Raw genomic sequence first — 55,307 nt, forward strand, 5'->3', positions numbered from 1 at the left:
AATAAGATCAACCTTACTTGGTTTTTTACAGGGTTCACCTTTCTTGGACTTTAACAAGTAATTTGTAAACTCTAAACCATTATCGGTTAGGATATGAGTAAGTTTAAAAGGATAGAATTTAATACAGTCGCTAACGAAATTCTTAGCATTCTCTGAGGTTTTAGAACCGTATATTTTAAAATAAACCATTCTAGTTGCTCTATCTATTGCAACAAACAAGTATTTTCTATTACCGTTGATCTTTGGCAAATAGGTGACATCTACATGAAGAAAACCAGGGTTGTACTCTTTAAACTTTTTAGCCTTTTCTTTATGTTCTTTTGGAACTTTGTTAACACCGTATCTCTTGAAAGTCCTATAAATAGCACTTCTTTGTTTTAAATACTGGTTTGAAAAGACCATATAGCCTAAATCATCTAAAGGAAGCCATGTAGCTCTTCTTAAAGCAACAATAAGCTCTTGTTCGTAGTAAGTTAACGAATAATGAACCGTTTTTGGTTTACTGCTTCTATCCGTAGTATAATCTCTATTACGCCACTTTTTTACAGTGCTTAATGAGATTTTATATTTTTCGGATAATTTGTTAGATGTTAGTGTACTTTGTTGGATTTCTTTTCTTAAATGTGCATTGGTTGTTGCGTTACTGTGATATAACTGCATAAATTCTTTCTCTTATTTTCTGTGTATCAATTTTTTAGGGAACTATAATAATTTCAATGACCGTGTTATTGGTGATAAATATAGTAAAAAATAAATACAGGAAAATTAGTTAGCGGTTCGAGACGGATATTTTTATTGATTTTAAAGGAGACCTCACGAAAATAATTATTCAATAAACAACACAAAAATTATTAGGGTTTCCACCTCCTAAAGTCGGCGGAGCCTCCCGAATAATTTTCGCTTATGCCTATTAAATAATTGAGGGTTGTTTGTTCTTCTTTTAAACCAAAAAAAATATTTTTTTTTAACAGGGAAAACCCCACAAAACAGAGATTATGACAATTGAACAATTAAACCAACTTGAAGCATTAAGACTGGAAACTTTAGAAAAAGCAAAGAAAATTTTTGAAGGTAATTATAGTATACAAATATTCGCACACAATATAGACACTAATACAGAGGTTTGGAAAAAAGTTAAACCAGAATTAGTGAGAGTATTAGGAGACAAACAATATTACAGTGCAAAAGCTTCTAATGAAATGCATTCCACAACAATATTTAGTAAATGGGAAGATCAACCAAAAGGATAAACAAAACAACAAAACCCAAGTACGAATACTTGGGTTTTGTTTTAGAATCCACCTAAAGGACCTCCTACTAATATAGGACCAGTTGGTTGTTGTGGTACAAATGGTGGTATCGGTTCTGTAGACTTCAAAACCAAACCGTTAAAGTAAATTCTACAATTTGAATTTGGATGTATGTTATATATATGCTTAAACAAAAAAGTGTGTGAAGATTCAGACTTCTTTAAATGAACGTTAAACACCTGATATTCATCATCAACATAATGATAAAAGTTCAATGTTGATTGGATTACTGCTTCCTGAAAGAAGTCCAAAACAGTTAATTCACCGTACAACATTTCGTTATCTTGTAAGAAATCATCTTTTAAATGATAACGACCATCTATTAGTTCTAACGGTAGTATTTTAGAAATTGGTGTACTTAGATACTCTACACCATTTAGTTTTGTTTTACTCATTTTTTTTCTTTTTTATTTTGATAATAGTTTCTGTAAGCAAGCTTCAAAAGCTCTACTATTAAAGCTATTATAATAGTTACAATAGCGGGCAAATCGTCATTCGTAGAGATAGAAAATAAGCTCGCTAAGCCTATATAAAAAGGAGTTGCTAGTTTTTGGAACATTATTTGTAGTTTTACGGGAGATTAATTAAAATTTAAGATTATGAATAATAAGTTCTGGAAAGGGTTTCTTTTAGGTGTATTAAGTACTATAGCTTTGGTTGTAATTATATTATCTTCTTAACTAAAGGAAAAGAAACACCTTTTGACATATACAGAGCAGTAATTCTCTGCAACTGTTCTGTGTCAAATTCATAAGTAAAAATAGAAACAAGGTTACGCTCAACAGTATAACCTCTCCAACCAAAAGTATCAAAAAACTTATATTGACCAGTAACAGGGTTATGCAACCTGGTACCAAAGTCTTTATGGAGTTTAAGAATTTGATCTGAGTTTAATTTCTCCAATACTGAAAAAATAGGTTCGTGATCTCGATTGAAATAACCAAATTTATCAATTGAATTATCTATAACATCTATAGTGTTATTTACAATAGGGTCTGCACTCATGCCTTTACCTCTAGATGTAGAGAAAAATTTGATTAATAACCATATTAACGCAAGCGGTAATAGCACATACTTAAAAAGTTGAATAATAGTATTAGTAAAATTTTGCATAATGTATAAGTTATAACAAGAGTGATGATCACAATTGTAAACGATAAAAAACAGAGGATTATAAATATTATAAAAATTGATCTCATCACTCTTTGTATTAGTTAATTATTTCTTTTTTCTTTTAATTAAGTAGCTCACAGTTTTCACAACTACAAAAGCCCCCAAAGCGATAATGGCAGTTATCTTGAACAAACATTGAGCGCATAGACTTTTTTTTTTGTCTCCTTCTCTATTATCAGTAAAAACAACTAGGTCTTGACTTTCTCTAGTATCTACATGTATAAAAGTGTTGTAAATGCCTAAGCCATTTAAACCTGCGTTTCTAAGCTTAGTATAGAGTTGGTTTTTGGTTTCTACTGCTTCCTTGATTAATTGAACGAGCCCCTCACCTTTTAAATCCCAAGCTTTGCCTAAAACGTGTTGGCTTGTACCTTTTCTATCTTTACTATATTCATGGTTTTTACTCCTAAAAGAGGATGTTACATAAATAGGTTTACCCAATGCATCTCTAAGAATCTGAAAGATATTAGGAAGCCTAACGTCGTACGGAATACGGTTAAATTCTGGTTGCTCTTCCTTGGTAACAAATGCAGCTTCTACAATCTCATGCAACATTAAGTTTTTCGAGAGCTTGGTTGTCTTGTCTACTCCATCAAAAGGGATTGATAGAAGAAAGTTTTTAACCTTAACATTTTCACCATAATCATCTAGGTAAAGTGGTTCTTTTGGGTAATTAACCATCTTTCTCCTCCTCTCCTACTACTTTAATAGTTTTTGGAGCATCTGCCCAAATCCTTTCGCGATCTTCGTTAAAAGCTTTTAAATGTTTGGTAAAACTGTCTATTGTTTTACCTACTCTGGTAAAGCCTTCAAAGAATTCTATAATGGGCGACATAAATCGCCCAAGGTTGAATAAGTTCTTCATAGTCTATCGTTTTTTATTACTAGAAATATGTTTACCGAAATACCCACCGTTTGGGGCATTAGGATTAGCCATCATATTCCAATCCTCAACATAAACCTTGTGATTGTCTATATTTAACATACCATAAACAAATACAGTATTATGCATAGGAGCGTTAAAAACTAGGGTAACGTTAACCCATCTTTTACCAGATTTTGAAGTTACTGGAGGTTTATTTTGCTGTTCCTCTGACCTGAAACATTTACCATTCCACCATTGTCCGTTAACGTCTCTGTAACGCAGCCCCATAAAGAACCCCTTTTCACTACCATAAGGATAAACCAAATTACAGTAGGTTTTTTTACTATAAGAATTGTTATTCTTATTATTGTTGTAATTATTATATCCCATGATTACTTATGTTTTTTCTTGTTAGTGAATAAGCTTAATATTCCCCATACGATTAAGATTAAAAGTATTGGAACTATAGTGTAAAAAGCCCAATATGGAACACCCTTCCAAGTTTTGAGCATATGTGTTTTAATTTTTGTCCAGAAATTTTGCATTATTTCTTGTTTTTTAAATATTGAATTAGTTTGTAAATAGCATAGGGAATTCCAAAAATTGGAATAAGAAGTAAAAGCCACCACCAGTTAAATAACATGTTACCGTCACCATCTGGTTTCTTGCTAGGTGATTTAGGCTCTTTAGGGTCTACTGGTTTAACAGGTGGTTTTGAACCTCCTGTATTTGGTGGGTTTGGTGTTTCTGTTTTACTTGATTTTATCCTTACTTGTCTGTAAGTTGTACGTGCATCAATAGCACCAAATAAACCAGAGTTATACGTGTCTGTTTCCTCATAAATATCGTACTGATATTTTTGCGAAAGTGTATCAAAAATGCTTTTTATTTGAGCAACTGCGTATCTATGGAGTAATAATTCACCATCTCTAGTACAACCCTTTCTATGATTTGCCATATCCAAACGCCATATGCGTGTCCATTCAAAGCTTTTCAAGCAATAGTTAACTGCTGCTTCTATACGTTTAATATTACCAGAAGCAAAAGCAGCTTCATAACCAGCTTCACGGTATTTTCTTCTAACATGTGGCTCAATACCTGCTTTTGCTTTTTTAGGAGGTAAAGCGGCATTCCAGCAATTAAAGTCAATACCTAGTAAGTTTAAGAATGTATTAGCACCCGGTATACCTCCAACAATATTACCGATAGCGTTACCGTAGTTACCACCACCGTTTTGCATAACTGGTGTAGTAAGTACTGGAGGACTATAAAAACCACCTCCATTATTAGGCGGTCGACCGCCTGAATTTAATTCATAATACAACATAGGCTTAGTGTTTTACGGTGTAGTATAAATAGTCTGTAGCTTTTTCTTCTTTTGTGAAGTAAACGCTTTGCGCCCCTCTTACTTCAAGAACAACAGCGTATTCGTAACCAAAAGCACTATTATTATTTGTAGAGTTATGAAGAATATTACCGAAGAACTCATCTTGCATCATTAATAGTAATTCGGTTGTATAAACGACCTTTTCACCATTAACAATAATATCAATCTGATCTGGTAATTGTAAAGGATCAAAAACTAAGTAATCAACATTGTTTAAATCGACAGATTTATTTGTTTCTGACTTTCTCCAAATACTAGAATTGTATGTGAAAAATTTGTCTGTAGCTCTTGAACCTTCTACAACGTGGACAGTTGATTGTCTTAGTTTATTTAAGTCTTTAAAGGTAAGTTTTATTTGATCGTTTTCACCAAGAACGATTTCCCCATTTACCCCCAAGTCAATAAAAGTGTTTTTTAAACAAGGAACATTTGCAGCTTGGTCGTCTTGTGCTTCGGATAACTGAACAACCTTTGAACTAACTGGCATTTGATAACCAGACATAAAGCTCAATGATTCGATTTTCTTCTGGCTTTCAGAAATCAAACCAACTTTAAGGTTTGGAATAATTGTAATTTCCGATTGGTTTTCTCTTACCAATGATACTTTTACTTTAGCGTTTGGGTTAATTTGATCAATTGCTAATAAACTAACGTTTGATTCTATAACTTCGGTTAAAGTTACTCTACCATTTAGCGAAATTGTTTTACTCATGAGAATGATTTTATTTGTTTATGTTGACACAAATATTCTCCTAAGTAAAAAGGTAAATGATGCATAGTGCATCACCTATATAGTTTGTTTTACAGGTAGTAATTATTTTAAATTATTAGTCCAAAAAGCGGCATTACCAAAGTTAATTTTTGCCTGTTCTAGAGTCGGTTTTGCTAAAATTTCAATTTTTGGAATTACAACCTTTTCAGGTGGTGTATAATTTTTAGTTCGAATGAACTCTTTTTGTTGTAGTGTATTAGGTGTAATATTTCCGTTTTGAAGTTGAAAGTGTTGTTTAATATCGTCCCAAAGTGGTTTGTAGTTTCTTGATATATAACGGTAAGATTTACCAGAAAAAAAACTAAAAAAATCCTCTTTTAATACTTGTTTTAAGAACCCCTTGTTTACAAAAGATACAACATGATCAAATAGAGGAAAACCTTCTGTATATTTAGGGTAATCGAGGTTTTTAGTAGCTAATGAACAACCCCAAAGCTTGCCAAGTATTGGGCGTTTACCAAACTCTAATTTAGTCATATACTTAATAACGTATGTAGTAATATTCTTAAGCTTGCGCTTCCTCTTATCCATTTTTAAGCTATCTACTTGAGTTGTATTAGGGTTACGATTTCCGTGTTTTTCGAAGTAAGCATCTAGGTAACCAAGTTTATCAATTTGCTTATTCCATAGTTTGCGATGAATAGTCCAGTGTATCCATTTGTCAACAAGTAAATGGAAATGTATGTTACCGTTTTTTTGTGCTTCTGCCTTCCATACGTAGTATTTTACACCGTAGGTTTTCTGTAGGTTTTCGATGTAACGAGTCTGTAATCTTCTGATTTCTGAATCAGAGTGCATTTGCTTAGTTGGTAATGTGAGTGTTACAAATGTAACATATTGACCAGTTTTATAATTTACAGTTTTTTCCCTGCTGTAAATAACCGTGTTTATCATAGTTTCACAGGCTTTTTTACAGCTTTTAACCTGATTTCTGGAAAGCGTGCCTAACTCCTTGATAGTTTTGCCTTTTTTAGACATTACAAGTCTGTGCATATCGTGTTTAAAACGTATGCGGTTAACTTCTTCTAGATAATTATTTGTAGGCTGATATTTCTTGATAGTCTCAGAAAAAGGTGTTTTCTGGTTTTGTTTTAATACGCTTGTGTCTCCACTTCTGGTAAAATCTAAATAACTAACATCAAAATATTGTGAAATACCATTATTTTGAATGGAAAAAGTACATGGGGCATTCATAGGGATACGTGATCATCGTCTCAAAAACTCAGCACGGGCAAGCCCTAGCTTCGTTTTTTCGACAGAACCGTTATGTTTTGCCAAGCCAATAAAAAAAGCCGCTCACGCGTCTTTAAATTGACGTGTAAACGGCTCTTAGAAATTAAATGTTAATTGATTTGTTGGAACAGTGAATAATTCTGTTTGCTTCTCTGGTGCTTTATAAGGTTTTAAAGCTCTCATAACAGTAGAGATACTGCAAAACAACATTGTTGCTGCAATCTCTACATAAGCTTGTCTAACTGTATGAATTCCATTAGCTCTATCCTTTAAAAGTTCATTTACTTTTGATTCAATAAACTCTTTTCTAGCTGCATGGTCTATAGAGTTCTTACAAGGCATAGACTAAAGTATGTGGATTAATAAAGTCTATAGTACCAGTCAAACTCTCAACCTCTGTATCATGAGATAAAGGAGAATTAACGTGTGTGTAGATAACAGATGAAGGAGCCCCGTTAATAGATTTAACGAATCTCCTACCTTGTTCTAAAGTCCATAATGGAACTGGATGTGTTTTTGAATATGACATAAAAATTAATTTTTATGTCATTGAAAGAATTATGTTATTTGGTTATAACGTGGTGAAACTGGTCATGTAATAATGTTATAAATACTTATTTATTAAGCTTTAACGATTTTTAAAGGCATCTTGTAAACTTTACCTTTAACGACAGCTTTGTCAGTAATAACATTGTAGTTTAATTTGTTTTTTACGTATTTGTCTAACGCTGCATTTTTAGAGTTAACAGTTAATACGATAATTTCTCCTTTGCTGTTTACTGTAAATTCAACAACAGTAGTTAATGTTCCGTTTAAATCGAAATTAGCTTTTCCTAAAAGCTTAGCGATTTCAGTTCTTAATTCAGACTTAACATTTGCAGGTTTAGTTTCGTTTGCAAATGAAGTGAAACTGATTAATGTGATTGCGAATAATAAAACTAACTTTTTCATTCTAATGGGTTTTTTTATTGTTTTTAAAATTTATTTTAATTTGATGTTCCAAAAGTAGTACAGAGTAAAAAGTTTTGCATCTTTTTGAATGTTAACAAAATATCTTTTTTTAGTGTATTTTGCTTCAAATTCTCTGTTGTTAACAATTTAGAAACATTGAATAATTCGCAACAAAGGTACGTTAAAAATGTTTTTTAAAACAAGAAAACTTAAAAAAAGGTGTTTTAATTATTTATTTAATAATTTTTTAAGATTTAAAATTTAAAACCTTAAGTTAACTTTAAGTTAGAAATGCTCAAAAAAAGAGAAAGAAATTACGTCAGATAATAACATAAGAGCTATTTTTTTGAATTAAATTTTTTTATAAAATCTGATTTAAAAGTTCTACCAATCGGGATATTTTGATCTCCTAAATACACTTCGTTACCAATAATCCTTTCTATGTGATTTAAATTAATAAGATAGGACTTATGAACTTGGTAAAAATGACTAGGCAATTTCGTTTTCCAGCTTTTTAAGGTATCAATTAATACATACTTTTTCTGAAAGGTTATAAATGTAAGGTAGTTCCTGTCTGATTCTATGTAAAGAATATCGTTTAGATATAATTTGTGTAATGTTTTATCAATATTTAGGAAAATAGTATCGTTAGAAGCGTATTGAGTTCTTTGAGTGTTTTTTTCCACTTTTACAATTGCCTTTAGAAAACGATCAAAAGAATAAGGTTTTACTAAGTAATCAACAATGGTTTCTAGTTCAAAGCTATCTACTGCATAGGTTGGATATGCAGTGGTAATAATAATCTGCGGAGGATTTTGAATGGTTTTTATGAAATCGATTCCCAGTATATCAGGTAAATTAATATCCAAAAAGAGAAAATCGACAGGAGTCTCATTTAAGAAAATGTTTGCCTCTTTCGCAGTTTGGAAAGTAGCTATTAATTCTATATTAGGAACTTTACGAATAAAGTTCTTTAAGATATTTTGAGCAGGAAGTTCATCTTCTATAATAATACAAGTAATCATACTAGTAATAGTTTAAGTAATACAGAAAAAGTATCTGTTTTTTGAACTTCTAAACTGTATTTATCAAGATAAAGTAAATCTAATCTTTTTTGAAGGTTTTGTAAACCTATTGTATTGTCTTGAGAGTTTTTATTGCTATCAAAATCATTTCTACAAAAACATTGTATAGAACTATCATCTACGGTTATATCTATAAAAATAGTGCTATGAGGTGTGCTGTGTTTAAAAGCATTTTCTATACATGTAATAAGTAATAATGGAGCAATTTTATGATGTGTATTAGAAATGTTCTTAGAATACTTAATCGTTTTAATGCCTTGAGTTCGTATGGCTTGAAAATCGATATAATTATCAATGTATTGTAACTCTTTTTCTAGAGGAATATAATCGGCATTACTTTCGTATAAAACATGTTTTAGATTATCAGATAGTTTTAGAATTAATGAAGGAGTTTCATTTGGTTTTTCTAAAGCATAAGAATAAATGGTATTCAAATTATTAAATAGTACATGTGGATTAATTTGAGTTTTTAAAAATTTAAGTTCCATCTGAGTTTTCTCTTGTTGCGCCTGTTGTATCTCTTTTTCCTTATCTACATACTTAAATAATAACCAAACAAAAGAGAAAAAAACTAGTGGAACCAAGGTTTGCCATAAATAATCACTCAAACACTTCATTATGGTACAGCCACATTTTGTAAAAACATTGCAATATAACTGCGTAGCAAAAAATGAAATAGCACCTAAAATTACAGCATAAAACACATAACGTTTTTGTTTTACAAAATAAGGAAGTAACACAAAGTGGTTCGCATATACAATTACGATTAAAATTACGAGATATTGTAAAAAAGGATTTGCAGACCAGTAGTATTCAGAAAATACAAATAAGGATATAAAAATGAACAATGTCCAAAATAGTATATGAACAAGTATTTGTGTGCTATGTTTTTTAATCAATTCCATAAGGTTTATGAAAATACAGATTAAAATAAGATTTGTCAAAAAATGAGTACAAAGTGCATATAAAACTATGCGAAATGCAGTTTGTCCTTAGAAACGAGCTGTAGGTACATTGTTTGAGGTTGTATGTTAACTTATTTTCTTGTCAAAACTATAATGATTTAATTTTGAGTAAACTATAATTTATTAGGATGAATAAGACTACATATTTAATACTATTACTTCTAGTTTGTAATATAGCAAACGGACAGTTGAATAAAACTATAACAGATAAGAAAGGGAAAAGAATGCTACTGGGTAAAGTAGATAAAAAAGGTTTTAAGCATGCTGATTTTAGTTGGTTTCAGAAAAACTATGAAGATTACTTAGTAAATGATAAGATTGTAGATATACTTGGAACGAAATTAAAAGATTATAAGATTAAAGTGTTTTTTGGTTCATGGTGTGGAGATAGTAAAAGAGAAGTGCCAAAATTTTATAAAGTATTGACTAAAGCTGAATTTGATAATAAGAATTTAGCGTTAGTAGCAGTAGATAGAAAACCAGAAGCTTATAAAGCCTCACCGTCTGGAGAAGAAAAAGGATTGAATATTCATAGAGTCCCTACTTTTATTTTTTATAAAGGAGACAAAGAAATCGGACGTATAGTAGAGTATCCTAAAGAAGACTTTGAACGAGATATGCTCAAAATTGTTCAAGAACAAAAATATACTTCAAATTATGCTGTAGTTACTTATCTAGATAAAGTAATGAAAGATAAAGGAGTAGAAGAACTTGCTAATAAGCTTAATTTTTATGCAAAATATGTATCAGAATATGTAAAAGGAAGTAAAGAATTGAACACATATGGTTATAAGTTATTAAGATCTGGACAATTGAAGAAGGCATTAGTTGTTTTTGAATTAAACACACTAATATTTCCATATAAGGCCAATGTTTTTGATAGTTATGCAGAAGCTCTGTTTGAAGCTAAAGAATATCAGAAATCGTTAAAAAACTATGGAATTGCATTGTCTTTTGAACCTCAAAACAAAGAAATTATAGAAAGAATTAACTCGATAAAAACAATGGTAAATTAATAATAATATGAAAGCAATTATTACATTTTTAGTGCTAGCATTTACTACAGTATTGTTAAATGCTCAAGAATTTAAATTTAAACAAGAGACAATCAATTATGGGAAAATAGCACAAGGATCTGACGGTGTTCGTGTTTTTGAATTTACCAATATTGGAGATGCACCATTAATAATTAAAGAAATAAAATCTTCTTGTGGCTGTGCAATTCCTCAAAAACCAGAACGCCCAATAATGCCAGGAGAGAAATCACAGATCTCAGTTTCTTACGATACAAAAAGAGTAGGAGGTTTTTTTAAAGCAATTACTATTTTTTCAAATGCAAAAACAGAAAGAAAAAGCTTAAAAATTAAAGGGTATATAAGTAAAAAAGAAAAGAGAAAGGTATAAGGGTTTTTATTTTTAAAAAGATAGGAGATTTTAAATAATCTCCATCTTTTTTAATAAGAAGTTTGCGTTCATATTTTGACAAATTCCTTTTTTAAAAGTATAGTCAAAATGAAGTTCGTTATCAATAATTTCTGCATCGAAATAATGGTTTCTTATTTCGCTAAATGTCTCTTCTAGTTCACATAGATTTAAGTCGTGGGTAGCTATAATACCTATAGCTTTTAATTTTACTAGTTTCTCGACGAACTTTCGAGAACCAATAGATTTATCTGTACTGTTGGTACCTTTTAAAATTTCATCTAGAATAATAAAGTATTCTCCATTTTTAATTTCATCTACAATAAACTTTAATCGTTTTAATTCAGAAAAGAAATAAGAGCTTTCTTCATTTAAAGAATCATCTGCTCTCATACTCGTAATCAATTTTACAGGATTATATCTACAAGAAGTTGCACAAACAGGTAATCCTATATTGGCCATTACAATATTTAGAGAAACAGCTCTTAAAAAAGTACTTTTTCCAGCCATATTTGCTCCTGTGATAATAAAAAACTGATTACGATCGATAAAAATAGTATTGTCTACTCTTTTTTCTTCAGATAATAATGGATGACCTAAGTTTTCAGAATTCAAAATCTCATTATTTGCTATAATTTCAGGAAAAACATAGGATGAGTGATTGTAAGTATAATTCCCCAAACTGTTATAAGCATCAAAAAAAGCAACTGTTTCAAACCAATTTTCAACTGTGATGTTGTATTGTTTAATCCATTGCTCAATCTTAGAAGTATTTTTAAGGTCTATTAAGAAAAAGCCATTTCCTAAAATATTGAAAATGATATTATTTCTATTGTCGAAAGCATCAAGCATTTTATAAAACTTTGTAACAATAAATGAAGCTTTCTTTTTTTCTAATTGTATATTTTCTTGCTGCTTTTTAAGAAGTTTAGAGGTGAATTGCTCATTTTCTATTTGATTCAGCAATTGTGCATATTGACGAAATGTATATTTAATAGCATCTACATTTGTAGATAGTTTATTTATTTTTTTTAAATAAGCTCCAGTAATTCCTAAACCTAAAAATAACCAAAACAATAAATAAGAAGAACTGACTATATTAAATAAGGTTAGCGTAAATAAAACAATACTTAAAGAAGAAAAGGTTAAACCTATCCAAGAGATTGCTTTTGGTACAAATGCTTTGTATTGTTGTAACCAACGTATAATTTCTTTGGTAGACTTTTCAGTTTTAATTAAACTAGCCGTTGCTTGAAAATACTGTCTCCATTTTGGCTTATCAGCTAATTCTTTAATTGCTTCTTGACGAGAAGTGATGTCTTCTATATGGTTCGCCTTTAATACATTTGCTAATTTTAAAGTACCTTCATAAATACTAGTTCTATTCAGAAACTGAAAAAAAGAACCTTCTCCAAATAAATCAATATCTAAGCTGTAATAATGTAATGAGTCTTGAAATTGAGTGCCTGCATCTCTATGGTAAAATTCACCATCTGCAATTTTTATTTCTTCTGTATTAATATCAACAAGCATTTTAAATAATGCTTGTTGCCTTTTAGCATTTGTGTATTTAATTAGTAAAAATAAGAAGACAGCAATTCCTATAACTCCTATACTAAGAGCTATTATCCATTCATTAAAGAAAAAATAAACTCCGAAAACAGTAGTTAAAAATACCAATAATCGTAAGATACTTAGCTTTGAGATAGAAGCATTTGAATCTTTTACCTTTTGCTGATATTCTCCTAATTGTTGTTTATAAAATGGTATCGTTTTTTTCATTTGTTTCACTATAAAAGAAGCAAAAAACCCAAGACTTAGTCTTGGGTTTCTGTATATAAATAAAGTATTATCTTAACCTTTTAAAGTAGCTTTTAAGAACTCTGTATTCATACGAGCAATGTTTTCAAGAGAAATTCCTTTAGGACATTCTACTTCACAAGCTCCAGTATTAGTACAGTTTCCAAAACCTTCTTCATCCATTTGTTTTACCATGTTTAATACACGATCTGTAGCTTCTACCTGACCTTGTGGTAATAAAGCAAATTGAGATACTTTTGCAGAAACGTATAACATTGCAGAAGAGTTTTTACAAGTAGCTACACAAGCTCCACAACCAATACAAGTAGCAGCATCAAAAGCTTTGTCTGCATTTTCCTTATTAATAGGAATAGCATTTGCATCTTGTGTGTTTCCTGAAGTATTAATAGAAATAAATCCTCCAGCGTGTTGAACTCTATCAAAAGAAGATCTATCTACTACTAAATCTTTAATTACAGGAAATGCTTTTGCTCTAAATGGCTCAATATAAATAGTATCACCATCTTTAAACTTACGCATGTGTAATTGACAAGTAGTTACACCTCTATCTGGTCCATGTGCTTCACCATTAATATATAAAGAACACATTCCACAAATACCTTCACGACAATCATGATCAAAAGCAACTGGTTCATCGCCGCTTTCAATTAATTGTGTGTTTAAAACATCTAACATTTCAAGGAAAGACATATCCGGCGATACATCATTGATTTTATAATCAACCATTTTTCCTTTATCGCTTGCGTTCTTCTGACGCCAAATTTTTAACGTTAAATTCATAATTCTTTCCTATTTGTATGAACGTTGTTTTAATTCAATATCCTTAAACTCTAATTCCTCTTTGTGTAAAACAGCATCTTTAGGTTCTCCTTTATATTCCCAAGCAGAAACATATGCAAAGTTTGCATCATCACGTTTCGCTTCTCCTTTTTGTGGTCCATCTTCTTCTACAGATTCTTCTCTAAAGTGACCTCCACAAGATTCAGTTCTATTTAAAGCATCCTTAGCAAATAACTCTCCTAACTCTAAGAAGTCAGCTACACGAGCAGCTTTTGCTAATTCTTCGTTATATTCATTTGCATTACCAGGAACACGAACGTTTTCCCAGAATTCAGCACGTAATGCAGAAATCTCTTCAATTGCTTCTTCTAATCCTTTTGCATTACGAGACATTCCTACTTTATTCCACATAATTTTTCCTAAACGCTTGTGGAAATGATCTACAGATTTTGTTCCGTCGTTATTGATTAACTTATCAATAATTGAACGAACATTTTTCTCAGCTTCATCAAACTCAGGAGTTTCAGTAGAAATTGGTCCTGTACGAATATCATCAGCTAAATAATCTCCAATTGTATATGGTAAAACAAAATAACCATCTGCTAAACCTTGCATTAAAGCAGAAGCTCCTAAACGGTTTGCTCCATGATCAGAGAAGTTAGCTTCTCCAATAGCATATAAACCAGGAACTGTAGTCATTAAGTTATAATCTACCCAAATTCCACCCATAGTATAGTGAACGGCTGGATAAATCATCATTGGAGTTTCATATGGATTCTCGTCAACGATTTTTTCGTACATCTGGAATAAGTTTCCGTATTTAGCACGTACTACATCTTGACCTAATTTTTTAACTAAAGCGGCATCGTTTTCGTCTAAGTGTTTAATCTTAGCTTGTTCTTTACCGTAACGTGTAATTGCAGAAGCGAAATCTAAGTATACAGCTTCACCAGTTGCATTTACACCAAAACCAGCATCACAACGTTCCTTAGCAGCACGAGATGCAACATCACGAGGTACTAAGTTACCAAATGCAGGATAACGACGCTCTAAATAATAATCTCTATCTTCCTCTGCAAGCTGTGTTGGTTTTAATCTTCCTTCACGAATTGCAATTGCATCGTCCATTTTCTTAGGTACCCAAATACGACCATCGTTACGTAATGATTCAGACATTAACGTTAATTTAGATTGATGATCTCCAGATACAGGAATACAAGTTGGGTGAATTTGTGTGTAACAAGGATTTGCAAAGAACGCTCCTTTTTTATGAGCTTTCCAAGCAGCTGTTACGTTACTTCCCATTGCATTTGTAGATAAGAAGAATACGTTTCCGTAACCTCCAGTTCCTAATACAACAGCATGTGCAGAATGACGCTCAATTTCTCCAGTAACTAAGTTACGAGCAATAATACCACGAGCTTTTCCATCAACAATTACAACGTCTAACATTTCATGACGGTTGTACATTGTAATCTTACCACGACCAATTTGACGGTTCATAGCAGAATATGCTCCTAATAATAATTGCTGTCCAGTTTGTCCTTTCGCATAAAAAGTTCTTGATACAAGTACTCCACCAAAAGAACGGTTATCTAACAATCCACCATAATCACGAGCAAAAGGAACTCCTTGCGCTACACATTGATCAATAATGTTTGCTGATACTTCAGCTAAACGATATACGTTTGCTTCACGAGAACGGTAATCACCACCTTTTACAGTATCGTAGAATAATCTGTAAGTAGAATCACCATCTCCTTGATAGTTTTTTGCTGCATTAATTCCTCCTTGTGCGGCAATAGAGTGTGCACGACGAGGAGAATCTTGGAAACAAAATGCTTTCACATTGTAACCTAATTCTGCTAAAGTAGCAGCAGCCGAACCTCCTGCTAATCCAGTACCAACAACAATAACATCAATTAAACGTTTGTTGGCTGGGTTAACTAAGTTGATTTTATTTTTATGATTGGTCCATTTATCTGCAATTGGACCCTTTGGTATTTTTGAATCTAAAGTTGCCATATTGATACTACTTAATTAATGGTGATTGAAATGGTGAAATAAAGCAATGATAATGAACCCTAAAGGAAGTCCTATTGCATAAATTTTACTAAATGTTTTCAATCCTCTAGTATATTTATTATTTGCTCCTACCGATTGAAAAGCAGAATTAAACCCGTGTAATAAGTGTAATGCTAGAAAAACAAAACCTAAACAATATAAAGCTACACGCCAAATTGGAACAAACTTTTCTTGTAATTCATGGAAATATCTAAACTCTCCATTGTGCATTCCAGAAAGATCTCCTTGAATATACTTTGTGTTCATTTCAGGAATCCAGAAATCGATAAAGTGAATGATTAAGAAAATTAAAATAAATAATCCGCTATAAATCATATTTCTACTCATCCAAGTAGAGTTAGCGTTACCATTATTTTTTGCGTACTTAATATTACGAGCACTTTTGTTTTTGATCTCTAATACAAATCCCATTACAAAGTGAAAAATAACACCGAAAATTAATACCGGTTGTAGTAAGTATTGCACAGCCCAAAATGTTCCCATGAAATGAGAAGCTTCGTTAAAAGCATCTTTACTAAATACCGATAAAATGTTGATAGCAAAATGTTGTAATAAGAAAATCATAAGAAAGAATGCCGAAAGTGCCATTGCAAACTTCCTTCCGATGGAAGATTTAAGTAATCCGCTCATTATTTTGAATGTTGGTTATAAATAATTACTAGCAAATTTAAGACCTCTGGGTATTTTGTACAAACAATAAAGTTTGTTTTGTTAAATATTTAGAATGGGTATAAATAGAAGAACCTATTAATTTCAGAGATTTCCATTTTTTACAGTGAAATCATTAAAATTAATAGGTGCTTAATATAAAACTAGAATACTTATTTGTGAGTGTTAGTTGTTGATTTGTAGTTTTTTATTGGTGAAAAGAACTAGTTGTTTGATCCTAGTTGCTCTTCTAGTTCTACAATTTTAGTTTCTAAATCATGTAAGCGATCATATACGTCAATAGGTTCTGGCATTTGCTTAGACGCATACATGGTTACGTACCAAACTTCCATTACTTCATCAATATTAATCGTATATGTTGGGTAATTTCCGTCCTTATTATCGCTTTTAAGAATAAGTTTTCCTCTACTTTGTATTCTATTTATTACACGTTTTAGTACAATACCATCATTCTTACTAACAATAACATAAACTCTTCCATCTTTTATGTCATTTAAATCTTCAACATATTGTCCAAAAACTAAATCACCATCAAAAAACGTACGTACCATGGAATTTCCTTGTACTTCGAAACAACGAAAAGAACCATGACGTAAATGTGGCATGTGGAAAGCAGGTAATTGTTGTATGTATTCTGCATCTCCATATCCGTTCAAATACCCAGCTCTTGCTTGAGTAGGAACAAAAACGATATTTTCATCACCAGTAGCATTGGTGGAAATTACTTGTGGCGTACCAGTGTAATTCCCATTAGGCAATTCTCCACGAAGCATAATATTGCTCTTTCCAAATAAATAATCAGGATTAATATTAAATACATTTATAATAGCGGTTAAAACATCGTATCCTGGTTTTGTCTTTTTTCTGGAACCATCTGTTTGAGGTCTACCATTGATAATACTGTCTACGGTGGTACCAGTAACTCCAATTTTTTTAGAAAAAGAATAGTTGTTTAACTTATGAAAGTCTCTAATTTCTGCAATCTTCTTTGAAATATCCATTGTGTGATTTTTAACAAAAAACCTATGTTTTTTTGTAAAATGTTATTGTTTTTACGGTGTGGTTAATAACAAAGATACATAAAATCTTTAAAAATCAAACATTTGTATTGTTTTTTAAAAGATTAAGAAAACTTTATTTAGTTTTTCATTTCCTTTTTTTATAAGAGCAAAAAGAGAAGGTAAAATGTTGTTTTTTAGTTGAGTATTATTTTGGTAAATCAGTTTTTTATGCCTTTGTGTTTTCTGATTGTTTAATACTAATATAACTTCATTGATTAGGTGTAGGTGTGATGTTTAATTAAGTTCTTTATGAATAAAAACGCTACTTGCTTGAATACGAAAAGATTAGTTTTTGTGTCAATGTAAATGTTTATGGTTTTTTAACATTTGTTTTGTTTTTTTAGGAATGTGTAAGCTTTTAGAAACTTATAAATGAATTAATTAAAACTTTTTACAAAAAAAACTGTAAAAAGTTTTTATAAAACTAAAAAAGCTTCTTATATTTGCATTCGTAATCGTTGATTGGCATACATCGAAATCTAAACAATTGTATGAATTCCAAACGGTACTATTTTGAGATTTTAACTTGAATTTCTTCACTTATTAAAAATCTTTTCACATTAATTCCAACATTTTTTAGAATAGCTAGTGGTGTAGTGCTTTTAAATTGAATCATATCATCTAGTAGTAATTCAAAAAGCAAATTTTGAAAAAGATTCATCTGTTTGTGAATTAATAGAAGAGGGCAAACGCTTACTAAAAGAAAATCGGTTAAAATCTCTTTATGGAGGAAGCAGAAAATCCATGTAGAAAGAGAGTATGTATATAAATTTAAAACACACCCCGATATGTCAAATTTAGTATCAGAATTAAACAGTTTAGATTTCAACGTTTATGTTGGAGGTCCACTACAAGCAGCAATTGAAGCGCAAACATCTGCTTCTATGGCTACAGTAGATTTTATTAAAGAAGTAGGTTTCGAAAAGGATTCAGATGATTCAGAGCCAGATGCATTACGATATGTAGATTTTAATTATAAAAAATCGGTTCCTAATCCGCATGTAGGTAAAACAGCTGCGCAATTAACAGCAGAAGGATTAGTGCCTGGAGATGTTGATACTACAAATCCATTTATCAAAAGTAACGTTGCTATTAAGGTTCCTTTCTTAACAATGTTAACGATCCCTGCATTAAGAATTGATGAGGTGAATATTGAATTTAATGCGAAATTAAACTCAGTAGAAACAAAGAGTACTTCTTCTCAATTTTCAGCAAGTGCAGAATTAGGAATCAAATACTGGTTTGTAAAATTCAAAGCATCAGCATCGTACAAGAAAAGCACGTATCAAGGATCTAAAGTTGAAAAAACATACAACCTTGGTGTAAGAGTAAAAGCTGTAAATGATGAGTTACCAGAAGGGTTAAATAGAATCTTAGGTATGTTGGAAGATAGTATTGCAACTGTAGGATAAACTAAATAAATCTATGAGAGTTAGTCTTTTGACTAACTCTCATAAAAATAAAATCGTTTTATGGAAATAGAAAAATATTTAGATAGCATAGCTGCTAGTATTAACGAAGCAAGTGTAATCTCAGAAGCAACATCTGTAGCAATAAGGAAGCAATTTTCTGAAGACTTTTTATTGCGAAACTTTTCTGTTCCGCGATTTAAAACTCAGGAAGTAGCATTAACAATACCTGTAGGAACCCGTGAAGTAAGAGAACAGCCAAGCAATTATGAACCTTTTGATAAAAGTGAGTTTTTTGAAAAAACACTCAATATTCTTAGGAGATTTACGAATGAAGTATTTAAAAAAAGAAGTAAAGAGATAGATAGAGATAGACTAAATAGATTACGTGCTATTATTGAGGAAAGAGTAAATGTATTAAGAGCTGCTATTAAGTCAAGTGGTAGAATAAGCAGTGAGTTGAACTTGTATGCTCGTTACCTAGCGGAACAGTTTAATGTGCTTTATCAAACTGAAACTCCTAATAGAATCTACAGGCAAATAGTGTATGCTATTAATGAAGAGCAAAGACAAGATATATATCCAGTTCCTCCTGCTAAACCACCGCAAACTAAAATTGTTTTAGAAAGCAGTGAGTTAAGAAATGTTGCATCTAAAGACTTCTTTAAAATTAATATGACAATTAATGATGGAACTATGGAATGGAATTATTTAGAAGATTGAAGTTGAGTAAAGAAAGCTTAAGATAGCTATTTGAATAGTAAAAAATAACCATTATAACATTAAACCATTAACCTCTGTAAAAATGATAAAACTTAACGAATATATAGGAAGTATAAAAAGAGATATAGCAGAAGCTAGGCTTATTTCTGATTTAAAGACCTTAGAAATTGCACAACAATTCGCGCAAAATGAATACTTAAAGCATTTTTCTATTCCTCGATTTAAAACTGAAAACATAGAATTAACTATTCCTATAGCTATAGGTGAAATGAGTATAGAAACTGAAGTTTATGAACGTATAAACTTGAGTGAATTCATGAAAAAAACAAGAGACAAACTAATAAGTTTAGTCAATAGGAGATTTACTTCAGCAGAAGTAGAAATTATAGATTCGATTATTAAACCCGAAGCTTCTAAATTAGATAAATCTATAAAAGAAGATACGCCAAATAATGAGGTAGATACGTTGTTAAAAACCTATTCATACGATGTTTTGGAATTACTTTTAGAAAGCTTTCGTATAAGTGTAAAAGAAGATGAGGAAGTTTTAGCAGGAGAATTAATAGCATACTTAAGAGATGATATAAAACCAGTTAAACCTACGCAACCATCAATTCCAAAGCCAAAGGTAATTGTAGAAAGTAGTCAATTAAAAGATGTGAATCCCGAACATATAATTCATGTAAAAATGATATTAAATGAAGAGCCAATGGAATGGAGTTTCTCTGAAGATGAAGACGGAAAAGTTGTGTCAAAATTATTACCAGAATAAGCTATGAGAAGATCTATTATTAATTTATTAAAACAAATAGAAGATCAATTATCTAAAGTTTCTTTAATAGCAGATTTACTAGAGAAAAAAAGTACAAGTAGTTCTAAGGTACTTAAAGATTGGTTGTTGGAAACAGAAAACATATTACAACAGAATAATAGGCCAGAATCGTCATTGCTTTCTGCAAAAAGAGGAGAGTTAGTTGCCTTTTATCCAAAAAGTAAACAAAATAAAAAGAAGGAGCAATTAAGATTTACTGCTGGTGTTTTAAGCGGTTCTCAAAATGATTTGTGGGATGTATATCAAAAATTAGCTGAGGTTACTGAGAATGCAAAAACATTAATTAAACAATTGTTGGGTATTATCTATCAAAGCAAGCAATTTAAGTACGATGCAAAAGTAGATTTTACCATGTTTTTACAAAGTATGTGGAAATTTTGTACAGAACATGAACAGTTAAGAGGAGTAACATCGCAGGTGTTGTCTATGATTAATACCACAGATGTTTTAATTATCCTAGCAGAAGAAATAGAAGTAGAAAATCTATAAAAACTTTCAAAAAAACATTGAGAAAAAGAAAAGTGTAAAGCTAACATATGTTGTGTTTTAGATAATTTAATCAAACATAAAGCAAATAAACTTTAGCTTTTTATGTAAAATGTTTTGGTTTTTATTTGTAATATGTTATATTTGTATAGCTATTTATTAGTCCCTTTAAATGTTAACCTTTCATGTTAAGTAGAAACAAAAAAGTTAGATTAAACCCCATTCAGGTAGAGAATACTGTCAGAGAATCTGTAAACTTTTTATGTTCTGTCTGCTAACGCTTTTTAAAAAAAATGTATATGAGCAAATTAATTACAGTAGCGTTGTCGCAATACGGAGTCAAAGAAGTAAAAGGATCAAAAGATCACCCTCAAATCATAAACTATTTTACTTCTATGGGTTTAAATAAAACAAGTTATCAAGATGAAACAGCTTGGTGTAGCGCTTTTGCAAATTGGGTAGCCAAAGAAGCAGGCTATGAGCAATCAAAAAAATTAAATGCAAGAAGTTGGTTACGTGTAGGATCGTCTACAAGCGCACCAGAACCTGGAGATGTTGTTGTCTTATGGAGAGAGAATCCTGATAGCTGGAAAGGACATGTTGGTTTTTTAGTAAAAGAATCAAAACGATATGTATATCTATTAGGTGGTAATCAGGGTAATAGTGTAAGTATTAAAGCATACCCTAAGAATAGAATTTTAGATTATAGAAAATTAAGAAAAAATGGATAAAACAATGCATTTCGTTTTTTGGTTGTTAGCATTACTATCGCCTTTAAACGGAGTATTAACAACCATTATGTTTCTTATTGTAGTCGATTTTATTACTGGTGCATACGCAGCACTTAAAATAGGAGTGTCTATTAAAAGTGAAAAAATAGGAAATACTATATCTAAATTTTTTATTTACAATTTGGTAATTATTTCAGCCTATTTTCTAGAAAAACATATTGTAAACGAAGTCCCATTTTTAAAAATAATAGCAGGTTTTATAGCTATAACAGAAATAAAATCCATTTTAGAAAACTACAATAAAATATATGGAGTAAACCCTTTTAAAGCATTAAGAGAGGTATTAAACCACTATGGGTTTAAAGATACTTTAAAACAAATCCCTGAAAAAGAAGAGAGGAAAGAAAAAGTATAGCTGCTAGCGCTAGTTTCTAGCAGCTCTTTTTTATCAAAAAGAACGATAAAAAAGATGCGGAAAAGAACCTTAGAAAAAAGTTTGTTATGGTTGGTGTTACTGTTATTAATTGCTAATCTTTTTAAAAAAAGTTTACTAGATGTAGAAACGCCTGAAGTAACCATAGTAAGAGACACTATTTGGAAAACGAAAACAGATACTTTTAAAATAGAAACAACAAAATATGAGAAAGTATATGTACATAAGAAAAACGTAACTCAAATAATAAGAGATACCGTTTTTATAAACGATAAAATAAAATATACAACGGCAAGACTTTATAGAGATACCCTCTCTACAAAAGACGTAGAGATTTATAGTAATCAACTCGTTAGAGGAGAATTATTAAGCGGTAGTTTAGCATATAAGTTAAAAATACCTAAAGAGATTCTTGTAACTAAAACCATTAAAGCACCTAAAAAATTTAGAAGCGGACTGTATTTTTTTTCTGAAATTGGAGGTAAAAACAAAAAAGTGAATAACCTCAGTTTGGGATTACAGTACAATCAAAAAGGAAGCTGGTTTATAAGTTACCGTTGTAATATAAGTGCCCTATCACAACCCACCCATAATTTGGGGTTTGGATTGCGATTGTTTAAATAAACATCATCTATTCTAAGTAACACGGATTAAATTTTTAATCCGTGTTTTTTATTGGTTTCTAGTACCTAGGGATTTTAATCTCTTGCAAAATAGAATTTTTAAATGCTCAATTTGTTAGTTGTAGAAAAACATCTTAGATTCGATGTGTTAACAATCGTTTTTTTACCGACCAATAGAAAAATAAAAGTTTATGGCAATTCAAGAGATTAAGAAATATGATTTTCAAGATGCGTTTTCGTTACAGTTAGTGGCTTTTGAAAAAGCTTGTGTGGTAAACAAACCAACACAAATAAACGATTATAAAATCTTTTGGATTAAAGAAGGAAAGGGAATATATAATATCGATTTTCAACAATATGAGTTTGATGGAAATGTGTTGTTTTTCTTGTCGCCAGGACAAGTATTTACAGTTGATTCAGAAAAGATTAAAGAAGCGTATCAATTAAGCTTTACCAGGGATTTTTACTGTATCCAAACACATGATGCTGAAATTGCGTGTAACGGATTACTCTTTAATAATGTGTACGAAACACCTTTTGTAACACCTTCTGAAAAAGACACCAAACGATTGAGTTTTATATTGGAAAATCTTATTGAAGAATTTGAAAACCAAGAAACGGCGCAGTACGATATGTTGCAATCGTTTTTAAAACAGTTTATAATTTATTCGGTACGTGTAAAGAAGGAATTTGATGTGGTAAAAGAAGATTCTGAAACAAAACTATTTAGAGATTTTAGTTTGTTGGTAGAACAAAATTTTAGAAAGCTACACAGTGTTACCGATTATGCAAATAGGCTAGGAGTATCTCCAAAATCTTTAACCAAGCACTTTCAAAAAATAGGAACGCAAACACCAAGTGATTTTATAAAAAATAGAATTTTAACTGAGGCTAAAAGACAGTTATTATATTCATCGGATGCGGTAAAACATATTGCATTTGATTTAGGTTTTAACGATCCAGCTTATTTTTCTCGCTTTTTTACCAAAGCAACTGGAGCTTCACCAGCACAGTTTAAAAAGCAGCAGAAAGGATAGGTTGTTTAGTAAAATTATAATTTTACTTTATGGAATGGTGTTATATTATTTTTTTAGTACTTGTTATTCTTTATGGTGTATGGAAATTCTTTAATATTATTGTTTTTGGCGGTGAAGATGATGTGAAAGAATATATAGACGATCTGGATGAGAATGTATTTTAATTTGTTATTGTGAATAAGTTTGGAGTTATTTAATTTAAGTTTTGATATTTTATATTAACTAAATTTGATTACTCAAAATCAAAAATTATGGGAGGAAAAGTATTCTTTAGAAATTTTTTAATGCTCTTACTACTTGGTTCATTGATACTAATTTTCACGTATGGATCAGTTTTTATTTATCTTGCTTGTGCAACTGTAATTGCTCTGGCTATTACTTATATCAAAGAGGAAAGTTAAATTACGTTATTAATTTCTTATGAATAAACTTGAAAGACGTTTAAAAGGTTATTATAAATACAAGAAACGATTAAAGAATTATAGTTTTAACGAATCAAAGGCGTATGTTCTTAAAACTACAGGGAAGCCTTGTAGTTGTTTTATGTGTAGTCCTAAAGAAGAAAAACCTAAGTATAAATTATCTAAGCATAAAGCGCATCATTCTATTAGTGTTATGTACTTATATGACTTTTGTTAATTATATTTGTTTTGATAAGATTCAAATATTTGACGTGTGCGCTGTTCTTACCCTTGTTGTACGAGGATTTTGCAATAGACAAGGTAAAATGCCAGGTCGGCACAAAATCCTATCTTATCTATTTTTCTAAAAAATGTTTTTAAGTTTTTAAATCGTTTTTATAATATCTTAATTCAGAATAAAGAGTTAAAAAGAACCTTTATAGTATAAATCACTTCCGACTAAATTAATTATCGCTTTACCTTCAACTAAATTGAAAACATGTTTCTCATAGTGTATTTAATTTGCTTACCGATCTCTATTTTTTTAATTATGATATTTTATAAGAAAATGAGAATTGTATATGGAGGTATTAAAAACTTCAAACTAATTGCATTTGTATCGTTGTGCTTTTTGTTTTTGCTATTGCTTATTGGATTACCAATGTTAGTAGTAAACATTATACTTAATTTAGCTTAATAATTATATAAGAGCTTGTCACCTTGAGCGCAGTCGAAAGGTCTTTTTAGCAATTAATTGTTATATCATATTTCTAAATAAATTCAGGCTTACACTAAAAAAACACATGTAAATTCTAATGTTTTCAGAGGCTTTTTAAGGGAAATTCCCAATTGTACAAGTCTTAAGAACTTTTGTCCAATTTTTAAAGTCCATTCTCGTCGCATCTTTGTACCAGAAAGTTTAATCAATGATTTTTAACTAAAAAATTAGAAAGATGAACACAGAAAAATATCAATGTCCAAATTGCTGGGGGTACCAGGAATACGACGAACAACAAGAATGTATAAACAAACAACAAGATAATAATTAAAAACTTACCATTATGAGCACTAGAATTCAAACGTTAAACCCAGACACAACAACAGGAAAATCAAAAGAATTATTTGATGCTGTTCAACAAAAATTAGGATTCATTCCAAATCTTATAAAAGTATTTGGAAATTCTCCAGCTACATTACAAAGTTATTTAACATTAGGAGAGTTAACAGGAAGTGGAAACTTTTCAAACAAATTTAGAGAGCAACTAGCACTAGCAATTGCAGAAGAAAATAACTGTAACTACTGTTTATCTGCACACACAGCTATTGGAAAAATGAATGGCTTAACAGAAGAGCAAACAGAAGAAAACAGACAAGGACGTTCTTCAGATGCAAAAGTAGAAGCAGGATTAGCATTTGCACAAAGTGTAACTAGAAATAGAGGACAAGTATCTACTGAAGAAATTGAAGCTGCAAAAGCAGCAGGATATAGCGATAGCGATATCTTAGAAATCGTATTAAACGTAGTGTCTAATACTTTAACAAATTACGTAAATCACATTGCAGAAACAGAAATTGATTTTCCAAAAGTAGAAGCTGGAAAATTTTCAATTAACTCTTAATAAACAAACAAAATAAAATTTTAAAATAAGTAATAAATAATCATGAAGAAAATTATCGCAATCTTAGTTTTAGCTTTAACAGCAGTAGCAAACGTAAATGCACAAGATGTAAAAACAGTATCATTAGAGCAAACAAAAGGTGAGTTTACACAAAAAGCTTTAAAGCTATCTGAAGGAACGTATATTTTTGAAATTTCAAATAAAAATGTAGGGAAAGATGTAGGTTTTGTACTTACACCTAAAGGAAAAACATCTCAAGAAGATCATATCAAAGAAGCATATGTAACTTCATTAGTAAAGAATAACTCTAAGTCTACTTCTAAGAAAGTAAACTTAAAGAAGGGAGAGTATGTGTATTTCTGTCCTTTAAATAAAACGCCAGAGTATACTTTAATTGTGGAATAAAGTACTGGTTATTGTTTCGTGAAGAAAAGACTCGATATTGCATCGAGTCTTTTCTGATTTTAGGCCTTACCGCCATCTAATTTATCTTGCCATTCAGCTAGTTGTTTCCACTTACCTTCATAGGCAAGTTTTGCTTGTTCTGGCCAAGTATCTGGTTTATGAATTCTATATCTGTCGCCACCACTTTGTAAAACTTCCTGACACTTTTCAATAGAAGCTTCGCTAAGTGCTTTCCATGTTTTAATATTAAAATTATGGAATAAGCCTTCTATTTTAGGCCCTATTCCTTCTACAATTTTTAAATCATTTTGCTTTATTTTTTTACCAAAAGCCGCTTTTGCTGCAGCTGCATCAAATGGAATTTCTGTAGTAGTACTAGTAAGAGATGCTGCTGTAATTTTTGCATTAGCAGCTTCTTTTTTAGCTATTTCTAAATTAGACTCTAAACTTAATTTACTTTTATTACAAGCATTTAAACTTGCTTCTAAATGTGCTATTTTATTTCTTAATTCTAGTTCTAAGGTTAAATCATCATTATTGTTTTTGTCTCCAGAACTATTTAGCCTCCCTAATAAATATCCAAGAAGTGCTGATATAAGACCTACTAAAATAGGTATGATTATACACCAATTCATAATGTTACTGTTGTTATTTAATTGTTATTACTGTTCTTCTGTTTTGTGCCTTTCCTTCTGTTGTAGCATTATCTGCAATAGGTTCTTGTTGTCCTTTTGAGAAAACTTCAATTTTTTCTACCGGTATTGCATTACGTATAAGATATTGTTTTATGGAATTTGCTCTCTCCAATCCTAATGCTATATTTTGTTCAGGAGTTCCAGTGTTATCTGTATGACCTGTAATCATACAAACAGCTCCATCTACTTTGTCTAAGTACTTAGAAATATCTGCTATTTCTTGCCTTTCAGCTGCAGTTAAATTAATATTGGCTTGCCCTGTTTTAAAATGTAAGATTATAGGATGTTCTTTAATTTGAGTTTCTAATACAACAAGATCTTCAGTATTGTCTTTTGCAGGGATAATTTGAAATCCAATTGGGCCATGAAAAACGTGTAACGAATCAGCAACCATTTCTGGTTTTTTATCACCATACGTATTTATAATTTTTGAAGGAATTCCTTTACTGTTAAAATAGTTTTTAACAGAGTTTGCTCTGGCAAGACCCAAATTAGGAAAAGCGGAGTTATTGTTTTCGTTTTCAAGATAGTACCCCGTAATGGAAATGAATTTATTGTTAGCTAAAAGAAGTTCTTTTAATTGATCTATACTAAGATCTAAATTAGACGAAACAGGAGTTAGAAAGTTTAATTCAGATCTTTCAAACTTAAAATGATCATTAGCTTCAAGTAGAGTGCTTCCGTTTTCATCTTGTACAGTAAAAGCATATAAAGTAGGTGGTTGATAGTTGTTTTGGGTGGAGGATTCTTCTATAATTGTTGAGGTGTTATCTACATAGTTTTCCTCGCAACATAATTTCCAACTAAAGTAAGTTCCAATAATAATGGTAAGTAAAATACCTAAGAGATACAAGAATCTTTTTCCCATAGTTTATGATTTAGATTACTGATTGTTAATTTATTACTTTTTTTTATAAATTTTAACATTTGGTATTTTAAATTGATAACTTTTTAATAAATAGAAAGTTTTTTTGATTTTTAAATTATTGGTTTTCAGAAGTGTTAAGAAAGTTTTAAAAATGTTATGATTAAGTTAATTAAGCATTTTTGATGAAACGTTTTTAATGTAACGGCGTCTTTTAAGCGAACACCTTTTAACTTTAAACATTTAAAACCATGAAAAAAATCATTTTAACCATCGCTTTAGTTTTCGGAGCTTATACATTAACAGTTAATGCTTCAGAGCAACCAAACAAAGAAGAAATTACTGTATTAAAATATGCAGATGTTACACCTTTTTGTAAATTAATTAGAGAAGGGAATTACGATGCTGTAAAAGCAATGATTGAAAGTGGAGAGAACGTGAATAAAAAGTCTACAGGTTTAACACCGTTAATGTTTGCAGCACGTTACAATAGATCTGATATTGCAAAATTATTAATAGATAACGGAGCAAAATTAAAAATAAGATCTAAAAGAGGATATACCGCATTAAAATGGGCAGAATTAGCAAAAGCTAATGAAACTATAACGGTAATTAAAGAAGCAATGAATGGATAAATAAATAATTCAATTGTGTAAGAATTAATAGTTTTGAATTAAAAAAGACCGACAATTTTGTCGGTCTTTTTATTATATATAATTAAAAATATATTTAATTATTTTTCAGCTTCAGCAGCAGCTTTAGCAGCGTTACGAGACATACGTACTTGAGCAACCACAGTGTTGTCTGGGTGTAAGAACGTGAAGTTTTCGTTTGCTAATTCAGTAACATATAATTTGTTACCAATCTCTAATTCAGTGATGTCAGCTTCGATAAAATCTGGTAAGTTTGCTGGTAAAGCTTTCACTTTTAATTTACGCATGTTATGACGTAAAGCACCACCAATCATAACTCCTTTAGAATTTCCAGTTAATTTTACAGGAATTTCCATAGTTACTGGCTTATCTTCAAATAATTGATAAAAATCAATATGTAAGATTTTGTCAGTTACTGGGTGAAACTGAATATCTTGTAAAACAGCTGCATATGTTTGTCCGTCAAGTTCAATCGATGCAGTATATACATTTGGAGTATACACTAAACTTTTGAACGCTTTTTCATCAGCTGAAAAGTGTACAGGTTTGTCTCCTCCGTATAAAACGCAAGGAACCTTTCCAGCATTACGTAAGGCCTTAGTTGCTACTTTACCTACGCTTTCTCTTTGAGATCCATTGATCGTAATTGATTGCATTACTTATTGTATTTATATAATTAAAATTTTCAACTACCATTTTGGTAGATGAGCGTAGCCGAAACTACATTAAAAACTTATCGCTAATAGATGTGTTTTCTTGCACTTTATGCATCACATCAGCAAATAAAGCGGCGCAAGATACAACTTTTATTTTAGATATCTGCTTTTTTAATGGTATTGTGTCTGAGACAATTAGTTCTGTTAACTTAGAGTTTTGTATTTTTTCATAAGCATCTCCAGATAAAATAGGATGTGTACAAATAGCTCTTACAGATTTAGCACCTCTTTCTACCATTAAATCTGCTGCTCTTGTAAGTGTTCCACCTGTATCAATCATATCATCAATAAGAATTACATTCTTACCTTCAACTTCTCCAATAAGTTCCATATGAGCGATAACATTAGCCTTTTTACGTTGCTTATAACAAATAACTACATCACTTTGTAAATATTTAGAATATGCATAAGCTCTTTTAGAACCACCCATGTCTGGCGATGCAATTGTAAGGTTGTCTAATTGTAAGCTTTCGATATAAGGCATAAAAATGGTAGAAGCATATAAATGATCTACAGGTTTTTCAAAGAATCCTTGAATTTGATCTGCATGTAAATCCATCGTCATGATTCTTGTTGCACCTGCTGCTTGTAAAAGATTGGCAACCAACTTAGCACCTATAGCAACTCTTGGTTTATCTTTTCTATCTTGGCGAGCCCATCCAAAGTAAGGCATAACGGCAGTAATGTGACGAGCAGAAGCACGTTTTGCAGCATCTAACATTAATAACATTTCCATTAAATTATCGGCACTAGGAAAAGTAGAACCAATAATAAAAACACGTCTACCTCTTACAGATTCCTCAAAAGCTGGTTGAAATTCTCCATCGCTAAAATGCGTAGTTTTTACATTACCTAATTCCGCATTGTAATCTTTAGCAATCTTTTTGGCAAGTTCCATGCTTTGAGAACAAGCAAAAAGCTTTGGAGTTAATTGTGTCGTTGACATCGTTAGTTTAATTTTTTAGTGTGTTGTTAAGGGCAAAAGTAAAATTATTTTAAAGAGTATTAAAACGTTTTTATTTTAATTCTTAAATTTGCGCTCTCACTAAAAAGCCAAAGTGGTGGAATTGGTAGACACGTCGGATTCAAAATCCGATGCTAGCAATAGCGTGTGGGTTCGAGTCCCACCTTTGGTACAAAAAAAGAGTTGACGAAAGTTAACTCTTTTTTGTGTTTATTATGTTTTGGCACACTATTTGATTATTAAATAATACAACTGGGAGACGTCCTAGTTTCTTTTTCATAGCAATTTTCCCACTCAATCTTTGAGTGGGTTTCTTTTTTTATAAAAGTTCATATTTTAGTATGTTTATTTATGAACTAGGATAATTATGCCAATGCAACGATTTAAAGAGATAAATGATTTATTTAAAGCGACTGGATTTAATAAGGAAACTGATTATCCAGAGTTTTTTATTTTAAAGTTTGAAGAACTTTCGTCAGATACAGCATTTAGTATGCCTCCATATCAAAAAGACTTTTATCAGATCTCTATTATTTTAAAAACAACTCGAGAAACAAAAATTGAGATTGATATACAAAGAAATGAAGCACTTCAGAACTCACTTTTCTTCGTTTCACCAGATCATATTTATTCATGGAGAAGAAGCGAAAATGTAACGGGATATATCATTTATTTTAAGCAAGATTATTTTAATTTTTATCAAGGTAATTTTAAACAAGATTTTGCCTTTTTCAATATTGCAGATAAAAATTCATTTCAACTTTCTAAAACCTCTTTACAATCAATAGCATCAGATTTTGAAAAACTGTACAGAGAATATCATACAGATAACTTGTATCGTTATCAAATTATCCAGTCTTCATTATTATCTTTTTTATTTAAGGTGAAAAGTTTAGACGAACTTTCGTTAAAGGATAGAACAAGCTTTAATCAAAAAGAAATGCTTGTTTTTAAATATGAAAATTTAATTCACAATTGCTTCAGAAGAGATAAACAAGTGAAAACGTATGCAGCACAACTAAATGTTTCTGCTAGTTATTTAAATGAGGTAATCAAAGAAATTAAAGGGAAGCCAGCTAAAGAATTGATTTATGAAAAGATAATTATAGAAAGTAAAAAAGAGTTGAAATTCAACGTTATTGCTGTTTCAGAAGTTGCTTATAATGTAGGCTTTGAGGAGCCTACTCATTTCGCCAGATTTTTTAAAAAACATACGGGCCTTACTCCAAAAGAGTATAGGAATTTACATTCTTAGTTTTTGGTCATTTATACCCTGTTATTGGTTATTTACTCCTGCCGTTCCAAAGTAATTTTGTTGCATAGATAAAAACAAAAGTAAAATGGAAAATATATTAATTTTAGGAGCCACAGGAAATATAGGATTAGCATTGTTACAAAAACTTCAAGGAAGGGGTGTTCAGGTTTTTGCTGGGGTTAGAAATGAAAATGATTTTGATACAATTACAAATTTAGGTGCTAAACCAGTACAAGTAGATTTTACAAATCAAGAAGATTTAAATAGTGCTTTAAAAGGAATGAATCGTGTTTTTTTAGTAACACCTTTAATGCAAAATCCCGAGTATATTACGCAGTTGGTTATTAATGCAGCTCAAAAAAATAACGTAAAGCATTTTGTGAGAAGTACTGCTGCTGGAGCAGATAGTAATGGACATATTGCTATGTCTCGTTGGGCAGGAAGAAGTGAAGATTTAATCAAAGCATCTGATTTATCATATACTATTGTAAGACCAAATAATTTTTTACAAAACTTCATCAATTTCCATAGCAATACAATTAAAGAACATAACGGATTTTATATGCCAAATGGAGATGCTAAAAGTGGTATGGTTGCCGTAGAAGATATTGCAGAAATTGCAGCTATTGCTTTAACTACAGAAGATCATTTTGATAAAACCTATACTTTGAGTGGTTTGGCGCTTACAAATTATGAGTATGCCGAAATAATAAGTGCAGTTGTTGGAAGGAAAGTAAGCTACATTGATGTTACGGAAGAAAAAGCAAAAGAAAGTATGCTTAGTAACGGAATGCCAGAGTGGTTAGTAAATGCTATGATGGAACTAAATTACATTGTAAAACAAGGGTGGACGGCAGAATATTCAGAGGACTTTAAAAATATTACAGGAAAAGAATACACAACGGCCGAAACCTTTTTCTTAGAAAACAAAAACTATTTTATATAATATGGAAAAGTATATAAAGTTAGGTAAAACAGGATTAAAAGTTTCAAGAATAGCTTTTGGAGCAGGAACCTTTGGAGCTGCTTGGGGAGATGGGTGGTCTATTTCTAAAAATGAAGCAAGTGCTATTTTTAATACTTTTCTAGATTCGGGAATGAATTTTATTGATACGGCAAATGTGTATCAAAATGGAGAAAGTGAGAAATGGGTTGGAGAGTTATTGAAAGAAAGAGGAGGACGAGAAAAAGTTGTGATTTCTACAAAATATAGCATGAATATGGATTCAACAAATCTATTAAGTGGAGGAAATGGAAAAACACAAATGATTCGTGAAGTTGAAGATTCTTTACAAAGACTACAAACAGATTATATTGATGTTTTGTACCTACACCATTGGGATACTTCAACGCCGGTAGAAGAGGTAATGAAGTCTTTAAACCATATTGTTGAATCGGGAAAGGTTCGCTATGTAGGGTTGAGTAATTTTCCAGGTTGGTATCTAGGAAAAGCAGATGTATTATCTAAGTGGCATGGATGGGAGCCTATTTCAGTAATTCAAATGGAGTATAATTTACTTGAAAGAACCATTGAAAGAGAATTTACACCGTTTGCAAAAGAAACAGGAGTAGGTATTTATGCATGGAGTCCTTTGGCGAATGGCTTATTAACAGGTAGATATGATTTTGATTTAGAAAAGAGAGAAATTTTAGGAGCAGGTAGAGTGACTAAAAATTTTGTAACAGATCCTTGGATAGATCCTTTTACGACTCAAGCTCAAAAAACGATACATACTTTAAAAAGGGTAGCAGAAGAGTTGGGGCATAGTCCAGCGCAAATAGCAGCTGCATGGATTTTACACCAACCGAATATTTCAGGATTAGTCGCTGGAGCATCGAAAGTAAGTCAGATAGAACAGAGTATCGAAAGTTTAAATATTGAAATTCCAACAGATTTATTAAATGAATTGAATGAGATTTCAAAACCTGCATCATCAAACCCGTATAGTTTTCATTCAGGACCAATTCAAGATGCTATTAATGGAACAGCTAAAGTAGGAGAGTAATATATATTTAAATACAAACTAAAGAATACGTCAATACGATTAGCATAACCCTAAAAAACCTTCCACACTGTATAATGTTTTTTCGTAAAGACGTAATTCTTATAGTTTGAGCTCCCTATAGTATAATTAGACTTGTTTTTTTATAAAAAAGGGTCGAAAACATACTAGCAAATTCTCAACTTATTTATGATTAAATAAATTATCTAGATTTTTAGTCAACTCATTGTAGATCTTTTTAAATCTAGGGTTGTTAGAATTATCAACTAAAATTAATGTTGTGCTATTTTTAAAATTTTTAACCATAATAGCATTAGTTGCTAACTTCTTACCTTCTTGTATTATTGTGTTTTCTTTTAAATGCCAACCAAAACCATGGCTAAACTTTACGCCACTGTTTAGGTTTGGGAATGTTAGCGCTTCTTGTATTTCTTCGTTATCTAATAGAGGATTTAAATCCCATAAATTAGACCATTTAATGAGGTCGTTAATTGTAGAAAAAACACCACTATCACCAGCAACGCCTTCTGTCCATTTTGGTTGAACTTTAATTTTTTTACTTTTAAAATAAGATTTGAAACCTTCGGAGAATAGATCATTTTCTTCTTTTGTATATTCCGATAACAAGTTCCATACTCTAGTATTGTTTAATTTAAGAGAATTAAAAACCTCTTGTTTCATGTAGTATTCAAATGATAAACCAGATACGATTTCTATAATTCTTGCAAGTAAGATATAATTGGAATTATTATAATTGAATTTTTTTCCAGCACCATCATATTTATGTTTCACATACTTAGAAATTAATATTGAAGCATCTTTTATAGATAGAATATAATTGGGAGTTTTAGGTTTATATTTTTTAGCTAAGAGAATATAATCAACTTCTATTCCCGATGAATGATGTAATAATTGCCTTATAGAAATATCTTGTATTGGAAATTGTTTTATATATTTTGAGACAGGATCATCGTAAGACACATCATAGTTTTTGGATAAAAGCATAACACCAAAACCAGTAAAAGATTTAGATAAAGAAGCTAATCTAAGTTTTGTGTTTTCTTGTATAGGTTCTTGTTTATAAGATTTATAACCTGCAGCGTATTTAAAAATGACAACGTCATCTTTTACAAAAGCAATAATCCCATTAAATTTTTTCTTTTGATATAAATTCAAAACCCAACCTTTAATAATATCTAAGTTTACATCAATACTTTGATGAGGCATCAACTGAATTTTCGATATCTTTCTTTCTAGAAACCAAAATTTCCAAATAATAAGACCTATGAGGGTAATTAAAAAAATACTACTGATTAGAATCATTTAGCGTTGATGTTATTAGAGGTGATTTTTTATGAATTTGAAGACTAAACTTACTTTTAAAAGCTACTTAGTTTTGAATAGTTATTACATCTTTCTATAGATAATATCTTACATAAAGAAAGATGTAATAACTAAATCAATTTTTAATGAAGATGAAATGAGAAGGTATATACCAATTTAACCTAAAAACTTTTCTAATAATTCTTTTGAAGGTAGCATACAACTATCTTGTTTTCCAAATAAAAGATATCTGTTTTTAGCTATTATCTTATAAAAGAAATCTCTTATAGGTGCTGGAATTAATAATAAAAACTTAGTCCATTCATATCCCTTAAGCTCTTTAGTGATTCTTAAAATAGCAGATGATTTGGTATATATTTTCTCATTATCTAAAAATATTATGGTTGATAATTGTACATTGCTAAACCCTATTTTTTGTAAAGATTCACGAGCAAAATCAGATTGTAATGAAGCAAATTTAAATTGATTGCTTACATCTCTTTTTATTATAAAAGTAATAGTTGAATTACAAAGATTACAAACGCCATCGAATAAAACTAGTTTCATAAAAAGTGTTACGATTTATTTTTTTCAACGATATAAGTTTTAGACACCTTATCGTATAAATTCTGCTTTTTCTTATCAAAATACAACCAAACAATAGGAATGATTAAATTAGATGATAAGTTCTTTAAAAACTCTCGAAGCCCTCCTTCAAAAAAGTTAGTATAATCCTCTCCGGTTTTAGCATTTATCACTTTAATATTTAATAATTTGTGTCCTAAATTACCAGAAAATAGTGGATAAAAAATAGCACCTAAAGCTAAAGACATTAAACTATTAAATAAGAATCCAAATACTGGAGATTCTCCAGTTAAAAAATCATCTAAAGAATGATTGAAAAGAAAATATTGTAAGATATATCCTACTGCTAATGAAAATAAAGTATCTATTAAAAAGGCATATAAACGCTTTTTTTTCGAGGCTAAATTATAGTTAAAAACTGTTTGTGTATCCATATCTTAAAATGTTATTTTTTAAAAAACTTATAAATATCTTCTATCCAGAAAAAGAAGAGAAATAGCTTAAATAATTTGGTCCAGGCAGGAATATCAAAGAAATAATGTAAGAAACCTATTAAGCCTAAAAAACCAAGGAGTTTCAATTTTTTTATCATGCTGTTAATTTTAATTTTTTAAATATTGGAGCATGCTTCAACGTATTTATTTTTTCTGAAATTTTTTCGAATAAACTATTAGGAAGGAAGAATCCATATAATGAAATGAAGAATATTTCAAAATCATAAATCATCATAAAGAAATAGATACCTAAATGTAAAAATATACCAGATATTAAAAAGAGCTTTGTAAAACGCTTGTCCCAAACTAGGAAAATGAATAGTAACTCAAAAAGTAAAGTAAAATAAGTTCCTACTGTAGTAATGAATCCATTAGATTTAATTAATCCACTTATAGGACTACTAAAGCGTTCGATATTTAAAATATAATACAAAGCAGTACCATTAAACCAAACGTCAGCATGTATTTTATGAATAGCTGAAATAAAATATACATAACCTAAATGTATACAAATTGAGTATACTGCTAAATTTGATAAGAAATTAGAAAAGTCTTTCGATTTTTTCTCTTTCGATTTAAATAATGTAAGATGTTCAAAAGAATTTGCGAATGCTAAATAAAGAATTACAAAGATCATTAAGTTGTCTCCACCATTTAAAATAGGGTAGGTTAGGTCTTGTAAAATTTTAATTAGGAAATATAAAACGAAAATGGTTATTCGTTTACCAATTCCAAACATCATTAAAATACATGTTAATACGATTAGCATTAAAAATGTGCTACTGTTTTCAAGAATTGTTTGAGAGCTAAACCCTAAATAATCTGTTATAATATCTCTATGTTCAAATAAAGTTCCATTAGAAAGAAGTATTGATTGACTTCCCCATATTAGGTATACTTTTTTAATAATATGTATTCCTAAAAAGACTCTGAATATTGACAGATAAAAAGAGAAATGATTTTTTTCTGACAAATAGTTTAATATGTTTTTTATTTTATCCATAAGTTATTTTTTAAGTCAAAATATTTCGTTTCAAAAATTAATTTCTCATTCTCAGGAATAGAATCTGAATATCGCTGTGCGAACTTTGGAATATCTATAACAGTGTAGCTCATTTTCATTTTATCGTAGTTTCCTAATTCCTGACCTTTAAAAATGCTTAAACCATAATTTCGTAGTGTTTTAAGCTCATTGGTTTGATAAAATTCTTCGTCAAATTTTTCAAGGAAATCACCGAAACACTCTTCTTCATCAGTGTTTTCACAATTAATAAACTTATAATTACCATACTTTTCTCTAATAATATCAGAGATGTTGTTTATTGAGTTTGATAAAATATAGTCTACAATAGAAATGTCGTTATTTGCTAAGTATTGTTCTTTTCTTAGTTTATGAATGGGTTTAATAACTTCTAACAACAACGTATCTTTACTGTTAGAAAATTCGTAATAAAACCTATCATTGTGTTTTGGAGGTGGAGCGAAAAAAGACCACTTTTGGTAAAACATTGTAGAAAAAACTTTCTGAAGTCTATTAGCCTTTATTTGTAAATAATTTTCAGGCATTGTAAAAAAGACAGTCGTACCCCAATATAAACCGAAAAAAGAAAGAACTATGAGTTTTTTATACATCTTTTTAAGTTTTAAAATCCCCTTTCAGATATTCTGAAAGGGGAGTGAAAATTATAATTGGCTTAACTTGTAGTTTGCCTCACTAGCAGGTCCTTGGATTTCGTCCTCTGCACTAAGAAGATAGTCTACTCCTCTTAATACGATTTCGTAAGCAACAAATTTCGCAGCTTCTTTCCCACTTCTATCCCAAACTTTCTTAGCTAATCTACCTACAGCAGTAATTCTAGCAGCCTGAGTAGAAGTATTATTATCTACAGAAGCTTTGTGAAAAGTTACTTCTGCAACAGAAAGGTTAGTTTCGTTAGCTGTAGCTGATTTGAAAGAAAAAAGAGTTAATGTCAAACAAGAAACTGACATTACAACAAGTGATTTTTTTAATAATTTCATGATAATTAAATTTATAGTAATTGATACCTACTCTTATTGGGTTTTTCGGTTACCACCCACTCACTGCGCAATTAGAGATTTATGTCTAACAAAAAGACATGGCAAACAAAAAACATAAACTGAATAATTACAAATCAACCATATAGCCATTCATGAATTACGACCCGTTATTTATAAATATCGACCGTGTTTTAAGTTTTAAAACGCTGGTTTTTAGAGGTGTTTGTGAGGTTTTATTGAAAATGAACAAGGAATGAAGAAGAAAAACATGCTTAGTTGTAAAATAGTTGATTTTTTGAAACGAATTATTAAAATGAGTGTTACTCTAGTTGTGTTTAGAAAAGAATTATGAAGCTATTTTAAATAAAAAGTTTTTTAAAAGTGTAATTTTGCGTTATGCCAACACCTTTAGAACTTCAAGTTAAAACATTACCAAACTCACCTGGAGTATATCAATATTTTGATAAGGATGATGTAATTATTTATGTAGGGAAAGCAAAAAACTTAAAGAAGCGAGTATCTTCTTATTTTACTAAAAACCATGAATATGGCAAAACAAGGGTTTTAGTAAAAAAGATAGTAAGAATAGAACACATTGTTGTAGATACAGAAACAGATGCATTACTTTTAGAAAATAACTTAATCAAAAAATACCAACCTAAATACAATGTATTATTAAAGGATGATAAATCGTATCCGTGGATATGTATTAAGAAAGAACGTTTTCCACGAATCTTCATTACACGAAAAGTAATTAAAGACGGGTCTGAATATTACGGTCCATACACCAGTGTAAAAACAGTACACAACTTATTAGATTTAATAAAAGAACTGTATCCTTTAAGAACTTGTAATTATGATTTAAGTGAAGCTAAAATTGATGGAGGAAAATATAAAGTATGTTTAGAATACCATCTTAAGAATTGCAAAGGACCATGTGAAGCTTATCAAGATGAAGCTTCTTATTTAGAAAATATAAAAGCAATTCGAAATATTATTAAAGGTAACTTTAAAGAAAGCTTAGAGAGTTTACAAAAGATAATGATGGATTATGCGGCAGAAATGAATTTTGAAGAAGCACAAATGATTAAAGAGAAATTAGTGTCGCTTCAAAATTATCAGGCAAAATCTACCATTATAAACCCTTCTATTAATAATGTAGATGTGTTTTCTATTATTTCTGATGAAACACATGGATATGCTAATTTTTTCAAAATAATGAATGGGGCGATTGTGCAGTCGTATACTACAGAAATTAAGAAGAAATTAGAAGAAACAGATAAAGAACTATTAGAGCTTTTTATTGTAGAAACAAGGCAGCGATTCAATTCTTTGTCAAGAGAAATATATGTGCCTTTTGAAGTAGATTTGGGAAAAAAAGTAAAAGTAACAATACCTAAGCTTGGAGATAAAAAACGTATTGTAGATTTATCGCTTCGTAATGCTAAATATTATAGACAAGAACAGTTTAAGCAAATTAAGATTGTAGATCCAGATCGTCATGTAAAAAGAATTATGGCACAAATGCAAAAAGATTTGCGTTTGGGTGTAGAACCAAGACATATAGAATGTTTTGATAATTCTAATATACAAGGAACAAATCCAGTAGCAGCGTGTGTAGTTTTTAAAGATGGAAAGCCTAATAAAAAAGAATACCGTCATTTTAATATTAAAACCGTAGAAGGTCCAGATGATTTTGCTTCTATGGAAGAAGTGGTTTTTAGAAGATACAAACGTTTGTTAGAAGAAGATAAACCACTTCCTAATTTAATAGTAATAGATGGAGGTAAAGGACAATTATCTTCAGCACTAAAAAGTTTAGATGTTTTAGGTTTAAGAGGAAAAATTGCAATTATAGGAATTGCAAAACGTCTGGAAGAAATTTATTATCCAGGCGACTCTATTCCGTTATATTTAGATAAGAAATCTGAAACACTAAAAATTATACAACATCTACGAAACGAAGCGCATCGTTTTGGAATTACTTTTCATAGAAATAAACGAAGTAAAAGCGCCATTCAGTCAGAATTAGAACAAATTCCAGATGTAGGTAAGCAAACTATAACAAACCTATTACGTAAATTTAAATCAGCTAAACGCGTAAAAAATGCTACCTTAGAAGAATTAATAGCGGTAGTAGGGAATGCAAGAGCTCAGAAAATATATAACCATTATCACTCTTAAGAAGAATTGTATGAAAAAAAGATTATTATGTATTCTTTTACTAATACCTTTTCTAATATTTAGTCAAGAAAAACCTAAAGTAGGTTTGGTGTTAAGTGGTGGCGGAGCAAAAGGTTTTGCTCATATTGGAATTCTTAAAGAGATAGAAAAGTCGGGAATACAATTAGATTATATTGGTGGTACAAGCATGGGAGCAATTGTAGGAGGACTTTATGCATCTGGATATTCTGCTGCTCAGATAGAAAAAATTGTACTCGATATTGATTTACTAGCGATTATACAAGATAATGTAGCCCGTGAAGAAAAATCATATTTTGAAAAAGCGTATTTAGGAAAAACTGCGATAACACTTCCTGTGAAAAAAGGAAATATAGGATTACCATTAGGACTTTCTAAAGGGCAAAACGTACTAAATTTATTAACGGAACTGTTGTCACCTGTAGATTCTATTACTAATTTTTCTAAACTACCCATTCCGTTTTTTTGTATTGGAACAGATATTGAAACTGGAGAAGAGGTTGTTTTACAAAATGGTTCCTTACCATTAGCATTACGAGCAAGTGCATCATTTCCAACATTATTAAATCCAGTTGAGATAGGAGGAAGGCTTATTGTAGATGGTGGTGTAGCAAATAATTTTCCTGTTGATGTAATGGAAAAGAAAGGAATGGATGTTATTATTGGAGTAAATGTACAAGGTAAGCTCTTAAAGAGAGATAAACTAACTTCCGTAGCTTCTTTATTAAGTCAAATAGTAAATTTTCAGATGTATCGAAAATCTGATGAACAGGTTAAAAAATTAGACATTCATATACATCCTGATATTAATGATTATACAGTAGTTTCTTTTAATGAAAAAGAAGAAATTTTAAGAGAAGGAGAAAAGGCAGTAAAACCTTATAGAAGCGTATTTAAAAAAATAGCTGAACTACAAAAGAATGATGAGGAAAAAGTAAAGAAAGTCATCAATCCTTTAGCAAATAATAAAAAGTTCTTAATAGATAGAATTATCTTAAAAGGAAATAAAAAATATACTGAGAATTATATTCTGGGTAAACTTAGATTAAAGGAAGGAGATACGGTTTCCTATAAAGAAATCTCTAAAAAAATAAACGCACTTAGTGCAACTAGGAATTTCCAAAGAGTAGACTATAGTTTAGAAGAATCTTTTGAAGGTAAAAAGTTGTTATTAGCAATAAAAGAGAACGATATTAAAACTTTTTTAAGTTTTGGATTGCACTACGATGGCTTGTACAAAACAGGAGTGCTTGTAAATTACAACCATAAAAACGTGTTTTTTGGAAATGATGAATTGTCTTTAGATGTTGTAATTGGAGATAAAATACGATACGATTTACAGTACTTTATAGATAATGGATATTTATTAAGTTATGGTTTTACATCTCGTTATAATGCTTTTGAAACAGACGTGTTATTTAATGAGAATAACTTAAATAAAATTAATGTTCGTTATAGAGATTTTACCAATAGAATTTTTGCACAAACTACGTTTAGTAAAAAGACAGCGTTTGGAGCTGGAGTTGAATTGAAAAGTCTTAAAATTTCCTCAGAAACATTTTTAACTAATGATGAAGAAACATTATTTGATCAAAGTGTGTATTTTAATCCTTTTGCTTTTTTACATATAGATACGCATGATAAAAGAGTATTACCTACAAAAGGGTTTTCTTTAAATACTAGATTTAGATGGTTTTTATTATCAAATAGAAACGATAGATTAAATGAGTTTGCTACAGGAAGTATTGGTTTTAAGCAATATTCACAAATAGACGGTAGATTTAGTTTTGCGACTACTTTTTGGGATAAATTCACCTTTCAAAACGTAATAGAAACAGGTTTTACTTTAGGAGAAGAAGATTCAGAAATCTTTGATTACCGTTTGGGAGGATATAATAAAAACTATATTGATAATTTTGTGTCATTTTATGGTTATGATATTTCTTCATTAAGTGAGCAATCCTTTTTAAAATCTGAATTTCATTTACGTTACCAGTTATTTAAAAAGCAGTATGCTGTTTTTATAGCAAACTATGGAAGAGTAGGAAAAAATGTTTTAAAACGAGGTGAATTATTAAAAGATACTAAATCTGGGTATGCTTTAGGATATAGTATAGAAACTATTCTAGGACCTATAGAATTAAAGTATACTTGGTCTCCAGACCATAAAGAACGCTATTGGTTATTCAACTTAGGCTTCTGGTTTTGATAAACAAAAAATCCCGCTTGAATACAAGCAGGATTTAATTTCTTAATAAGAAGATTGCCTTATTTATTTACTTTTTCTATATGAAAAATGATACTGTAAATATTGGTAAGCATCTCTAGGTATAATTTTTATCCATTTTTTATGACGAAGTAACCAATTAAAACGTATAGAATTAATGTTTTTAGTAAGGTAAGCAGCTATAAAAGGATGTACATTTAAAACAATGTCTTTGTAGCTAATATCACTATTTATAATTCTATCTAATTCAGCTTCAATTTTATCTATTAAAACAATTGGAGCTTCTACTTCACCATTCTTATTAGGATTTGGTTCACGTGTTTTTATTTCGAGTTCAGGTCTAACTCTTTGTCGTGTAATTTGTACCAATCCAAATTTACTTGGAGGTAATATTTTGTGCTTAGTTCTATCTAAGGACATGACTTCTTTAAGGTGTTGAAATAATTTTTGTCTGTTCTCTGCAGACTTCATATCAATAAAATCAACAACAATAATTCCACCCATATCTCTTAATTGTAACTGGCGAGCAATTTCAGTAGCAGCAATTAAATTAACTTCTAATGCTGTTTCTTCTTGATTTTTAGCTTTGTTAGAACGATTTCCACTGTTTACATCTATAACATGTAAAGCTTCTGTGTGTTCAATAACTAAATAAGCACCTTTGCTCATAGATACGGTTCTACCAAATGAAGTTTTAATTTGTCTTTCGATACCGTATTTTTCAAAGATTGGAATGCTAGATCTATGGAGTTTAACTATGTTTTCTTTCTCAGGATATATTTTTTGTAAATATTCCTTTATTTCTATTTTTAAACTCTCATCATTAGTTACAATACTTGTAAAAGAATCGTTCATAACATCTCTTAAAATAGAAGATGCTCTATCTAACTCACTTAACACTTTTGTTGGAGTATTTGAATTGGCAATTCGTTTGCACAAAGACTTCCAACGGTCTAATGAGTTTTGTAAATCCTTATCTAACTCTGCTACTTTCTTCCCCTCTGCAACAGTACGTAAGATAAGTCCAAAACCTTTAGGTTTAATGCTTTTTGCTAATTTCTTTAAACGTTCTTTTTCTTTATTATCGCTAATCTTTTGTGAAACCGATACTCTGTTTGAAAAAGGAACTAAAACTAAAAATCTACCAGCTATAGAAAGCTCAGAGCTAATTCTGGGCCCTTTGGTAGAAATTGGTTCTTTTACGATTTGAACTAATAAATTTTGACCTGATTTTAGTACGTCGTTAATACCTCCGTTTTTGTCGATATCATCTTCAAAACGAAAGTTTTTTAAAGTGAACTCTTTAAATTTACCTGTGCTTACTTTTTTAATAAATTTACTTAAAGACAGTACTTGTGGACCTAAATCATGATAATGTAGAAATCCATCTTTAGGATAACCAACATTTACAAAAGCGGCATTTAAACCAGTCATTACCTTTCCTATTTTTGCAAGAAAAATATCTCCAACTGAAAATTTATTGTCGCTTGTTTCTTTGTTTAATTCAACAAGTCTACCATCTCTTAATAAGGCAAAATCAATATCAGAAGAATTAGACCGAATAATTAATTCTGTTTTCATCTGAATAAATTTTGTGTTAACGCAAAACGCGATAACTGATTAAGATTTTGTAAGCAGGTATTTACATACCCAATGAGATGAATAATCATCTCAATTTCAAAGAACTTAGTGCTTTTAAGCAAAGCGAAAAAGTAAGTATTGCTACTTACTTTTTCTTGTGACGATTTGCTCGTGCTCTTTTCTTTCTTTTGTGTGTAGAGATCTTAGCTCTCTTTCTTTTTTTACCACTTGGCATAGTTAAAATGTTTTATAGTCTCTATTAAATAGAGTAGATTAATATTTTTTTATTTAACAGCAACTTTAGCTTTTACTCCTTCAGTAAAAGTTTTAGCTGGTTTAAAAGCTGGAATGTTGTGGGCAGGGATTTTGATAGTAGTATTTTTAGAGATGTTTCTACCAGTTTTTTCAGCTCTCGTTTTAATGATGAAGCTTCCAAAACCTCTTAAATATACATTATCACCACTCTCCAAAGAATCTTTAACCTCAGACATGAATGCTTCTACAGTTGCTAAAACATCTGCTTTTTCTATTCCCGTTTTATCTGAAATTTTCGATACGATATCTGCTTTTGTCATTATATATATATTTTATGTATTATTTTTGTTTTTACGAGCGTGCAAATATATGATAATTAATCAATTCCTGAAATAATTGTTCTTAAAAAAACTATAAATTAATTAGCGTAATTTCGCTGAATTAAATTTACAAAATGTTTTTTTATAATAATCTGATAAACTGGTATTTAAAAAATAACAGAGATCTTCCTTGGAGAAAAACAAAGAATCCGTACAAGGTTTGGTTGAGTGAAATTATGCTTCAACAAACGCGAGTAGCACAAGGATTACCTTATTTTTTGAAGTTTACAGAAGCGTTTCCTACCGTTTTTGATTTGGCAAAAGCAGAAGAAAGTTATGTGTTAAAATTATGGCAAGGTTTAGGATATTATTCAAGAGCTAGAAACTTACATTTTACAGCTAAGCATATAGCAAATGATTTAAATGGAGAATTTCCAAACTCATATAAAGAATTACTAAAATTAAAAGGGGTTGGTGATTATACAGCATCTGCAATTGCTTCAATTTGTTTTAATGAAGATGCAGCGGTAGTAGACGGAAATGTATATCGTGTACTTTCTAGATTTTTTGGAATAACTACACCTATTAATAGTACAGAAGGGATCAAAGAGTTTAAAAACTTAGCACAATCTATTATACAAAAAGATCAACCTGGTGTTTATAATCAGGCGATTATGGATTTTGGAGCACTACATTGCAAACCACAGAACCCGTTATGTACTGAGTGTGATTTAGCTGTTAATTGTGTAGCTCTAGCAACAAATAAAGTGAGTGAACTTCCTGTAAAAATTAAAAAGATAAAAATTAAAAAACGCTATTTTAATTATTTAGTTATAATCACAGAAGGTGAAAAAACAATATTTAAAGAGCGAACAGGAAAAGGAATATGGCAAGGCTTGTATGAGTTCCCTTTAATAGAAACCACAAAAAGTATTACAGCAGAAGAGTTGATGGATAGAGAAGAGGTTCAAATGCTTTTTCCTGAGAAAACGACTATCACTTTATTTAATAAAGGAGAAATAGTACACAAACTATCGCATCAACATCTCATTACTAAATTTTGGATTGTAACAACTACAGGTATAGCAGAAGCATCAATGCCTTGGACATCAATTGAAGAGTATCCCACGTCAGTATTAATTAGTAATTTTTTAAAGGATTATTCAAAAGCGAAATAACAAAATTTGTATATTTGAAATTACACAATATTATTAAGCTATGTCTGGAACAGTAAATAAAGTTATTTTAGTTGGTCATTTAGGAGATGAGATTAAAATGCATTATTTTGATGATAAAAGTTGTATAGGCCGTTTTCCTTTAGCTACAAATGAAACATATACAAACCGACAAACCGGTGAGCGAATTTCTAATACAGATTGGCACAATATTGTTGTTCGAAATAAATTAGCAGAAATTTGCGAGAAATATCTAGCAAAAGGAGATAAAGTTTATTTGGAAGGGCGTATAAAGAATCGTCAGTATGAAGTAGATGGGCAAAAACGTTATACTACTGAAATTCACGTACAAGATATGACGTTCTTATCTACAAAAAAAGAGTTAAATCCCCCTGGAGGAATGAATCAACAAACGCAAGGTTCTAACACTCCTGTCTCAGACGAGAAGGACGATTTGCCATTCTAGTTTAATTAAAATTTAAAAGTTGGATCCAGAACCCCATTTATTATTAATAGCAAGCATTACTTTTGTAACTACAATTAGTTTAATAGCATTACTAATTTTACTTATTTGTTCTGCTTTAATTTCTGGAACAGAAGTAGCATTCTTCTCACTTACACAAACAGAACTCGACGATTTATCTGAAAAAACAAAAGGAAAAAGTACTGTAGTTAAATTGCTAGAAAAACCAAAAAAACTACTTGGAACTATTCTGATTACTAACAACTTTATTAATATTCTTGTGGTGTTAATTTTTGCATCATTAGAAGAATTTATGTTCGGAGGAATGAATTTTTCTATTGAATGGGGATTCATTAAAATTCCAGCGTCTGTTGTAAAAGTAATTATACAGGTAGGTTTGGTAACCTTTCTTATTTTACTATTTGGGGAAGTGCTGCCAAAGGTATATGCAAATAGGAAAGCATTGGAATTTGCAAATTTTATGTCGAAACCTGTCTATGTTTTAAATACAATATTAACTCCTTTAAGTTCACCTCTTATTGGAATTACAAATAGTATAGAACGAAAACTAGGAAATAAAAACAATAACTTTTCTGTAGAAAAACTATCGCAAGCATTAGAGCTTACTTCAGAAAATGCAACAACAAAAGAAGAGCAGAAAATTTTAGAAGGAATTGTAACTTTTGGAAATACGGAAACAGTACAGATAATGAAGCCAAGAACAGATGTTTGTGCTATTTCTGATGCAAATTCGTACAAAGAAGTACTAGATACAATTCTAGAGAACGGGTATTCTAGAAATCCAGTATATCATGAAAATATAGACAATATTGTTGGTGTTTTATATGCAAAGGATTTACTAACGCATTTAAATAAGAAGGACTTTAATTGGCAAAGCTTATTGAGAAAGCCGTTTTTTGTGCCTGAGAATAAGAAGTTAGATGATTTACTGAAAGAGTTTCAGGAGAAGAAAAACCATTTAGCAATTGTAGTAGATGAATATGGAGGAACTAGCGGGATTGTTACGTTAGAAGATGTAATAGAAGAAATTGTAGGAGATATTAACGATGAATTTGATGATGATGATTTATCATATTCCAAGATAGATGAATATAATTTTGTTTTTGAAGGAAAGGTTTCTATAAGAGACTTATGTAAAGTATTAGATGAAAATGAAGCAGTTTTTGAAGATGACAAAGGAGAGAGTGAAACACTTGCAGGATTCATTTTAGAAGTGTCTGGTAAATTTCCTAGAAGAGGAGAAAAAATAAACTTTAAAATGTATACGTTTACTATAGAAGCGTTAGATAGAAAGAGAATAAAACAAATAAAGGTGACTAGGAATGCGTAGATTTTTTTTAATTGTAATAGTACTAAGTATAGTAGGATGTGGAGGAGATGTAATTCCAAAGCCAAAAGCATATTTAAGTTTACAGTATCCTACTAAAGAATATAAAGAAATTACAGTAGATAGACCGTATTCTTTTGAAGTGCCAACAACAGTAAAAGTTCAGGAGCAACCTAAAAACTGGTTAAAAATTAAATACCCATTGTTAAAAGCATCTGTAGATATTACTTATAGACCTGTTCAGAATAATTTAAAGGAATTATTATTAGAGGCAGATAAGCTGGTTTTTGAACATACGATTAAAGCAGACAATATTGTTTGTCTTGATTATTCGAATGAAGAGAAAAAGGCTTATGGTAAATTATGTGAAATTTTAGGAAATGCTGCTTCTCAGGTACAATTTCATGTTACAGATAGCACAAAGCACTTTTTAAAAGCATCGCTATTCTTTTATACAAAGCCTAATTACGATAGTATTCTTCCTGCGGTAGATTATATCAAAAAAGATATGATCCGTATGATGGAAACATTAGAGTGGAAAGAATAAAAATAATAGCGTTTATGTTATTTTAGAATTTCTACTTTGCATCCATAAGTAAAACTGTAATCCAAATAAAACAGCACCAGCTAATAAATGTATTGCCTGAGTTCCTACAGGAAAATCTGCATAATACATTAAAATACCTGTAATAGTCTCTAAAATAATTAAGAAAACAATCCAGTTTACAAGTTTATAACCAAGCTTTTTTATTTCATTTAAATATAACATTCCAAAGTTTACCAATACAATAGCAATTGTAAAGGACCTGTGGAAATAAAACTTAAAACTAGGATTCATTAAGCTATACTGTTTGTTTTCAAAACCGAATAACTTTACTTGCTCATCTATAAACTGTCGCACTTGAGTTCCCATTGCGATTTGAATTAATGAGAATACAACAGATACTATTAAAAGTTTGTTGAATAAAGCGTGATATTTAAAGGTTTTTTTATTGTCAGAAATAATGAATAATAGATATAATAATAAAGCAATAATAACTAAACCTAATACCATATGAATGGTTATAATGGTAGGCTTTAAATTAGTATCGACAACAGTTTTTCCTAACCAAGCCTCTACCATCATGAGGAAAAAAGCAGCAAAAGATATAAGTGGTATTTTTTTGTTTTCTTTCCTAAACTTAAAAGCGCTATAGAGAAGCAATAGAAAAACAAATCCAGAAATAACCGAAGCTAAACGATTTATATATTCCGTCCATGTATGATATTTGTTAAACTTTGCGTAGTTGTGTTTTGTGTACTTTTTCCAATTATTTATATCAAAATCAGCAGCAGTAGTAAGGTCGTTTTCGGCTACAAATAAAGCTTCATCTTTTACGATTATCATTCCTTTTTTAAACTCTTTATTAGGTTGCCAAGTAATCTGTTCTTCAGAAGTTGGAGGAATTAAATACCCAAAGCATTTTGGCCAGTCTGGACATCCCATTCCAGAACCTGTCATTCTAACAATTGCTCCAGCTAAAAAAATTAAATAAACAGAAATTAGTGTGATTTTTACAACTCGAGGAAAATGTTTTTTCATCAAAAAAAAGTTTTTGCAAAGATACAGTAAAAGCACAAAAAAAGCGCTCTACAAACGAGAGCACTTTTCTTTAAAATGAATTTAAATTACACCATTTTTAGTGTAACATTTCTTTTTGCAATCTTCCGCACATGCCTTTTGATCAGCTTTATCGCACAGCATTCTTTTTAGAAATCTTCTGCACAGCTTAGAGCTTCCTTGTTAGCACAGCATTCTTTTTTGCAATCTGCAATACAATATTAATTGTCAGATTCAGTTGCCTTGTAGGTTTGACCATCGCCAATTCCTTCAACAAAAGCAATTAAATCTGCTTTTTTAACTTTGTTTGCATCGTATTTTATGGTTGCTAAGCTATCTGTAAAAATTACTTTCGCATCTAACACTCCTTCTTTTTTTGCTAATTTAGATTCTATTGTTTTTGCACATCCCATTTCGCAAGTCATTCCAGATAAGTTTAAAGAAACAAGCTCTGCTTTTGCTATTACTGTTTCTTTTGGAGTTTCTTTCTTTGCTTCTGATTTACAGCTAGAAAGTGTAAGTGTTGCTATGATGAATGCAAAAAATATTTTCTGTATGTTCATTTTTAACATCTATTGGATTATTGTACAAATTTATCAAAAAAGATTTTTATGTCCTTAAAATGAACGATTTTTGTGTCTTAAAGAATTTCAGATGCTAAAAAAATACCAGAAGTGGGTGTATTTATTGTTGCTTTCCTTAATATGGGGAAGCTCTTTTATTTTAATGAAGAAAGCGTTGGTAGGACTTACGCCTATTCAAGTTGGAGCACTTCGTATTATTATTACAACTATCTTTTTACTGTTAATAGGGTATAAAAGCTTACGAAAAATAAAAAGTACACAATGGAAATATGTATTTTTAAGCGCTTTATTGGGAACGCTTTTTCCTTCTTTTTTCTACGCGTATGCTATCACAGGAATTGATAGTTCAATTGCTTCTATTTTAAACTCACTAACACCTTTTAATACGTTGTTGGTTGGTATGTTTGTGTTTGGTTTTTTATTCAAAAAAGAACAATTAATAGGAATCTTAGTAGGGTTAGTTGGAACCGTAATTTTAATTCTTAAAGGAGCAGATTTAAATCCAGATCAAAATTATTGGTTTGCTTTATTACCAATTGTTTCTTCTATTGGATATGCATTTAATGTAAATATTATTAAGAAATACTTGCAAGATTTAGAAGCGATTGCAATTACAACAGGTGGTTTTGTTTTAATTGTAATTCCAGCGCTTATTATTTTAAGTATAACAGGTTTTTTTACAACGGTAGATTATAGTAAACCAGAAGTAAGTAATGCATTGTTATACATGGTAATTTTAGCTGTAATTGGTACAGGTATTGCTAAAATTATGTTTAATAAATTAATTCAGATTTCTTCACCTGTTTTCTCAACTTCGGTAACGTATTTAATTCCTATAGTTGCTGTAATTTGGGGAATTGTAGATGGAGAGAAATTAAGCTTTATACAATTAGTTGCCGGGGTTATTATTTTATTCGGAGTGTATTTGGTAAATAGGAAGAAATAAAAAATGTTATAATTGCAAATTAATTTAATTAAATAAGATATGAAAAGTATAGAAAAATTAAAACAATTTGAAATTTCTAGAGAGAAATCTGAATCTATTATCGGAGGTGTTGATTGGCATAAAGGAACATGTTTAGCTATTATGGCCGTTGCTAACGAAATAATAGATAGTGGTTTTTATAGATGCTTAGGAGGTTGTCCTAAAGAAGATGTCCTTGAAGAAGCAAATAGATGTGCTGGAAGAGCACCTTGGTCTATGGAAAAGTTTTAATAAATTCAAAAGGTCTTTCAGCGAAAGACCTTTTGAATTTGTTTTTTTATTGAAAATCAGCGTCAGAAACTCCTTCGTTAATTTTGATTTCTTTTACATTTAAAGTTATATTTCCAGGACCTGCTTTTCTGATAGTTTTATGTGGGAACTTAATTCCATTCACTTCTTTATAATCTGAGAAAGAAGTTGGTTGTTTTACTTCTCCTTGAGGACCTTTAACAGTTTCTACTGTTTTTACTTTTAAACCTGAATCTACGTCATAGAAAATCTCTGTATTGTTGTACTTAATAACGTATGCGTTTTTACCATCTATTGGCTCAATTCTGTCTAATTTCCCTTTTTTGTAAGCTGTATCAGCAAAAGGAGCTGTTTTGTTTTTTGCTTCTTCTAAGTCCTTTCCAGCTGTTTCTTTTTTCTGTCCTTGAGCTTCTTCGTATCCTTTAGTACCGTCGAAAACAGATTTTTGTAAAGTGTTACCCATCATAGAAACAACAAAAGAACTCTTGTTAGGAGATGCCAATTTAGTTGTAATACTAATAGGAGCTGGAGCGCCAGGTATTTTTGCTTCAGAAGTAATCATTACAGTTTTTACTGCGTCTACTTTATCTTTCCCACCAATAGCTTTAAAATAACCATCTACCACAGTTGCAGCTGTAACTCCTGCTGGAATTGGTAAGCTCATTTTTGGCTTCGTAGTTGGGTTCCCGTTTTTATCGAAATACTTAATCTTGTAATCAGATGTTTTTTCAAGGTTTTTTAATACATCAATTCCTTTACCAGTAATAAAAACTCTCGCTTTATCTCCTTTAAAGTATTTAATTGCTGCATTTTGAACATCATCTAAAGTAACTGCATTAATATTCTCTAAATACTTTTCATAGAAATCATCAGGTAAATTGTAACGAGCAATATTTAAAGCAAAGTTTGCTACAGTTCTAGGTTTTTGAACGTCCATTACAAAGTTACCTACGTATTCAGCTTTCGAGTTCTTTAATTCTTCCTCAGAAACTTTTTGGTAACGAATCTTATTAATCTCTTTTAAGATTTCTACCATAGAACTATCTGTAACTGCATTACGAACACTAGCGCTAGCTTTAAATTTACCAGCATGTCTGCTTTGGTTAACTCTAGAGTAAGAACCATAAGTATACCCTTTATCTTCACGTAAGTTCATGAATAAACGAGCAGTTCCACCACCACCTAAAATGTTGTTAGCTAATAAGGCAGCATAATAATCTTTATCACCTAAAGTCAAGTCAATATTATTTACAACAGCAACTTCCGATTGAACAGCATTTGGCATGTCGATAAAGTTGATTTCTGTAGTTGTAGGATTTTCTGGCTTTGGCATTGTATAACTAGGAATTGTTCCTTTTTTCCAATCACCAAATAACTTCTTTACTAATTTTTTAGTTTCTTTTGGATTAATATCTCCAACAATTACTAAATAAGCATTATTAGGTCTGTAGTAAGTAGCATAATTGTTTTGCACATCTACTAATGAAATATTCTTGATAGATTCTGGTGTAGTAAATTCACCAAATGGGTGTTTTTTACCGTACGTTAAGTTGTCTTCAACTCTGCCAGCAATTGCTTTTACATTTTTTTCGTTGTTTTTTAAGCTTTCTAAAGTTCTTTCAATTTCTTTGTCAAACTCTTCCTTTGTAAAAACAGCGTTTTTAACTCCATCTGCCATTAATCCTAATACTTCTGGGAAATATCTTTTTAAAGAAGAAGCAAAAGCTCCTGAACTGAAAAAACTAACATTAGCTCCTAAATAATCTACTTGCTCATTAAAAGCATCTTTTGAAATATTAGAAGTTCCATTTCCTAATAAACCTCCCATAACACTAGATAAACCAGCCTTGTCTCCTTCAAATACAGGTTTGTTATCTATGCTTAAAGTAGCAGCAGCTCTTGGTAATTTGTGGTTTTCTACCATAATTACTTGTAAGCCATTAGATAATTTAAACTTTTCTGGTTTTCCTAATTTTATTTTTGGAGCAGGACCAGGTTTTGGTTGCTTATTTAAATCTCTTTGAGCAGTTACAGCAAAAGACATTGCTAAAATTGCTATAAACGATACTATTTTTGTTTTCATGATTCTTTCTTGTCGTTTGATGTTAACTTTATTTCTTCTTCTCTGGTAAATATTCTAAAATTAACCTTTGGTTAGGATTTAGATATTTTTTAGCAACTTCTCTAATATCTTCTCTCGTAATAGATCTGTATATATCAATTTCAGTATTTATTAAGTTAGTATCACCATATAATACATTGTAACGAGCTAAAGAATTTGCAATCCCTTCTACACTAGAGTTTGAGTTAACGTAATTGTTTTCAAACTTATTCTGTAATTTTTGGTAGTCTTTTTCAGAAATTAAATCTGTTTGAAGTTTTACGATTTCAGCATCAATTTCTTTTACAAGAGTTTGTAAAGGAGTTTTACCTAATGGTAATGCATAAATAATGTAAGTTCCATAGTCCTCTTGACTTAAATTAATTGCACCAGCTTGTAATGCCATTTTTTTATCGTCAACAAGTTTCTTGTATAAAACAGAACTTTTTCCACTGCTCAAATATGAAGAAATCATGTCTAACACCCTAGAATCCTTTGTTTTCATAGAAGGTGTTCTATACGCTTCCATAATTGCAGGAATCTGAATATTTGGATCGTATGCTTTCGCTTCAATTTGTTTTGTAATAGGATCTTCTTTAGGGAAGTTTCTTACAACATCTTCGCCTCTTGGAATTCTTCCAAAATATTCTTTAATCCACTCTTTCGCTTGCTTAACATTAAGATCACCAGCCACAACTAAAGTAGCATTGTTTGGAGTATAAAACTTCTTGTTAAAAGCTAAGAATTCATCTAAAGTAGCAGCATCTAAGTGCTCCATTTTACCAATAGTAGTTCCTTTGTATGGGTGTTTTTTAAACATGTTCTTTTTAACATTTTCTAAAAAACGAGAGTAAGGTTGATTGTCTACACGTAATCTTTTTTCTTCTTTTACAACCTCATTTTGTGTATCTACACCACCTTGCTTAATAATTGGGTGTAATAAACGTTCAGACTCCATCCATAATCCTAATTCAAGATTATTCGATGGGAAAATTTCATAATAATATGTTCTATCATCTGTAGTGTTAGCGTTATTTCTACCTCCATTAGATGATACAATCTTAAACCAATCTCCCTTCTTAATATTTTTAGTTCCTTCAAATAATAAGTGTTCGAAAAAGTGCGCCATTCCTGTTCTGTCTGGTTGCTCATCTTTTGCACCAACATGATACATTACTGATGTAACAACTACAGGAGCAGAATTATCTTTATGCAAAATAACATGCATTCCATTACTTAAATCGTACTCTTCAAATTCTACTTGTTGTGCAGTTGCAGTAAAAGCAAAAGCAGCAGCAGCAAGAGTTAAAATGGTTTTTTTCATTATTTTAGATTTGTGTTTTTGAATAATTTAAATTGTTTGACGTGAGATTAACCAATTTGTTACGTTTGCAATAAAAATATTGCAGATAAATAAAAACTATATCAAAAATAAACATAAAAAAACGCTCAAATGTTATTTATAAAGCAAAAGGAGTAAAATTATGATTAACAGGTTGTTTTACAGTAAAAAAAGCGTATATTTGCACCCGCATTTTAATTTAAAAATGCATAATTAATTAAGTATAAACGCAAAACAAAGAGTATGTACGCAATCGTAGAGATAGCAGGGCAGCAATTTAAAGTAGCAAAAGACCAAAAAGTTTACGTTCATCGTTTACCAGAAGCTGAAGGTTCTCAAGTAACTTTTGACAAGGTAATGTTAATCGAAGATAAAGGTAACGTAACTATTGGCGCCCCAGCTATAGAAGGTGCAGGAGTAACTGCCAAGATTTTAGGACACTTAAAAGGTGAAAAAGTAATCGTTTTCAAGAAGAAAAGAAGAAAAGGTTACAAAAAGAAAAATGGTCACCGTCAGTACTTAACTGAGATTCAAATCGAAGGTATCGCAGCATCTGGAACTAAAAAGGCAGCTGCTAAGAAAACTGAAGCTCCTAAAGCAGAAGCAAAATCTGAGGAAACTAAAGATTTATCTTCTATGACAGTTGCTGAGTTAAAAGCTTTAGCTAAAGAAAAAGGTATTACAGGATACACTTCTTTAAAGAAAGCAGAATTAATTGAAGCATTAAGTAAATAATTAACCTTAAAAACTTACAAACATGGCTCATAAGAAAGGTGTCGGTAGTTCGAAAAACGGTCGTGAATCGGAATCGAAACGTTTAGGAGTGAAAATTTTTGGAGGACAGGCTGCAATTGCAGGTAACATTATCGTTCGTCAAAGAGGAACACAACATTATCCAGGTGAAAATGTTTACATGGGTAAGGACCATACTTTACATGCTAAAGTAGACGGAGTTGTTCAATTCCAAAAGAAAAGAGACAACAGATCATATGTTTCTATAGTTCCATTTGAAGCTTAAGAAACAG

The 55,307-nt window shown here is 30.5% G+C and carries 64 protein-coding genes and 1 tRNA gene; 30 read left to right on the forward strand and 35 right to left on the reverse strand.

The features are described from left to right. On the reverse strand, window positions 1–660 hold a 660-nt coding region (locus ACKTTC_RS03830), incomplete at its 3' end, for a DDE-type integrase/transposase/recombinase (protein WP_408038447.1). A 335-nt stretch (window positions 661–995) separates the two neighbouring features. On the opposite strand from ACKTTC_RS03830, the gene ACKTTC_RS03835 reads away from it, so the two are divergent. Then, window positions 996–1,250, forward strand: coding sequence for a hypothetical protein (locus ACKTTC_RS03835; protein ID WP_408038449.1), 255 nt, complete (start codon window positions 996–998; stop codon window positions 1,248–1,250). Between the two features lie 41 nt (window positions 1,251–1,291). On the opposite strand, the gene ACKTTC_RS03840 is transcribed toward ACKTTC_RS03835, so the two are convergent. The 13 genes from ACKTTC_RS03840 to ACKTTC_RS03900 form a co-directional block, all read right to left on the reverse strand. Next, complete coding sequence (locus ACKTTC_RS03840) at window positions 1,292–1,705, reverse strand: hypothetical protein (RefSeq protein ID WP_408038450.1); 414 nt, start codon at window positions 1,703–1,705, stop codon at window positions 1,292–1,294. A gap of 268 nt (window positions 1,706–1,973) precedes the next feature. Beyond that, window positions 1,974–2,423, reverse strand: a complete 450-nt coding sequence (locus tag ACKTTC_RS03845) for a hypothetical protein (protein WP_408038452.1) — start codon at window positions 2,421–2,423, stop codon at window positions 1,974–1,976. Window positions 2,424–2,528: 105 nt separating this feature from the next. Then, on the reverse strand, window positions 2,529–3,164 hold the full coding sequence (locus tag ACKTTC_RS03850; RefSeq protein WP_408038453.1) for a D-Ala-D-Ala carboxypeptidase family metallohydrolase: 636 nt from the start codon (window positions 3,162–3,164) through the stop codon (window positions 2,529–2,531). After that, window positions 3,157–3,348 (reverse strand): hypothetical protein, encoded by a 192-nt coding sequence (locus tag ACKTTC_RS03855; protein ID WP_408038454.1) that lies wholly within the window; start codon window positions 3,346–3,348, stop codon window positions 3,157–3,159. The genes ACKTTC_RS03850 and ACKTTC_RS03855 overlap by 8 nt, the downstream gene beginning before the upstream one ends. A 3-nt stretch (window positions 3,349–3,351) precedes the next feature. Further along, the gene (locus ACKTTC_RS03860) at window positions 3,352–3,738 is read right to left on the reverse strand and encodes a hypothetical protein (protein WP_408038455.1); all 387 of its coding nucleotides are present in this window, start codon (window positions 3,736–3,738) and stop codon (window positions 3,352–3,354) included. A 154-nt stretch (window positions 3,739–3,892) separates the two neighbouring features. Continuing rightward, entirely contained in the window at window positions 3,893–4,675 is a 783-nt protein-coding gene (locus ACKTTC_RS03865) for a hypothetical protein (protein WP_408038457.1), read from the reverse strand. A gap of 4 nt (window positions 4,676–4,679) precedes the next feature. Next, window positions 4,680–5,447: a hypothetical protein gene (locus tag ACKTTC_RS03870; RefSeq protein ID WP_408038459.1), complete on the reverse strand. Its 768-nt coding sequence runs from the start codon at window positions 5,445–5,447 to the stop codon at window positions 4,680–4,682. 102 nt (window positions 5,448–5,549) lie between these two features. After that, a complete protein-coding gene (locus ACKTTC_RS03875) occupies window positions 5,550–6,701 on the reverse strand; it encodes a rolling circle replication-associated protein (RefSeq protein ID WP_408038460.1) in 1,152 nt (383 codons plus the stop codon). 135 nt (window positions 6,702–6,836) lie between these two features. Further along, the gene (locus tag ACKTTC_RS03880; RefSeq protein WP_408038461.1) at window positions 6,837–7,082 is read right to left on the reverse strand and encodes a hypothetical protein; all 246 of its coding nucleotides are present in this window, start codon (window positions 7,080–7,082) and stop codon (window positions 6,837–6,839) included. Further along, window positions 7,072–7,269 carry a hypothetical protein gene (locus ACKTTC_RS03885; protein WP_408038463.1) on the reverse strand — a complete coding sequence of 66 codons (198 nt, stop codon included), beginning with the start codon at window positions 7,267–7,269 and terminating at the stop codon, window positions 7,072–7,074. The genes ACKTTC_RS03880 and ACKTTC_RS03885 overlap by 11 nt, the downstream gene beginning before the upstream one ends. A gap of 92 nt (window positions 7,270–7,361) precedes the next feature. Continuing rightward, window positions 7,362–7,691, reverse strand: a complete 330-nt coding sequence (locus ACKTTC_RS03890) for a hypothetical protein (protein WP_408038464.1) — start codon at window positions 7,689–7,691, stop codon at window positions 7,362–7,364. 338 nt (window positions 7,692–8,029) lie between these two features. Beyond that, entirely contained in the window at window positions 8,030–8,716 is a 687-nt protein-coding gene (locus ACKTTC_RS03895; RefSeq protein ID WP_408038465.1) for a LytR/AlgR family response regulator transcription factor, read from the reverse strand. After that, a complete protein-coding gene (locus tag ACKTTC_RS03900) occupies window positions 8,713–9,681 on the reverse strand; it encodes a sensor histidine kinase (protein WP_408038467.1) in 969 nt (322 codons plus the stop codon). The genes ACKTTC_RS03895 and ACKTTC_RS03900 overlap by 4 nt, the downstream gene beginning before the upstream one ends. Before the next feature lie 188 nt (window positions 9,682–9,869). On the opposite strand from ACKTTC_RS03900, the gene ACKTTC_RS03905 reads away from it, so the two are divergent. Both ACKTTC_RS03905 and ACKTTC_RS03910 read left to right on the forward strand, forming a co-directional pair. After that, entirely contained in the window at window positions 9,870–10,757 is an 888-nt protein-coding gene (locus ACKTTC_RS03905; RefSeq protein ID WP_408038469.1) for a thioredoxin family protein, read from the forward strand. Window positions 10,758–10,764: 7 nt separating this feature from the next. After that, a complete protein-coding gene (locus ACKTTC_RS03910; RefSeq protein WP_408038470.1) occupies window positions 10,765–11,145 on the forward strand; it encodes a DUF1573 domain-containing protein in 381 nt (126 codons plus the stop codon). Window positions 11,146–11,175: 30 nt separating this feature from the next. On the opposite strand, the gene ACKTTC_RS03915 is transcribed toward ACKTTC_RS03910, so the two are convergent. The 5 genes from ACKTTC_RS03915 to ACKTTC_RS03935 all read right to left on the reverse strand — a co-directional run bounded on the left by ACKTTC_RS03915 (window position 11,176) and on the right by ACKTTC_RS03935 (window position 17,519). Continuing rightward, window positions 11,176–12,945, reverse strand: a complete 1,770-nt coding sequence (locus tag ACKTTC_RS03915) for a MutS-related protein (protein WP_408038472.1) — start codon at window positions 12,943–12,945, stop codon at window positions 11,176–11,178. Between the two features lie 72 nt (window positions 12,946–13,017). Next, window positions 13,018–13,764: a succinate dehydrogenase/fumarate reductase iron-sulfur subunit gene (locus ACKTTC_RS03920; protein WP_408038473.1), complete on the reverse strand. Its 747-nt coding sequence runs from the start codon at window positions 13,762–13,764 to the stop codon at window positions 13,018–13,020. Window positions 13,765–13,773: 9 nt separating this feature from the next. Beyond that, complete coding sequence (locus ACKTTC_RS03925; RefSeq protein ID WP_408038475.1) at window positions 13,774–15,789, reverse strand: fumarate reductase/succinate dehydrogenase flavoprotein subunit; 2,016 nt, start codon at window positions 15,787–15,789, stop codon at window positions 13,774–13,776. 15 nt (window positions 15,790–15,804) lie between these two features. Beyond that, window positions 15,805–16,479 (reverse strand): succinate dehydrogenase cytochrome b subunit, encoded by a 675-nt coding sequence (locus ACKTTC_RS03930; RefSeq protein ID WP_408038476.1) that lies wholly within the window; start codon window positions 16,477–16,479, stop codon window positions 15,805–15,807. Between the two features lie 242 nt (window positions 16,480–16,721). Further along, on the reverse strand, window positions 16,722–17,519 hold the full coding sequence (locus ACKTTC_RS03935; protein ID WP_408038477.1) for an XRE family transcriptional regulator: 798 nt from the start codon (window positions 17,517–17,519) through the stop codon (window positions 16,722–16,724). A gap of 848 nt (window positions 17,520–18,367) precedes the next feature. Between ACKTTC_RS03935 and ACKTTC_RS03940 the strand changes: the two genes are divergently transcribed. From ACKTTC_RS03940 to ACKTTC_RS03995, 12 genes are all read left to right on the forward strand, one after another. Further along, window positions 18,368–18,991: a DUF2589 domain-containing protein gene (locus tag ACKTTC_RS03940; RefSeq protein ID WP_408038478.1), complete on the forward strand. Its 624-nt coding sequence runs from the start codon at window positions 18,368–18,370 to the stop codon at window positions 18,989–18,991. A gap of 60 nt (window positions 18,992–19,051) precedes the next feature. After that, complete coding sequence (locus ACKTTC_RS03945) at window positions 19,052–19,711, forward strand: hypothetical protein (protein WP_408038479.1); 660 nt, start codon at window positions 19,052–19,054, stop codon at window positions 19,709–19,711. Window positions 19,712–19,793: 82 nt separating this feature from the next. Next, window positions 19,794–20,483, forward strand: a complete 690-nt coding sequence (locus ACKTTC_RS03950; protein ID WP_408038481.1) for a hypothetical protein — start codon at window positions 19,794–19,796, stop codon at window positions 20,481–20,483. A 3-nt stretch (window positions 20,484–20,486) separates the two neighbouring features. Beyond that, window positions 20,487–21,032 carry a hypothetical protein gene (locus tag ACKTTC_RS03955; protein ID WP_408038483.1) on the forward strand — a complete coding sequence of 182 codons (546 nt, stop codon included), beginning with the start codon at window positions 20,487–20,489 and terminating at the stop codon, window positions 21,030–21,032. A 296-nt stretch (window positions 21,033–21,328) separates the two neighbouring features. After that, window positions 21,329–21,760 (forward strand): TIGR02594 family protein, encoded by a 432-nt coding sequence (locus tag ACKTTC_RS03960; RefSeq protein WP_408038484.1) that lies wholly within the window; start codon window positions 21,329–21,331, stop codon window positions 21,758–21,760. Then, window positions 21,753–22,175 (forward strand): phage holin family protein, encoded by a 423-nt coding sequence (locus ACKTTC_RS03965; RefSeq protein ID WP_408038486.1) that lies wholly within the window; start codon window positions 21,753–21,755, stop codon window positions 22,173–22,175. Before ACKTTC_RS03960 ends, ACKTTC_RS03965 begins: the two co-directional genes overlap by 8 nt. Window positions 22,176–22,229: 54 nt before the next feature. After that, complete coding sequence (locus ACKTTC_RS03970; protein WP_408038488.1) at window positions 22,230–22,817, forward strand: hypothetical protein; 588 nt, start codon at window positions 22,230–22,232, stop codon at window positions 22,815–22,817. Between the two features lie 190 nt (window positions 22,818–23,007). After that, window positions 23,008–23,853 carry a helix-turn-helix domain-containing protein gene (locus ACKTTC_RS03975; RefSeq protein WP_408038489.1) on the forward strand — a complete coding sequence of 282 codons (846 nt, stop codon included), beginning with the start codon at window positions 23,008–23,010 and terminating at the stop codon, window positions 23,851–23,853. A gap of 29 nt (window positions 23,854–23,882) precedes the next feature. Continuing rightward, window positions 23,883–24,017, forward strand: coding sequence for a hypothetical protein (locus tag ACKTTC_RS03980; protein ID WP_408038490.1), 135 nt, complete (start codon window positions 23,883–23,885; stop codon window positions 24,015–24,017). A 256-nt stretch (window positions 24,018–24,273) separates the two neighbouring features. Continuing rightward, window positions 24,274–24,492, forward strand: a complete 219-nt coding sequence (locus tag ACKTTC_RS03985; protein WP_408038491.1) for a hypothetical protein — start codon at window positions 24,274–24,276, stop codon at window positions 24,490–24,492. An 823-nt stretch (window positions 24,493–25,315) separates the two neighbouring features. After that, window positions 25,316–25,873: a carboxymuconolactone decarboxylase family protein gene (locus tag ACKTTC_RS03990; RefSeq protein ID WP_408038493.1), complete on the forward strand. Its 558-nt coding sequence runs from the start codon at window positions 25,316–25,318 to the stop codon at window positions 25,871–25,873. 42 nt (window positions 25,874–25,915) lie between these two features. Continuing rightward, window positions 25,916–26,278, forward strand: coding sequence for a cupredoxin domain-containing protein (locus ACKTTC_RS03995; protein WP_408038495.1), 363 nt, complete (start codon window positions 25,916–25,918; stop codon window positions 26,276–26,278). A 59-nt stretch (window positions 26,279–26,337) separates the two neighbouring features. Here ACKTTC_RS03995 and ACKTTC_RS04000 read toward each other — a convergent pair whose 3' ends face one another. Both ACKTTC_RS04000 and ACKTTC_RS04005 read right to left on the reverse strand, forming a co-directional pair. After that, a complete protein-coding gene (locus tag ACKTTC_RS04000) occupies window positions 26,338–26,913 on the reverse strand; it encodes a hypothetical protein (RefSeq protein WP_408038497.1) in 576 nt (191 codons plus the stop codon). Between the two features lie 13 nt (window positions 26,914–26,926). After that, on the reverse strand, window positions 26,927–27,841 hold the full coding sequence (locus tag ACKTTC_RS04005) for an OmpA family protein (protein WP_408038499.1): 915 nt from the start codon (window positions 27,839–27,841) through the stop codon (window positions 26,927–26,929). A gap of 248 nt (window positions 27,842–28,089) precedes the next feature. Between ACKTTC_RS04005 and ACKTTC_RS04010 the strand changes: the two genes are divergently transcribed. Next, window positions 28,090–28,473: an ankyrin repeat domain-containing protein gene (locus ACKTTC_RS04010; protein ID WP_408038501.1), complete on the forward strand. Its 384-nt coding sequence runs from the start codon at window positions 28,090–28,092 to the stop codon at window positions 28,471–28,473. A 98-nt stretch (window positions 28,474–28,571) separates the two neighbouring features. Here the strand turns inward: ACKTTC_RS04010 and ACKTTC_RS04015 are convergent, their stop codons facing one another. Further along, the gene (locus tag ACKTTC_RS04015) at window positions 28,572–29,147 is read right to left on the reverse strand and encodes a 50S ribosomal protein L25/general stress protein Ctc (RefSeq protein ID WP_408038503.1); all 576 of its coding nucleotides are present in this window, start codon (window positions 29,145–29,147) and stop codon (window positions 28,572–28,574) included. Between the two features lie 64 nt (window positions 29,148–29,211). Continuing rightward, complete coding sequence (locus ACKTTC_RS04020; protein ID WP_408038505.1) at window positions 29,212–30,153, reverse strand: ribose-phosphate pyrophosphokinase; 942 nt, start codon at window positions 30,151–30,153, stop codon at window positions 29,212–29,214. Between the two features lie 106 nt (window positions 30,154–30,259). On the opposite strand from ACKTTC_RS04020, the gene ACKTTC_RS04025 reads away from it, so the two are divergent. The 4 genes from ACKTTC_RS04025 (at window position 30,260) to ACKTTC_RS04040 (ending at window position 33,432) form a co-directional block, all read left to right on the forward strand. Then, window positions 30,260–30,343 (forward strand) — tRNA-Leu (locus tag ACKTTC_RS04025). A 195-nt stretch (window positions 30,344–30,538) separates the two neighbouring features. Further along, complete coding sequence (locus tag ACKTTC_RS04030; protein WP_408038507.1) at window positions 30,539–31,426, forward strand: helix-turn-helix domain-containing protein; 888 nt, start codon at window positions 30,539–30,541, stop codon at window positions 31,424–31,426. A gap of 85 nt (window positions 31,427–31,511) precedes the next feature. Next, window positions 31,512–32,372, forward strand: coding sequence for an SDR family oxidoreductase (locus ACKTTC_RS04035; protein ID WP_408038509.1), 861 nt, complete (start codon window positions 31,512–31,514; stop codon window positions 32,370–32,372). Window position 32,373: 1 nt separating this feature from the next. Next, window positions 32,374–33,432 carry an aldo/keto reductase gene (locus ACKTTC_RS04040; protein WP_408038511.1) on the forward strand — a complete coding sequence of 353 codons (1,059 nt, stop codon included), beginning with the start codon at window positions 32,374–32,376 and terminating at the stop codon, window positions 33,430–33,432. A gap of 180 nt (window positions 33,433–33,612) precedes the next feature. Here the strand turns inward: ACKTTC_RS04040 and ACKTTC_RS04045 are convergent, their stop codons facing one another. The 6 genes from ACKTTC_RS04045 to ACKTTC_RS04070 form a co-directional block, all read right to left on the reverse strand. Further along, complete coding sequence (locus ACKTTC_RS04045) at window positions 33,613–34,656, reverse strand: serine hydrolase domain-containing protein (protein WP_408038513.1); 1,044 nt, start codon at window positions 34,654–34,656, stop codon at window positions 33,613–33,615. A 273-nt stretch (window positions 34,657–34,929) separates the two neighbouring features. Beyond that, window positions 34,930–35,319, reverse strand: coding sequence for a thiol-disulfide oxidoreductase DCC family protein (locus tag ACKTTC_RS04050; RefSeq protein ID WP_408038515.1), 390 nt, complete (start codon window positions 35,317–35,319; stop codon window positions 34,930–34,932). A gap of 8 nt (window positions 35,320–35,327) precedes the next feature. After that, on the reverse strand, window positions 35,328–35,771 hold the full coding sequence (locus ACKTTC_RS04055) for an RDD family protein (RefSeq protein ID WP_408038517.1): 444 nt from the start codon (window positions 35,769–35,771) through the stop codon (window positions 35,328–35,330). A gap of 154 nt (window positions 35,772–35,925) precedes the next feature. Beyond that, on the reverse strand, window positions 35,926–36,834 hold the full coding sequence (locus ACKTTC_RS04060; RefSeq protein WP_408038519.1) for a hypothetical protein: 909 nt from the start codon (window positions 36,832–36,834) through the stop codon (window positions 35,926–35,928). Then, the gene (locus tag ACKTTC_RS04065; protein ID WP_408038521.1) at window positions 36,822–37,463 is read right to left on the reverse strand and encodes a hypothetical protein; all 642 of its coding nucleotides are present in this window, start codon (window positions 37,461–37,463) and stop codon (window positions 36,822–36,824) included. Before ACKTTC_RS04065 ends, ACKTTC_RS04060 begins: the two co-directional genes overlap by 13 nt. 51 nt (window positions 37,464–37,514) lie before the next feature. Further along, window positions 37,515–37,850 (reverse strand): hypothetical protein, encoded by a 336-nt coding sequence (locus ACKTTC_RS04070; protein ID WP_408038523.1) that lies wholly within the window; start codon window positions 37,848–37,850, stop codon window positions 37,515–37,517. Window positions 37,851–38,246: 396 nt separating this feature from the next. Between ACKTTC_RS04070 and uvrC the strand changes: the two genes are divergently transcribed. Together uvrC and ACKTTC_RS04080 are read left to right on the forward strand one after the other, a co-directional pair. Beyond that, the gene (uvrC, locus tag ACKTTC_RS04075; protein ID WP_408038525.1) at window positions 38,247–40,034 is read left to right on the forward strand and encodes an excinuclease ABC subunit UvrC; all 1,788 of its coding nucleotides are present in this window, start codon (window positions 38,247–38,249) and stop codon (window positions 40,032–40,034) included. 10 nt (window positions 40,035–40,044) lie between these two features. Then, window positions 40,045–42,261, forward strand: a complete 2,217-nt coding sequence (locus ACKTTC_RS04080; RefSeq protein ID WP_408038527.1) for a patatin-like phospholipase family protein — start codon at window positions 40,045–40,047, stop codon at window positions 42,259–42,261. Window positions 42,262–42,324: 63 nt separating this feature from the next. On the opposite strand, the gene ACKTTC_RS04085 is transcribed toward ACKTTC_RS04080, so the two are convergent. Both ACKTTC_RS04085 and ACKTTC_RS04090 read right to left on the reverse strand, forming a co-directional pair. Next, window positions 42,325–43,860: an Rne/Rng family ribonuclease gene (locus ACKTTC_RS04085; RefSeq protein WP_408038528.1), complete on the reverse strand. Its 1,536-nt coding sequence runs from the start codon at window positions 43,858–43,860 to the stop codon at window positions 42,325–42,327. Between the two features lie 284 nt (window positions 43,861–44,144). Then, window positions 44,145–44,435 (reverse strand): HU family DNA-binding protein, encoded by a 291-nt coding sequence (locus ACKTTC_RS04090; protein WP_075340504.1) that lies wholly within the window; start codon window positions 44,433–44,435, stop codon window positions 44,145–44,147. Window positions 44,436–44,569: 134 nt separating this feature from the next. On the opposite strand from ACKTTC_RS04090, the gene mutY reads away from it, so the two are divergent. The 4 genes from mutY to gldD are packed head-to-tail and all read left to right on the forward strand — an operon-like array spanning window position 44,570 to window position 47,968. Continuing rightward, a complete protein-coding gene (gene mutY, locus ACKTTC_RS04095) occupies window positions 44,570–45,613 on the forward strand; it encodes an A/G-specific adenine glycosylase (protein ID WP_408038529.1) in 1,044 nt (347 codons plus the stop codon). A 40-nt stretch (window positions 45,614–45,653) separates the two neighbouring features. Beyond that, a complete protein-coding gene (locus ACKTTC_RS04100) occupies window positions 45,654–46,076 on the forward strand; it encodes a single-stranded DNA-binding protein (protein WP_408038530.1) in 423 nt (140 codons plus the stop codon). A 19-nt stretch (window positions 46,077–46,095) separates the two neighbouring features. Further along, window positions 46,096–47,424: a gliding motility-associated protein GldE gene (gene gldE / locus ACKTTC_RS04105; RefSeq protein ID WP_408038531.1), complete on the forward strand. Its 1,329-nt coding sequence runs from the start codon at window positions 46,096–46,098 to the stop codon at window positions 47,422–47,424. Beyond that, window positions 47,417–47,968: a gliding motility lipoprotein GldD gene (gene gldD / locus ACKTTC_RS04110; RefSeq protein ID WP_408038532.1), complete on the forward strand. Its 552-nt coding sequence runs from the start codon at window positions 47,417–47,419 to the stop codon at window positions 47,966–47,968. The genes gldE and gldD overlap by 8 nt, the downstream gene beginning before the upstream one ends. 12 nt (window positions 47,969–47,980) lie before the next feature. On the opposite strand, the gene ACKTTC_RS04115 is transcribed toward gldD, so the two are convergent. Then, window positions 47,981–49,003, reverse strand: a complete 1,023-nt coding sequence (locus tag ACKTTC_RS04115) for a COX15/CtaA family protein (protein WP_408038533.1) — start codon at window positions 49,001–49,003, stop codon at window positions 47,981–47,983. 239 nt (window positions 49,004–49,242) lie between these two features. Continuing rightward, a complete protein-coding gene (locus tag ACKTTC_RS04120; RefSeq protein WP_408038534.1) occupies window positions 49,243–49,584 on the reverse strand; it encodes a cation transporter in 342 nt (113 codons plus the stop codon). Window positions 49,585–49,675: 91 nt separating this feature from the next. Here ACKTTC_RS04120 and ACKTTC_RS04125 point away from each other — a divergent pair, with 91 nt between their 5' ends. Both ACKTTC_RS04125 and ACKTTC_RS04130 read left to right on the forward strand, forming a co-directional pair. Further along, window positions 49,676–50,551 carry a DMT family transporter gene (locus ACKTTC_RS04125; protein WP_408038535.1) on the forward strand — a complete coding sequence of 292 codons (876 nt, stop codon included), beginning with the start codon at window positions 49,676–49,678 and terminating at the stop codon, window positions 50,549–50,551. A gap of 39 nt (window positions 50,552–50,590) precedes the next feature. After that, window positions 50,591–50,821, forward strand: coding sequence for a hypothetical protein (locus ACKTTC_RS04130; protein ID WP_408038536.1), 231 nt, complete (start codon window positions 50,591–50,593; stop codon window positions 50,819–50,821). Between the two features lie 46 nt (window positions 50,822–50,867). On the opposite strand, the gene ACKTTC_RS04135 is transcribed toward ACKTTC_RS04130, so the two are convergent. Together ACKTTC_RS04135 and ACKTTC_RS04140 are read right to left on the reverse strand one after the other, a co-directional pair. Then, window positions 50,868–52,922 carry an insulinase family protein gene (locus ACKTTC_RS04135; RefSeq protein ID WP_408038537.1) on the reverse strand — a complete coding sequence of 685 codons (2,055 nt, stop codon included), beginning with the start codon at window positions 52,920–52,922 and terminating at the stop codon, window positions 50,868–50,870. A 28-nt stretch (window positions 52,923–52,950) separates the two neighbouring features. Further along, window positions 52,951–54,264, reverse strand: coding sequence for a M16 family metallopeptidase (locus ACKTTC_RS04140; protein ID WP_408038538.1), 1,314 nt, complete (start codon window positions 54,262–54,264; stop codon window positions 52,951–52,953). Between the two features lie 261 nt (window positions 54,265–54,525). Here ACKTTC_RS04140 and rplU point away from each other — a divergent pair, with 261 nt between their 5' ends. Then, complete coding sequence (gene rplU, locus ACKTTC_RS04145; protein ID WP_408038539.1) at window positions 54,526–55,017, forward strand: 50S ribosomal protein L21; 492 nt, start codon at window positions 54,526–54,528, stop codon at window positions 55,015–55,017. A gap of 22 nt (window positions 55,018–55,039) precedes the next feature. Next, window positions 55,040–55,300, forward strand: a complete 261-nt coding sequence (gene rpmA, locus ACKTTC_RS04150; RefSeq protein ID WP_348710623.1) for a 50S ribosomal protein L27 — start codon at window positions 55,040–55,042, stop codon at window positions 55,298–55,300. Window positions 55,301–55,307 lie beyond the last annotated feature (7 nt).

Source organism: Tenacibaculum amylolyticum (assembly GCF_964511145.1).
Taxonomy (GTDB): domain Bacteria; phylum Bacteroidota; class Bacteroidia; order Flavobacteriales; family Flavobacteriaceae; genus Polaribacter; species Polaribacter amylolyticum.

What these genes read in the sequence shown, in the direction of transcription:
- ACKTTC_RS03835 (WP_408038449.1), top strand. Translation starts at nt 996, where the DNA reads ATGACAATTGAACAATTAAACCAACTTGAAGCATTAAGACTGGAAACT.
- ACKTTC_RS03840 (WP_408038450.1), bottom strand. Translation starts at nt 1,705, where the DNA reads ATGAGTAAAACAAAACTAAATGGTGTAGAGTATCTAAGTACACCAATT.
- ACKTTC_RS03845 (WP_408038452.1), bottom strand. Translation starts at nt 2,423, where the DNA reads ATGCAAAATTTTACTAATACTATTATTCAACTTTTTAAGTATGTGCTA.
- ACKTTC_RS03850 (WP_408038453.1), bottom strand. Translation starts at nt 3,164, where the DNA reads ATGGTTAATTACCCAAAAGAACCACTTTACCTAGATGATTATGGTGAA.
- ACKTTC_RS03855 (WP_408038454.1), bottom strand. Translation starts at nt 3,348, where the DNA reads ATGAAGAACTTATTCAACCTTGGGCGATTTATGTCGCCCATTATAGAA.
- ACKTTC_RS03860 (WP_408038455.1), bottom strand. Translation starts at nt 3,738, where the DNA reads ATGGGATATAATAATTACAACAATAATAAGAATAACAATTCTTATAGT.
- ACKTTC_RS03865 (WP_408038457.1), bottom strand. Translation starts at nt 4,675, where the DNA reads ATGTTGTATTATGAATTAAATTCAGGCGGTCGACCGCCTAATAATGGA.
- ACKTTC_RS03870 (WP_408038459.1), bottom strand. Translation starts at nt 5,447, where the DNA reads ATGAGTAAAACAATTTCGCTAAATGGTAGAGTAACTTTAACCGAAGTT.
- ACKTTC_RS03875 (WP_408038460.1), bottom strand. Translation starts at nt 6,701, where the DNA reads ATGAATGCCCCATGTACTTTTTCCATTCAAAATAATGGTATTTCACAA.
- ACKTTC_RS03880 (WP_408038461.1), bottom strand. Translation starts at nt 7,082, where the DNA reads ATGCCTTGTAAGAACTCTATAGACCATGCAGCTAGAAAAGAGTTTATT.
- ACKTTC_RS03885 (WP_408038463.1), bottom strand. Translation starts at nt 7,269, where the DNA reads ATGTCATATTCAAAAACACATCCAGTTCCATTATGGACTTTAGAACAA.
- ACKTTC_RS03890 (WP_408038464.1), bottom strand. Translation starts at nt 7,691, where the DNA reads ATGAAAAAGTTAGTTTTATTATTCGCAATCACATTAATCAGTTTCACT.
- ACKTTC_RS03895 (WP_408038465.1), bottom strand. Translation starts at nt 8,716, where the DNA reads ATGATTACTTGTATTATTATAGAAGATGAACTTCCTGCTCAAAATATC.
- ACKTTC_RS03900 (WP_408038467.1), bottom strand. Translation starts at nt 9,681, where the DNA reads ATGGAATTGATTAAAAAACATAGCACACAAATACTTGTTCATATACTA.
- ACKTTC_RS03905 (WP_408038469.1), top strand. Translation starts at nt 9,870, where the DNA reads ATGAATAAGACTACATATTTAATACTATTACTTCTAGTTTGTAATATA.
- ACKTTC_RS03910 (WP_408038470.1), top strand. Translation starts at nt 10,765, where the DNA reads ATGAAAGCAATTATTACATTTTTAGTGCTAGCATTTACTACAGTATTG.
- ACKTTC_RS03915 (WP_408038472.1), bottom strand. Translation starts at nt 12,945, where the DNA reads ATGAAAAAAACGATACCATTTTATAAACAACAATTAGGAGAATATCAG.
- ACKTTC_RS03920 (WP_408038473.1), bottom strand. Translation starts at nt 13,764, where the DNA reads ATGAATTTAACGTTAAAAATTTGGCGTCAGAAGAACGCAAGCGATAAA.
- ACKTTC_RS03925 (WP_408038475.1), bottom strand. Translation starts at nt 15,789, where the DNA reads ATGGCAACTTTAGATTCAAAAATACCAAAGGGTCCAATTGCAGATAAA.
- ACKTTC_RS03930 (WP_408038476.1), bottom strand. Translation starts at nt 16,479, where the DNA reads ATGAGCGGATTACTTAAATCTTCCATCGGAAGGAAGTTTGCAATGGCA.
- ACKTTC_RS03935 (WP_408038477.1), bottom strand. Translation starts at nt 17,519, where the DNA reads ATGGATATTTCAAAGAAGATTGCAGAAATTAGAGACTTTCATAAGTTA.
- ACKTTC_RS03940 (WP_408038478.1), top strand. Translation starts at nt 18,368, where the DNA reads ATGTCAAATTTAGTATCAGAATTAAACAGTTTAGATTTCAACGTTTAT.
- ACKTTC_RS03945 (WP_408038479.1), top strand. Translation starts at nt 19,052, where the DNA reads ATGGAAATAGAAAAATATTTAGATAGCATAGCTGCTAGTATTAACGAA.
- ACKTTC_RS03950 (WP_408038481.1), top strand. Translation starts at nt 19,794, where the DNA reads ATGATAAAACTTAACGAATATATAGGAAGTATAAAAAGAGATATAGCA.
- ACKTTC_RS03955 (WP_408038483.1), top strand. Translation starts at nt 20,487, where the DNA reads ATGAGAAGATCTATTATTAATTTATTAAAACAAATAGAAGATCAATTA.
- ACKTTC_RS03960 (WP_408038484.1), top strand. Translation starts at nt 21,329, where the DNA reads ATGAGCAAATTAATTACAGTAGCGTTGTCGCAATACGGAGTCAAAGAA.
- ACKTTC_RS03965 (WP_408038486.1), top strand. Translation starts at nt 21,753, where the DNA reads ATGGATAAAACAATGCATTTCGTTTTTTGGTTGTTAGCATTACTATCG.
- ACKTTC_RS03970 (WP_408038488.1), top strand. Translation starts at nt 22,230, where the DNA reads ATGCGGAAAAGAACCTTAGAAAAAAGTTTGTTATGGTTGGTGTTACTG.
- ACKTTC_RS03975 (WP_408038489.1), top strand. Translation starts at nt 23,008, where the DNA reads ATGGCAATTCAAGAGATTAAGAAATATGATTTTCAAGATGCGTTTTCG.
- ACKTTC_RS03980 (WP_408038490.1), top strand. Translation starts at nt 23,883, where the DNA reads ATGGAATGGTGTTATATTATTTTTTTAGTACTTGTTATTCTTTATGGT.
- ACKTTC_RS03985 (WP_408038491.1), top strand. Translation starts at nt 24,274, where the DNA reads ATGAATAAACTTGAAAGACGTTTAAAAGGTTATTATAAATACAAGAAA.
- ACKTTC_RS03990 (WP_408038493.1), top strand. Translation starts at nt 25,316, where the DNA reads ATGAGCACTAGAATTCAAACGTTAAACCCAGACACAACAACAGGAAAA.
- ACKTTC_RS03995 (WP_408038495.1), top strand. Translation starts at nt 25,916, where the DNA reads ATGAAGAAAATTATCGCAATCTTAGTTTTAGCTTTAACAGCAGTAGCA.
- ACKTTC_RS04000 (WP_408038497.1), bottom strand. Translation starts at nt 26,913, where the DNA reads ATGAATTGGTGTATAATCATACCTATTTTAGTAGGTCTTATATCAGCA.
- ACKTTC_RS04005 (WP_408038499.1), bottom strand. Translation starts at nt 27,841, where the DNA reads ATGGGAAAAAGATTCTTGTATCTCTTAGGTATTTTACTTACCATTATT.
- ACKTTC_RS04010 (WP_408038501.1), top strand. Translation starts at nt 28,090, where the DNA reads ATGAAAAAAATCATTTTAACCATCGCTTTAGTTTTCGGAGCTTATACA.
- ACKTTC_RS04015 (WP_408038503.1), bottom strand. Translation starts at nt 29,147, where the DNA reads ATGCAATCAATTACGATCAATGGATCTCAAAGAGAAAGCGTAGGTAAA.
- ACKTTC_RS04020 (WP_408038505.1), bottom strand. Translation starts at nt 30,153, where the DNA reads ATGTCAACGACACAATTAACTCCAAAGCTTTTTGCTTGTTCTCAAAGC.
- ACKTTC_RS04030 (WP_408038507.1), top strand. Translation starts at nt 30,539, where the DNA reads ATGCCAATGCAACGATTTAAAGAGATAAATGATTTATTTAAAGCGACT.
- ACKTTC_RS04035 (WP_408038509.1), top strand. Translation starts at nt 31,512, where the DNA reads ATGGAAAATATATTAATTTTAGGAGCCACAGGAAATATAGGATTAGCA.
- ACKTTC_RS04040 (WP_408038511.1), top strand. Translation starts at nt 32,374, where the DNA reads ATGGAAAAGTATATAAAGTTAGGTAAAACAGGATTAAAAGTTTCAAGA.
- ACKTTC_RS04045 (WP_408038513.1), bottom strand. Translation starts at nt 34,656, where the DNA reads ATGCCTCATCAAAGTATTGATGTAAACTTAGATATTATTAAAGGTTGG.
- ACKTTC_RS04050 (WP_408038515.1), bottom strand. Translation starts at nt 35,319, where the DNA reads ATGAAACTAGTTTTATTCGATGGCGTTTGTAATCTTTGTAATTCAACT.
- ACKTTC_RS04055 (WP_408038517.1), bottom strand. Translation starts at nt 35,771, where the DNA reads ATGGATACACAAACAGTTTTTAACTATAATTTAGCCTCGAAAAAAAAG.
- ACKTTC_RS04060 (WP_408038519.1), bottom strand. Translation starts at nt 36,834, where the DNA reads ATGGATAAAATAAAAAACATATTAAACTATTTGTCAGAAAAAAATCAT.
- ACKTTC_RS04065 (WP_408038521.1), bottom strand. Translation starts at nt 37,463, where the DNA reads ATGTATAAAAAACTCATAGTTCTTTCTTTTTTCGGTTTATATTGGGGT.
- ACKTTC_RS04070 (WP_408038523.1), bottom strand. Translation starts at nt 37,850, where the DNA reads ATGAAATTATTAAAAAAATCACTTGTTGTAATGTCAGTTTCTTGTTTG.
- uvrC (WP_408038525.1), top strand. Translation starts at nt 38,247, where the DNA reads ATGCCAACACCTTTAGAACTTCAAGTTAAAACATTACCAAACTCACCT.
- ACKTTC_RS04080 (WP_408038527.1), top strand. Translation starts at nt 40,045, where the DNA reads ATGAAAAAAAGATTATTATGTATTCTTTTACTAATACCTTTTCTAATA.
- ACKTTC_RS04085 (WP_408038528.1), bottom strand. Translation starts at nt 43,860, where the DNA reads ATGAAAACAGAATTAATTATTCGGTCTAATTCTTCTGATATTGATTTT.
- ACKTTC_RS04090 (WP_075340504.1), bottom strand. Translation starts at nt 44,435, where the DNA reads ATGACAAAAGCAGATATCGTATCGAAAATTTCAGATAAAACGGGAATA.
- mutY (WP_408038529.1), top strand. Translation starts at nt 44,570, where the DNA reads ATGTTTTTTTATAATAATCTGATAAACTGGTATTTAAAAAATAACAGA.
- ACKTTC_RS04100 (WP_408038530.1), top strand. Translation starts at nt 45,654, where the DNA reads ATGTCTGGAACAGTAAATAAAGTTATTTTAGTTGGTCATTTAGGAGAT.
- gldD (WP_408038532.1), top strand. Translation starts at nt 47,417, where the DNA reads ATGCGTAGATTTTTTTTAATTGTAATAGTACTAAGTATAGTAGGATGT.
- ACKTTC_RS04115 (WP_408038533.1), bottom strand. Translation starts at nt 49,003, where the DNA reads ATGAAAAAACATTTTCCTCGAGTTGTAAAAATCACACTAATTTCTGTT.
- ACKTTC_RS04120 (WP_408038534.1), bottom strand. Translation starts at nt 49,584, where the DNA reads ATGAACATACAGAAAATATTTTTTGCATTCATCATAGCAACACTTACA.
- ACKTTC_RS04125 (WP_408038535.1), top strand. Translation starts at nt 49,676, where the DNA reads ATGCTAAAAAAATACCAGAAGTGGGTGTATTTATTGTTGCTTTCCTTA.
- ACKTTC_RS04130 (WP_408038536.1), top strand. Translation starts at nt 50,591, where the DNA reads ATGAAAAGTATAGAAAAATTAAAACAATTTGAAATTTCTAGAGAGAAA.
- ACKTTC_RS04135 (WP_408038537.1), bottom strand. Translation starts at nt 52,922, where the DNA reads ATGAAAACAAAAATAGTATCGTTTATAGCAATTTTAGCAATGTCTTTT.
- ACKTTC_RS04140 (WP_408038538.1), bottom strand. Translation starts at nt 54,264, where the DNA reads ATGAAAAAAACCATTTTAACTCTTGCTGCTGCTGCTTTTGCTTTTACT.
- rplU (WP_408038539.1), top strand. Translation starts at nt 54,526, where the DNA reads ATGTACGCAATCGTAGAGATAGCAGGGCAGCAATTTAAAGTAGCAAAA.
- rpmA (WP_348710623.1), top strand. Translation starts at nt 55,040, where the DNA reads ATGGCTCATAAGAAAGGTGTCGGTAGTTCGAAAAACGGTCGTGAATCG.